Annotated in this window: 53 protein-coding genes (1 of these 53 only partly in view); 43 read left to right on the top strand and 10 right to left on the bottom strand. The window is 30.1% G+C overall.

Annotated elements, in window-relative coordinates:
- Positions 1-225: 225 nt before the first annotated feature.
- Positions 226-1,395 carry a tyrosine-type recombinase/integrase gene (locus KQI38_RS09780; protein ID WP_216558840.1) on the bottom strand — a complete coding sequence of 390 codons (1,170 nt, stop codon included), beginning with the start codon at positions 1,393-1,395 and terminating at the stop codon, positions 226-228.
- 3 nt (positions 1,396-1,398) lie between these two features.
- Positions 1,399-2,400, bottom strand: coding sequence for a hypothetical protein (locus tag KQI38_RS09775; RefSeq protein ID WP_216558837.1), 1,002 nt, complete (start codon positions 2,398-2,400; stop codon positions 1,399-1,401).
- Positions 2,401-2,521: 121 nt separating this feature from the next.
- On the opposite strand from KQI38_RS09775, the gene KQI38_RS09770 reads away from it, so the two are divergent.
- The 25 genes from KQI38_RS09770 to KQI38_RS09655 all read left to right on the top strand — a co-directional run bounded on the left by KQI38_RS09770 (position 2,522) and on the right by KQI38_RS09655 (position 17,001).
- Entirely contained in the window at positions 2,522-2,719 is a 198-nt protein-coding gene (locus KQI38_RS09770) for a helix-turn-helix domain-containing protein (RefSeq protein ID WP_216558834.1), read from the top strand.
- A gap of 66 nt (positions 2,720-2,785) precedes the next feature.
- A complete protein-coding gene (locus tag KQI38_RS09765; RefSeq protein ID WP_216558830.1) occupies positions 2,786-2,926 on the top strand; it encodes a hypothetical protein in 141 nt (46 codons plus the stop codon).
- Between the two features lie 13 nt (positions 2,927-2,939).
- Positions 2,940-3,131: a helix-turn-helix domain-containing protein gene (locus tag KQI38_RS09760; RefSeq protein ID WP_216558826.1), complete on the top strand. Its 192-nt coding sequence runs from the start codon at positions 2,940-2,942 to the stop codon at positions 3,129-3,131.
- A 19-nt stretch (positions 3,132-3,150) separates the two neighbouring features.
- Positions 3,151-3,348 (top strand): hypothetical protein, encoded by a 198-nt coding sequence (locus KQI38_RS09755; RefSeq protein WP_216558824.1) that lies wholly within the window; start codon positions 3,151-3,153, stop codon positions 3,346-3,348.
- 1 nt (position 3,349) lies between these two features.
- Entirely contained in the window at positions 3,350-4,027 is a 678-nt protein-coding gene (locus tag KQI38_RS09750; RefSeq protein ID WP_216558821.1) for a hypothetical protein, read from the top strand.
- Positions 4,024-5,331: a replicative DNA helicase gene (locus KQI38_RS09745; RefSeq protein WP_216558819.1), complete on the top strand. Its 1,308-nt coding sequence runs from the start codon at positions 4,024-4,026 to the stop codon at positions 5,329-5,331. Before KQI38_RS09750 ends, KQI38_RS09745 begins: the two co-directional genes overlap by 4 nt.
- 16 nt (positions 5,332-5,347) lie before the next feature.
- On the top strand, positions 5,348-5,968 hold the full coding sequence (locus tag KQI38_RS09740) for a hypothetical protein (protein WP_216558816.1): 621 nt from the start codon (positions 5,348-5,350) through the stop codon (positions 5,966-5,968).
- A 13-nt stretch (positions 5,969-5,981) separates the two neighbouring features.
- Positions 5,982-6,527 (top strand): HK97 family phage prohead protease, encoded by a 546-nt coding sequence (locus tag KQI38_RS09735; protein WP_216558813.1) that lies wholly within the window; start codon positions 5,982-5,984, stop codon positions 6,525-6,527.
- Between the two features lie 20 nt (positions 6,528-6,547).
- Positions 6,548-6,778 carry a hypothetical protein gene (locus KQI38_RS09730; RefSeq protein WP_216558810.1) on the top strand — a complete coding sequence of 77 codons (231 nt, stop codon included), beginning with the start codon at positions 6,548-6,550 and terminating at the stop codon, positions 6,776-6,778.
- Between the two features lie 37 nt (positions 6,779-6,815).
- Positions 6,816-7,340: a hypothetical protein gene (locus tag KQI38_RS09725; protein WP_216558807.1), complete on the top strand. Its 525-nt coding sequence runs from the start codon at positions 6,816-6,818 to the stop codon at positions 7,338-7,340.
- 216 nt (positions 7,341-7,556) lie between these two features.
- The gene (locus tag KQI38_RS09720) at positions 7,557-8,129 is read left to right on the top strand and encodes a terminase small subunit (protein ID WP_216558804.1); all 573 of its coding nucleotides are present in this window, start codon (positions 7,557-7,559) and stop codon (positions 8,127-8,129) included.
- 28 nt (positions 8,130-8,157) lie between these two features.
- Positions 8,158-8,352 carry a hypothetical protein gene (locus tag KQI38_RS09715; protein ID WP_216558801.1) on the top strand — a complete coding sequence of 65 codons (195 nt, stop codon included), beginning with the start codon at positions 8,158-8,160 and terminating at the stop codon, positions 8,350-8,352.
- Positions 8,353-10,086 (top strand): phage tail tape measure protein, encoded by a 1,734-nt coding sequence (locus KQI38_RS09710; protein WP_216558798.1) that lies wholly within the window; start codon positions 8,353-8,355, stop codon positions 10,084-10,086.
- A 254-nt stretch (positions 10,087-10,340) separates the two neighbouring features.
- A complete protein-coding gene (locus KQI38_RS09705; RefSeq protein ID WP_216558795.1) occupies positions 10,341-10,634 on the top strand; it encodes a helix-turn-helix domain-containing protein in 294 nt (97 codons plus the stop codon).
- 236 nt (positions 10,635-10,870) lie between these two features.
- Positions 10,871-11,044 carry a helix-turn-helix domain-containing protein gene (locus KQI38_RS09700; protein ID WP_216558791.1) on the top strand — a complete coding sequence of 58 codons (174 nt, stop codon included), beginning with the start codon at positions 10,871-10,873 and terminating at the stop codon, positions 11,042-11,044.
- Between the two features lie 170 nt (positions 11,045-11,214).
- Complete coding sequence (locus tag KQI38_RS09695; RefSeq protein WP_216558788.1) at positions 11,215-11,439, top strand: hypothetical protein; 225 nt, start codon at positions 11,215-11,217, stop codon at positions 11,437-11,439.
- A gap of 14 nt (positions 11,440-11,453) precedes the next feature.
- Positions 11,454-11,576: a hypothetical protein gene (locus KQI38_RS22320; RefSeq protein WP_276515569.1), complete on the top strand. Its 123-nt coding sequence runs from the start codon at positions 11,454-11,456 to the stop codon at positions 11,574-11,576.
- 15 nt (positions 11,577-11,591) lie between these two features.
- The gene (locus tag KQI38_RS09690; RefSeq protein ID WP_216558785.1) at positions 11,592-11,873 is read left to right on the top strand and encodes a hypothetical protein; all 282 of its coding nucleotides are present in this window, start codon (positions 11,592-11,594) and stop codon (positions 11,871-11,873) included.
- A 41-nt stretch (positions 11,874-11,914) separates the two neighbouring features.
- On the top strand, positions 11,915-12,220 hold the full coding sequence (locus KQI38_RS09685; RefSeq protein WP_216558783.1) for a hypothetical protein: 306 nt from the start codon (positions 11,915-11,917) through the stop codon (positions 12,218-12,220).
- Positions 12,221-12,232: 12 nt separating this feature from the next.
- Positions 12,233-12,418: a hypothetical protein gene (locus tag KQI38_RS09680; RefSeq protein WP_216558780.1), complete on the top strand. Its 186-nt coding sequence runs from the start codon at positions 12,233-12,235 to the stop codon at positions 12,416-12,418.
- 16 nt (positions 12,419-12,434) lie between these two features.
- The gene (locus KQI38_RS09675) at positions 12,435-12,611 is read left to right on the top strand and encodes a hypothetical protein (protein ID WP_216558777.1); all 177 of its coding nucleotides are present in this window, start codon (positions 12,435-12,437) and stop codon (positions 12,609-12,611) included.
- 651 nt (positions 12,612-13,262) lie between these two features.
- Positions 13,263-13,826, top strand: a complete 564-nt coding sequence (gene dcd, locus KQI38_RS09670; RefSeq protein ID WP_216558774.1) for a dCTP deaminase — start codon at positions 13,263-13,265, stop codon at positions 13,824-13,826.
- A 271-nt stretch (positions 13,827-14,097) separates the two neighbouring features.
- Positions 14,098-14,523 (top strand): hypothetical protein, encoded by a 426-nt coding sequence (locus KQI38_RS09665; RefSeq protein WP_216558771.1) that lies wholly within the window; start codon positions 14,098-14,100, stop codon positions 14,521-14,523.
- 98 nt (positions 14,524-14,621) lie between these two features.
- Positions 14,622-15,149, top strand: a complete 528-nt coding sequence (locus tag KQI38_RS09660) for a GrpB family protein (protein ID WP_216558768.1) — start codon at positions 14,622-14,624, stop codon at positions 15,147-15,149.
- Between the two features lie 199 nt (positions 15,150-15,348).
- A complete protein-coding gene (locus tag KQI38_RS09655; RefSeq protein WP_216558765.1) occupies positions 15,349-17,001 on the top strand; it encodes a Na/Pi cotransporter family protein in 1,653 nt (550 codons plus the stop codon).
- Positions 17,002-17,050: 49 nt separating this feature from the next.
- Here the strand turns inward: KQI38_RS09655 and KQI38_RS09650 are convergent, their stop codons facing one another.
- From KQI38_RS09650 to KQI38_RS09635, 4 genes are read right to left on the bottom strand one after another with little or no spacing between them, the layout of a single operon-like run.
- Positions 17,051-18,409 (bottom strand): YjiH family protein, encoded by a 1,359-nt coding sequence (locus tag KQI38_RS09650; RefSeq protein WP_216558762.1) that lies wholly within the window; start codon positions 18,407-18,409, stop codon positions 17,051-17,053.
- A gap of 28 nt (positions 18,410-18,437) precedes the next feature.
- Entirely contained in the window at positions 18,438-19,340 is a 903-nt protein-coding gene (rocF, locus tag KQI38_RS09645) for an arginase (protein WP_216558759.1), read from the bottom strand.
- A 49-nt stretch (positions 19,341-19,389) separates the two neighbouring features.
- Positions 19,390-20,406 (bottom strand): C-terminal binding protein, encoded by a 1,017-nt coding sequence (locus KQI38_RS09640; RefSeq protein ID WP_216558756.1) that lies wholly within the window; start codon positions 20,404-20,406, stop codon positions 19,390-19,392.
- Positions 20,407-20,417: 11 nt separating this feature from the next.
- Positions 20,418-21,578, bottom strand: coding sequence for a pyridoxal phosphate-dependent aminotransferase (locus KQI38_RS09635; RefSeq protein WP_216558753.1), 1,161 nt, complete (start codon positions 21,576-21,578; stop codon positions 20,418-20,420).
- A gap of 181 nt (positions 21,579-21,759) precedes the next feature.
- Here KQI38_RS09635 and KQI38_RS09630 point away from each other — a divergent pair, with 181 nt between their 5' ends.
- The 7 genes from KQI38_RS09630 to KQI38_RS09600 all read left to right on the top strand — a co-directional run bounded on the left by KQI38_RS09630 (position 21,760) and on the right by KQI38_RS09600 (position 27,980).
- Complete coding sequence (locus tag KQI38_RS09630; protein ID WP_216558751.1) at positions 21,760-22,527, top strand: IclR family transcriptional regulator; 768 nt, start codon at positions 21,760-21,762, stop codon at positions 22,525-22,527.
- 112 nt (positions 22,528-22,639) lie between these two features.
- Positions 22,640-23,599 carry a ribonuclease Z gene (locus KQI38_RS09625; protein ID WP_216558748.1) on the top strand — a complete coding sequence of 320 codons (960 nt, stop codon included), beginning with the start codon at positions 22,640-22,642 and terminating at the stop codon, positions 23,597-23,599.
- Between the two features lie 77 nt (positions 23,600-23,676).
- Complete coding sequence (dapF, locus tag KQI38_RS09620; protein ID WP_216558745.1) at positions 23,677-24,522, top strand: diaminopimelate epimerase; 846 nt, start codon at positions 23,677-23,679, stop codon at positions 24,520-24,522.
- 19 nt (positions 24,523-24,541) lie between these two features.
- On the top strand, positions 24,542-25,789 hold the full coding sequence (locus KQI38_RS09615; protein ID WP_216558742.1) for a dicarboxylate/amino acid:cation symporter: 1,248 nt from the start codon (positions 24,542-24,544) through the stop codon (positions 25,787-25,789).
- A 262-nt stretch (positions 25,790-26,051) separates the two neighbouring features.
- A complete protein-coding gene (locus KQI38_RS09610) occupies positions 26,052-27,257 on the top strand; it encodes a cation:proton antiporter (RefSeq protein ID WP_216558739.1) in 1,206 nt (401 codons plus the stop codon).
- A 22-nt stretch (positions 27,258-27,279) separates the two neighbouring features.
- Positions 27,280-27,621, top strand: a complete 342-nt coding sequence (locus tag KQI38_RS09605) for a P-II family nitrogen regulator (protein WP_216558736.1) — start codon at positions 27,280-27,282, stop codon at positions 27,619-27,621.
- A 65-nt stretch (positions 27,622-27,686) separates the two neighbouring features.
- Positions 27,687-27,980: a hypothetical protein gene (locus KQI38_RS09600; RefSeq protein WP_216558733.1), complete on the top strand. Its 294-nt coding sequence runs from the start codon at positions 27,687-27,689 to the stop codon at positions 27,978-27,980.
- Positions 27,981-28,019: 39 nt separating this feature from the next.
- On the opposite strand, the gene KQI38_RS09595 is transcribed toward KQI38_RS09600, so the two are convergent.
- Together KQI38_RS09595 and KQI38_RS09590 are read right to left on the bottom strand one after the other, a co-directional pair.
- Positions 28,020-28,871: a S41 family peptidase gene (locus KQI38_RS09595; RefSeq protein WP_216558730.1), complete on the bottom strand. Its 852-nt coding sequence runs from the start codon at positions 28,869-28,871 to the stop codon at positions 28,020-28,022.
- 36 nt (positions 28,872-28,907) lie between these two features.
- The gene (locus KQI38_RS09590) at positions 28,908-29,483 is read right to left on the bottom strand and encodes a hypothetical protein (RefSeq protein ID WP_216558726.1); all 576 of its coding nucleotides are present in this window, start codon (positions 29,481-29,483) and stop codon (positions 28,908-28,910) included.
- 224 nt (positions 29,484-29,707) lie between these two features.
- On the opposite strand from KQI38_RS09590, the gene proC reads away from it, so the two are divergent.
- The 6 genes from proC to KQI38_RS09560 all read left to right on the top strand — a co-directional run bounded on the left by proC (position 29,708) and on the right by KQI38_RS09560 (position 34,555).
- Positions 29,708-30,517: a pyrroline-5-carboxylate reductase gene (gene proC, locus KQI38_RS09585; RefSeq protein WP_216558723.1), complete on the top strand. Its 810-nt coding sequence runs from the start codon at positions 29,708-29,710 to the stop codon at positions 30,515-30,517.
- Between the two features lie 100 nt (positions 30,518-30,617).
- Positions 30,618-31,331 carry a LiaF transmembrane domain-containing protein gene (locus KQI38_RS09580; protein ID WP_216558720.1) on the top strand — a complete coding sequence of 238 codons (714 nt, stop codon included), beginning with the start codon at positions 30,618-30,620 and terminating at the stop codon, positions 31,329-31,331.
- A gap of 129 nt (positions 31,332-31,460) precedes the next feature.
- Positions 31,461-31,823: a GntR family transcriptional regulator gene (locus KQI38_RS09575; protein ID WP_094898938.1), complete on the top strand. Its 363-nt coding sequence runs from the start codon at positions 31,461-31,463 to the stop codon at positions 31,821-31,823.
- Complete coding sequence (locus tag KQI38_RS09570) at positions 31,823-32,521, top strand: ABC transporter ATP-binding protein (RefSeq protein ID WP_216558717.1); 699 nt, start codon at positions 31,823-31,825, stop codon at positions 32,519-32,521. The genes KQI38_RS09575 and KQI38_RS09570 overlap by 1 nt, the downstream gene beginning before the upstream one ends.
- 10 nt (positions 32,522-32,531) lie before the next feature.
- Positions 32,532-33,380, top strand: a complete 849-nt coding sequence (locus KQI38_RS09565; RefSeq protein ID WP_216558714.1) for a hypothetical protein — start codon at positions 32,532-32,534, stop codon at positions 33,378-33,380.
- Between the two features lie 176 nt (positions 33,381-33,556).
- Positions 33,557-34,555 (top strand): 3-oxoacyl-[acyl-carrier-protein] synthase III C-terminal domain-containing protein, encoded by a 999-nt coding sequence (locus KQI38_RS09560; RefSeq protein WP_216558711.1) that lies wholly within the window; start codon positions 33,557-33,559, stop codon positions 34,553-34,555.
- Positions 34,556-34,581: 26 nt separating this feature from the next.
- Here KQI38_RS09560 and KQI38_RS09555 read toward each other — a convergent pair whose 3' ends face one another.
- Both KQI38_RS09555 and KQI38_RS09550 read right to left on the bottom strand, forming a co-directional pair.
- A complete protein-coding gene (locus tag KQI38_RS09555; RefSeq protein ID WP_216558708.1) occupies positions 34,582-34,938 on the bottom strand; it encodes a hypothetical protein in 357 nt (118 codons plus the stop codon).
- Between the two features lie 97 nt (positions 34,939-35,035).
- A complete protein-coding gene (locus KQI38_RS09550) occupies positions 35,036-37,222 on the bottom strand; it encodes a hypothetical protein (protein WP_216558705.1) in 2,187 nt (728 codons plus the stop codon).
- 140 nt (positions 37,223-37,362) lie between these two features.
- Here KQI38_RS09550 and KQI38_RS09545 point away from each other — a divergent pair, with 140 nt between their 5' ends.
- The 5 genes from KQI38_RS09545 to KQI38_RS09525 form a co-directional block, all read left to right on the top strand.
- On the top strand, positions 37,363-38,526 hold the full coding sequence (locus KQI38_RS09545) for a HEAT repeat domain-containing protein (protein WP_216558702.1): 1,164 nt from the start codon (positions 37,363-37,365) through the stop codon (positions 38,524-38,526).
- On the top strand, positions 38,516-39,931 hold the full coding sequence (locus tag KQI38_RS09540; protein ID WP_216558698.1) for a glycosyltransferase family 2 protein: 1,416 nt from the start codon (positions 38,516-38,518) through the stop codon (positions 39,929-39,931). The genes KQI38_RS09545 and KQI38_RS09540 overlap by 11 nt, the downstream gene beginning before the upstream one ends.
- 69 nt (positions 39,932-40,000) lie before the next feature.
- On the top strand, positions 40,001-41,230 hold the full coding sequence (locus tag KQI38_RS09535; protein ID WP_216558693.1) for a M48 family metallopeptidase: 1,230 nt from the start codon (positions 40,001-40,003) through the stop codon (positions 41,228-41,230).
- Between the two features lie 75 nt (positions 41,231-41,305).
- On the top strand, positions 41,306-41,695 hold the full coding sequence (locus KQI38_RS09530) for a GntR family transcriptional regulator (RefSeq protein WP_216558691.1): 390 nt from the start codon (positions 41,306-41,308) through the stop codon (positions 41,693-41,695).
- 15 nt (positions 41,696-41,710) lie between these two features.
- Positions 41,711-42,347, top strand: the 5' portion of a protein-coding gene (locus tag KQI38_RS09525; RefSeq protein WP_216558689.1) for a DUF1648 domain-containing protein. It continues 479 nt past the right edge of the window; 637 of the gene's 1,116 nt are visible here — the first part of the coding sequence; its start codon is at positions 41,711-41,713; the stop codon falls past the right edge of the window.

Genomic DNA, 42,347 nt, shown 5'->3' with positions numbered 1-42,347 from the left:
CACATGCTTCTATTTTAACTTCTTTACTAAATTTTGGACGCCTTCCCATGAAAAAACCTCCTTAAGTAGAGTAAGTAATTTTAATTAATTACGTTGTCTACTTAGGAGGTATCATATCAGTAGGCTCTTTTTTCTTGCAAAATTAATATAAAAATTATATATAATTTTTAATAAAAAGTCCTCGTCTATTAAAGAGAAGGACTTTTTATTTTACAAGATTTTTAATTAACTAAACATTTTATTTAAGCATTCTACTTCTTTGGCTTTAGTATCCTTTAATACATGGGTATATATTTGAGTTGTTTCAAGGCTACTATGACCTAATAATCTAGATACAGTTAATATTGAAGCTCCATTCTCGAACAACCTAGTTGCATAAGTATGTCTAAGCGAATGGAACTTTTTATAAGGTACATTGGCAGCTTTTAAAGCTCTTTCCCATGACCTTCTTAAATTCTTTGCATCAATATAGACACCAGTCAAGGAAGGAAATATAAGATTATTTTCTGTATATGCTTCTCCGAGTTTTAATCTTTCTTCTTTAACCAATATATCTAACTTCTTTAATTCTTTCTGTAATACTTCTGGAATAGGGACCTCTCTATTAGAACTCTTAGATTTTGGAGTAGTTAGCTTCTTAGCCCAGGAAGAGTTACCTTCATTATCAAATATCTTCACATTTCTTACAGATTTATTTATTCTTACTACACCATCTACTATATCTGTCTTTTCTAATGCTAATATCTCACCCATTCTGCAGCCAGTTAAAACTGCAAACATAATTATATATCTTAATTTTACATTTCCAAGGGGGTTTAATACCTTGTTGATTTCTTCATCTGTAAATGTCTCTATAGAGTTAAAGTCTTCATCAATATCCTCTTCATTATCCTTAGGAAGTTTAAGCCCGGATATTGGATTCTTTAAGATATAACCTTCGGCAACAGCATATCTAAAGAATTTATTAAGGAGTTTATTTATATTTTCAATTATGGAGTAGGTTTTTCCTTTATCCAGCAATTCATTATAATACTTTTGTATTGGTATTTTTTTTATATCAGATACTATTAGTCGTCCTAGAGAACTATCTTGAATATAATTTCTACTAATAGATTCATATCTTTCAAAAGTAGAGGATTTATTACCCGAATACCTTTCAATGTTCCAGAGCCAGTCAAATAATGCCTTCTCTAATGTTTGAGAAGCTAAGTCAGGATTTATACCAGTTTCAATAGCTTTAATATATTCTTTTTTCTTATTTTCTGCTTCTCCCTTGGTCTTACCGTAGAATGTTTTTATTATTGGTTTACCTTTGGCATCATGACCTACAGTAAGCCTAGTGCGATAATAATCATATTCGCCAATGCTTGTATTAGTCTTAGGTTGCCTAGCCATTATTTAATCCTCCTTTTGTTTTTTATTATTTCTACTCCATATGGTCTTTCTATTACATAGGTCGCAGTATTTTTTATTTTTATGTCCTTCAAAAGTTCTCCCACACTCTGGATTAGCACATATTTTTATATTTGATTTAGTATAGTTTAAATCCATAGTTAGTATTTGAGATAAAAAAAGATTACATGCTTCAATAAGATTTTTAGCTGTAAATTTAAATTTAAAAGTTCCTAACTTTTTTTCATGATATAAAACTATAGAAAAAGAGTAGTCATCAAAAACGTTTATTAATGCATCTTTTGCAAATTCAATTATATTATTCTGAGTTATTTTATTGTTTGGGGTTATTGGAGGAAGCCATTTTTCAGCAAATATTATATCCTTTTCAAGGATATTCATTAGAAACTGTTTATCATCATTAACTATTCCATAGTAAATTGAAAATCTTCTTTTCAACTCATAAATTTGTTTTTTAAAATCTTTTATAATAAGACCTTCTACAAAACCAAATTCTCTTATTTCTGGTTTATTAAATAAATCAATTCTATCAGATTCACTTAACATTTCTTCGAATGATTTTCCACTATACATGTTTGTATCAAAACCATATTTGATAATTAAATTTAATATATCGTTATTAGATATAGAAGATTCATCAAAAGGCAGTTCGATGTTTACGTTTTTAGCTATATTCAATACTTCAAAAAATAAATTTTTATTAAATATAACTTTATGTTCAAACTGGGGCCTATTAAAATCACCTAAAAAAGAATCGGCATATGAAATTGCAGGAGGTACCCCTATTATTGCTTCAGCATTATGTTCAACAATAGATGTTTTATTCTTAGTAGTTAATTTTTCCAAGTTGCAGGGAAGTTGATTTATTTCTGCAAATTTAATTATTTCATAATTAGAATATTTATGTCGCGGAATTTCTGTCTCAATTAAGCTACTTAGATATGCTCTAGTATCAGAAATCGAATAATTAATTTTTTCATTTTTCATAAAATCACCTTCTATTTAAATAATCAGACGCATAATCAGACGCAAATGATATATATATGTCTGATTATTTAAATTATACTATAGTTGATAGTATAAATCAATAAAATGTGAGGTGAGAAAAATGACAGAAAATAATTTAAGGAAAATAAGGAAGGATAAAAGACTATCTCAATTACAGCTTTCTGTAAAGACAGAGATATCACCTGGAATAATTTCAAGCATAGAAAATAATAAGATTTATGCTTACCCAGGATGGAGAGAAAGATTAGCAAATGCATTAGAAGTAGAAGAAGAAGAAATATGGCCTGATAATAACTAAATATAGAAGTAAATACTTTGTTTGTTGAATCATAGCAATAGGGTTTCGAAGAAAGGAGGAATTGTTATGTCCAAAAATAGAAAGAGATATAGAGAGAAAAGAAAAAAGAAAAAACTAGAAGAGAGGTTAGAACGAATGAATGAATATGGTGTTACAGATTTGACTCCGCTTGAAGCAGTAAAAGAAATAATGGAAAAAGCAAAATAAAGGAGGGAGAATGATGAATAACAAATATTTAATGTCAATTGTAGAAGCATCAAAACATTTTAATATTGGCAGGGACAAGCTATATGCCTTAGTACGAAGTCAAGAAGATATACCAATAATTAGGATAGGTGAAACTACTAAAATAAACGTACCATTATTTGAAGAATGGTTAAACAGAGCTACTTTAGAAGGCAGAGAGTTATAAAAATGAGGTGAGATAGAAAATGGATACAGTGTTAAGTAAAAATCAAATAGAGTTAGCTTATCGTATGGCATATTATTACCGTCATCCAGAAAGAACCAATGAATACGAAAAGGTGATATTAAACAAAGCTAAAATGGATAATGAGCTAATACACTTTAAGGCCTTAGCTATTAATCGAGATATTTACAGGAGGCATAAGGTAGCTGGGGTGAGGTGATATGAGTGGTTGGATAAAACTTCATAGGGAGATAAAAGACAAAGCAATATTTGATAATGAAAAATTACTCAAAACGTTTATTTGGTGTTTATTAAAAGCTACTCATACAGAGCATGAACAATTAATCGGAAGACAAAAAGTTCCTCTTAAATCAGGACAATTTGTTACAGGAAGAAATAAAGCAAGTACAGAATTAAATATGTCTCCATCAACAACATGGGAATATTTAAAAATATTAGAAAGTAACAAAAGCATTAACATCAAGTCCAACAACAAATTTTCAATTATAAGTATTGAGAATTGGGGATTATATCAATCTGAAGATGAAAAAACTGACAGCAAACCCAACGGCAAATCAGACATCAAATCAACACCAAGTCAACAACAAATCGACACAAACAAGAATGATAAGAATGTAAAGAATGATAAGAAGAATAAGTATGCTGAATTTGTATCTATGACAGAAGATGAATACAACAAGCTAGTAGGAGAACATGGAGAGTTACTCACTAAAAGAATGATACAAACTCTAGATAACTATAAGGGCTCTAAAGGAAAGGCATACAAGAGCGACTACAGAGCAATACTTAGTTGGGTAAAAGAAAAAGTTTTAAAAGAGAGTGAAACAACGGAAAGTAATAAACCGTACAACAATAGAGGAAGTGACAAGAGATTATGATTTCAAATGATGATTTAATATTAGAAATGCAGATAATAGGAAGTCTGATAATAGATAAATCAGCTATAGACTTGCTACCTAGGATAAAAGAAGATGATTTCCTAGACGCTACTAATAGAAAAATGATAAAAGCTATGCATGATCTAACTAATACTAAGCAAGATATAGATTTATTTACACTTCAAAAAAGGACCAATATTTCAGTATCAACTATAGCGAATATGACAAATATCATAGCCAGTACAGCGAATATTGAAAGTAATATAAAACTCCTAAAAGATAAATCTAACCGAAGAAAATTAATGACTAAAGCTAATAAAATAATGAAAATGGCTCAAGACACTACAGTAGATATGGATACCATTAAAAACAACGCTATGAGAGAAATAGAAGAGCTAGAGGACACAATAGATGATGAAGTAGTTACACTAGGACAAGCTATGTTTGAAACGTTAGAGTTGCTTCAAAAGAGATATGAAAACAGAGGGGATACATCATTTTATATAGGAATACCTAAGTTCGATGAAGCAACCGCAGGATTACACGAAGAAGAACTTACAACTATAGGAGCAAGACCAGGAGTAGGGAAAACAATTCTAGGTATGCAGATTGCTCAAAATATCGCTAAGAAAAAAAGGAAAGTAATGTATACATCTTTAGAAATGTCAGTAACTCAATTATGCGAAAGAATTATTTCATCTAGTGCAAAGGTAAATCTATCAAAACTTAGGACAGGAGATATTGAAAGCGGAGAAGAATGGTCAAACGTTTATAATACTGCAAATGAAAATTCAATAGATAATTTCTTACTAGATAAAACTAGCAGGACCATACAGCATATAAGAACTAAGTTAAGAAAACATAAACCCGACATAGTTATAATTGATTATCTTCAACTCCTAAGATCATCAGAAAAACATTATAGTAGAGAACAAGAAGTTGCGACGATAACAAGAGAATTAAAACTTATGACGTTAGAGTTTAAGATACCTATAGTCATCCTATCTCAATTAAATAGAAATGCAGAAGGTAATAGGCCTACTATGGCAGATTTGAGAGAATCAGGAGCCATAGAGCAGGATTCAGACAATATTATATTCTTGCATGAGCCTAACGAAAAGGATATAGAAAATTTAATTAAAAACAACATATATCATCATACTTTCTTTGATTTACTAGAAGAACATAACCAAAAGTTAAGTCAACTCATAATAGAAAAACAAAGGAATGGTCCAGTAGGCACTATAGATGTAATAAAAGCACCCTCAATGATGAGGTTTATTGAAATAGATAAAAAATTATAAAGAAAGGTGATTTAGTATGAAAAGTCAAAATAATGATGTGAAAAATTATCTCTATTTGAAAACATGGGATAGAATTTTAAAAGAGTATACAGAAAATCCAGACATAGTAAATAGAATACTATACATTCAAAAACTCATATTTTATGGAGTAAAATTCGTAATTACAAATCCTAATAGAGAACATACAACAAGAGAACAGGCAGAGCGTGATTTCCAATTTATCAGTATTATAAAATCATTAGTTGGATTATTAACACCAGGGCAATTTATGAATGTATTCCCTATAGGAAAAGATTTTAAAGGCCATAAACATGAAATGAAAGATTATTTTTATACAAGAGACTATATTAATACATTAGATCCTAATAAGCCTATAGGAGATGAAGCGTTGATGTTTTTATGGGAATATACAAATATAGATATTGAAATATTTAATATAAAATCAGTACGAACTTTAAGTAAATTAAGGCAACTTGATGGATACCCTTCATTGGGGCAAGAGTTTGCCGATATGACTGGAATAAAGACACAAACATTGCATACGGGAGCCAAGGGTAAAGAATTTTTTATTGATGATAAAGGTAAGACGGTAAGAGTAACCAAGAAAAGACCAAGATACTTAAGGTTAGTTCAATAGGAGGATGCTTAAAATGGAGAAAAACAAAGAAATGATAGTTGAGGGATATGCTTTAGTCTTTAATGAACCTACACTTCTTTGGGAATATGAAGGAGAAAAGATATATGAGGCAATAGATCCTAGAGCATTGGATGGTTGTGATTTATCAGATGTATGCTTTAGATATAACCATAGTGATCAAGTTTTTAATGTGGCTCGTGTTATAAATGGAACTTTAAAGCTTACAGTTGATAACATAGGGTTAAAGATTAGAGCTACTTTAGCAAATACAACAGTAGGCAGAGATTTATACGAAATGATAAGAACTAAGCTATTAAACAAGATGAGTTTTGCTTTTGTGGTTGGTGAGGATTCCTATAACAGAAATACAAAGACTAGAACCATTAAAAAGCTTAAAAAAATTATAGAAGTATCAGCAGTAGATTTCCCTGCTTATCCTCAAACTAGCCTTTATGTTTTAGATACAGAAGTAGAAAGGTTAAGGGCTGAAATAATGGAGGGAAGGGAAGCCCTCGAAATTGAAAAGCTTAGGTTACAAATAAAAAATAAGTGTTATTAAAGAAAGGAGTTTAAAACATTATGAAGTATGGGGATTATATAACCTATGATTCACTAGTATATGGTAGAGGTTCAGGACAAGTAATAGATGTTATATTAAGGGATGGTGAGAACGTTGTCTTATGTGAGCCTCTATACACTAAGAAAGATAGAAGTAATGAAAGACAATTAGAGACTATTATTGACTTAGATATAAGTGAATGTAAGATTAATACAAGCATGAATTCACAACAGAGAATGAGATTTAGATAATTTGAAAAAATAAAAAGATAAAGGAGAATAAATAAAGATGGGCGACATATTTGAAAAGAAAGATTTAGAAAATCAAAAGGAAATTGATAAGATAAAAAATAATATTGCTAAGGCAGAAGCTAAGATTGAAAAAATAAAGCCTTCGCTAAGATTTGACTCAGACATAGAAGAATATTCAGATGTAAGTTTAAAAATAAGATCATACCAGGAGTTTATAGAAAAAAATAAAGAACAGATTGAGTATATAATTAATAACCCTTATACAAAAGAAGATTGCATTAAGAGAAGAGATGAAATACAAAGAGAATACAATGTAGAATTTAAAAAAGCATATTCAGATATTGTTAATCAAATTTTAAAACTGTGTAATAGTATTGATAAATACGAGCAGATAACAAATATGTTTTTAAGAGATAGAAATAATCTAAATGCCAATGCTGCTAAAATTGATTTTTCAGCCAATGTATATGAGGGGGAAGGAATTAAAAACGATTACTATTCGGAATATAGAAACATAATAATCGATCTAAAAAAACTTATAAATTTAAACAAAATACAATAGTGTAAGTATGTTAGATAAATAAAGCAATACGGGGGTGTGGTGTAACGCTCACAATCCCCCCATGCTTTAGTATATAAAAGCATTTGCCATACTGTGCTGACTTCTAATTTCAACACAAACTGAAATTTTGACTTTTGAATTTGAAATTTTCAAAGGAATATAACTTTCGCAATATCTTGCGAAACATTACGTAATAAGAATAGAAAAGGTGATGAAATGGCTAATAAGTTAACTTTAAAACAAGAAAAATTTGTTCAGGAACTAATTAAAGGGAAAAGTCAAAGAGATGCATATAAAGCTGCATATAAGACCGACAGAATGACAGATAAATCAATTGATGAATTAGCAAGCAGATTATTCAAACAGGTCAAGGTAATGTCAAGGTATAACGAATTAAAGGACAGGCTCGTCAAGGATTCTGAGGATGAATGTATAATATCTGCTAAAGAAATAGTAAGAGAACTTACAAGTATTGCTTTTGATGATATAAAAAACTATTTAGATTTTAAGACAGTTAAGACTGTAGTTGGATATGATGAGGGAGAACCCATATTTGATTACAAACAGGTTATAGAATTCAAAGATACTGCAGATATAGATACTAAAAACATATCAGAAATATCATTATCATCGAATGGGACATTTAAATTCAAAATGCATGATAGGTTTGCAGCATTATATAAATTAGCTGAGCTATTTGGATTGAATGAAATGCAGAGAGCTAAACAAAAGTTGGCGGAAGAAAAGTTTGAAGAAGAAAAGAATATTAACTCAAAAAAATATTGGTGATAATATCTTAAAAAAAGGTGGTGTAAATATGGAAAACATAAATATTTTTTTAGCTGATGAAGAATATAGAGATATGTTGACAACCTATATAAGCATTTATTCAGAAATACTAAAAGTTCTACCTAGAAAAAAGAGAAAATTATTAGTAGATTTTAATGAAATTACAGAAAAGATAATACAAAGAAGATATCAACTGTATTTAAATAATGAGGCGGGTGAGTAAATGGCAAATAAGATTAAAGGGTTAGTAATTGAAATAGGCGGAGAAACTACCGCCTTAACAAAAGCTTTGGGTGAAGTAAATAAACATTCAAAAGACTTACAATCAGAATTAAGGAATGTAGAAAGGCTATTGAAGTTAGATCCTAAGAGTACGGAACTTTTAAAACAAAAACAAGAGATATTAGCTGAATCGATTGATAATACTAAGAAAAAGTTAGAAACTCTAAAAGATGCAGAAAAGCAAGCACAAGAACAATTTAAACAAGGGAAAATAGCAGAGGATCAATATAGAGCGATTCAAAGAGAAGTCATAAAAACAGAGCAAGACTTAAAAAAGTTAGATGATAGCTTAAAAGAAACTAATAGCAAGTGGAAAGAACTCGAAAAAAGCTTAGATAAAGCAGGCACTAAAATGGAAGATATGGGCAAGGGTATGACTAAAAAAATAACAGTACCGATCTTAGCAGCAGGAGCAGCTAGTTTTAAACTTGGAGCAGATTTCGAGGATGCTTTCGGTAAGGCAGAAACAGTATTTGGGCATAATGCAAGAGCAATAGAAGCCTGGTCTAAAACTGCTCTTAGAGATTTTGGATTAGCTAGGGGAACAGCTTTATCAATGGTCACTGATTTTGCAGCAGGATTTAATCAACTTGGTATGGATATACAGAAATCTACGGAATGGAGTAAAAATTTAGCGGCAAGAGTAAACGACCTTTCGACTTACTACAATGCAAGCCTTGAGGAAACTCAAAATGCTCTAACAGCTATCCAATCAGGAGCAACTGAACCACTTAAAAAATTTAATATTTTCATGACACAAGCCAATTTACAGCAATTCGCATATGAAAAAGGAATAAAAAAATCTATAATAGCTATGAACGAGAGAGAAAAAGTAGAATTAAGATATCAATATGTAATGTCTAAAACAGCTCAAGCGCATGGAAATTTCAAAAAAGAGCAAGATAGTGCTACAGCGCAAATGACACTTTTCAAAGAAAGTATAAAAGAATTGTTCACTGTATTTTCAGAGCAAGTATTGCCTATTTTCACTCCGATTATAGAAGGTGTTAATAAAATGATACAGATACTTGCAGGAATGGATGAAGGTATTAGAAATATCATAGTAAAAGTAGGGTTACTAGTAGCAGTAATAGGACCAGTATTAATTATGTTGGGAAATGTATTCAAGGCTATTTCCAACATAAGTGATGGTTTAAAGGTAGCTAAGGGTGCAATAGATTTAGTCGGTAAAGCGGGATCTGCAATCAGTAATCTACTATCTGCAATCAGTAATCTACTATCTGCGACAGGCAGTTGGGGTTTTAAGGAATGGGCTTTAGCTATTGGTGGTATAATTGCACTACTTACCATACTTTTACTAACAATAGATGCTTTTTTTAATAAAGGGCGTGGAATAACGAGGATGGTTGACGGCTTAAGCGACGCTATCAATAGTATAGGTGGAACAGCCAATAGTGGAAATAACATAGCAAATAAATATATCAGCGGAAGCCACAGAAACGGTCTTGATTATGTACCTAGAGATAACTATATCGCTCAATTGCACGAAGGTGAAAGAGTATTAACCAAATCAGAAAATCAAAGATATTCACAAGGCAGCGGAGACACATTCATACTTCAAGTAAATATGGATGAAGTAGACGAAGTATATAAACTAACAAGAGTATTTGAGAACTTCAAGCAAACAAAAAGGGCAGGACTAGTTAGAGGGTAACTAATATGTCGAATCCCTCTAAAGAAAAATCAAGAAAGTATTTTTATACTAATAAAATTTAAAAGAGCCTATAGGCTCTTTTTTTTATGCCAAGCATTAATTAAAGTTATAAATATAACAATAATATGACAACAATAAATAATATAATTAAACATTTAAATAGTTTTCAAAACGACTATTGACCATACATGACTAGGTATGATAGAATATGACTATAGTAATAATATAATATATAGAATTAAGGAGGTGTGCTTGTGACCAAGCTATTAACTCAACAAGACTTAGCAGAGCGTTGGCAAGTTGATGTATCAACTATAACAAATTGGAGGAAAGAGGGAATACTGCAACCTATAAAAGGGATTCCAGCAATAAGGTTTACAGAGGAACATATCGCAGAACTTGAAGGAGTGAAGTTAGAGAGATTTTCTCCATTAGAAAGGCGAAAAATTGAAAGTGAGTTAGAGGAACTAAGGCTACAGAATGAGAAGCTAAAAGAAGTTTTAGGTAACATACTAACAGAGAGTAGTAAAGTAATTAACTTAATATAAGAAGAAATCTCAAAAAGTCAGAGTATTTAAAGTTTACTAATTAGTCAGATTAAACTTTGAACTTATAAGGGAGTGTGAAGTTATAGAAGTTATATCAGTTGATGGAATGTAGATAAGTACTTTTTATTGAGATAGAGAATTTGTATGGAACTAAGATGAAAAAGATTAATACTAGGACATTTAAGAAATGATTTAATAAATTAGCAGAGGAAAATCAATATAGGAGGAGATATAGTATGGGGTTAGAAAATTTACCAGATATAGTAACGATTAAAGAATTAGTTGAATTTCTGAAGATTAGTGAATCAACAATAAGAAGGGCTATTGATTCAGGAGAGTTAAACTCATTTAAAGTAGGGAAAAACATTAGAATCGAAAGGGAAGCAGTGATGGAGTGGATAAAAAAATAAAGATAGTCTTGTATGTAGTTTGCCGACCACTGAGACTATCTTACTTGGAAGAGTTACCTTTCTATGAAGTATTTTATCATAGTTAGGGTCCTCATTCAAGTAACTAAAAAACTGAAGGAGGCTTTATGTGATGCTAGAAGCTAATAAACACATTAGAAGGTTGGAATGAAATGATAAGGAAGTATAATATTAAAGAATTAATAGAACAAGACATAGAGTCGACAGAGGAAAATCTAAATAGATATCAAGAGGAAAAGACTAGATTAGCGAATAAGATGATCAAAAACACAGAAAAGAAAAAGAAATTGGAATCAGTACCGATCTATTATTATGTAGGTCATAAAAGAGCTGAAAGAGTTAAGAAGAGAACACCTAAAAATGTGAGAGACATATAAGGAGGCTTGTTAAGATGGAAAAGTGCATAGAGTTATTAAATAGCTTATCCGAAGAAGAATTGGAGAATTTATTTCTAATTATAAAAGAAATTAAAAATAATTATTCATTAGAAGAAATAAATAAAATGGCTAATTAAGGAGGATATATTAAAATGAGTGAGAAATCAAGAAGAGAAAAAACTAAGTTAAATATAGCTTTATCAGATATACTAGAAGGTGAATTCGACACTTATTTAAATTTTCATCAAATAGATACAGTGATAGATTTAATAGAGTATTACAAGATTAGAAATATACAAGATCCTGAATGGATGGAAGCAGTTAAAGAAATAAGAGCAAGACGAGAAAAGAAGAAAAATAAGAAAAAAGATATTGAGTTGAAACAAGAGAATGAAGAGTTAAAGAAATTAATGAGAGATGTTAGATTTTGCTAGAGTACTTAAAAGGAAAATGCTATGAGGAAGAGGGTTATAATATGGATAAGCTTCTAACTAAAAAAGACCTTGCGGAAAGATGGCAAGTTACCACTGCAACGATAGATAGATGGATGAGTGATAAGATTATAACCCCAGTAAAGGGTATTCCATCTGTTAGGTTCTCAATGCAGCACATACTAGAGTTAGAGGGAGTCAAGCTAGATAGATTTTCTCCTTTGGAGAGAAAGAGATTAGAGAAAGAAAAGATGAAGCTAGAAGAAAAAATAATTGCCTTAGAAGGAGAAAATATAGAAATGAAAGAATATATAAAGAGTGTATTTACTGGTGCAGTGAGGTTTATGTAGGAGGTGCAAAATATGAATAAAAAAATAAATAGCAATTTAGACAAATTGACTAGTCAAATAATGGAAGTAATAAAAGATGAAGATAAAATTCAATGGAATAACTATATTAATGCTCTAAAGAAGTTGACTACGGAAGAAGTGAAAAAGGAACTCAAGAATTTAGCGAATTATATGGTTAATCTATTAGAAACTAACTAGGTGGAGGCCGTAAAAAATGAAAATAACAGTTAATGAAGCTGCTAAAATACTAGGAATCTCTCCTATGGGGTTGAGGATAGCATTAAGGCAAGGAAAGTTTAGCGAGTTTGGAGAAGCGTGGAAGAATGAAACGAAATGGACCTATTATATAAATAAAAATAGATTGGAAAATTATACAGGTAGAATTGATTGAGATAGAAAATGTAAAATATATAAATCTTAAATCATCAAAAAAGAAATTCAACATAAATCAAGCCTTTAAAATGCGATTTAAGAGTTTTTATAGTTTCAGCTATGTAATTCATTGCTAATCATATTTTGACCTAAGAACATGGCGGATAACAAGCTACACATACATTAAAGCAGGGTTGAAATATGCCTTGCTTTTTTATTGCCATGATGTATAATAATAACTATATTTGTACTGTAGTAAATAAGCCATTTAAAGAATGAAAATTTAACCCTTTTTTAGCCAATAAGGGATAAATTGCTCTAGTAAAGGTTAGTAATAATAAGTAATGTAGGTGTGTAAATATCTATATTATAGAAACTATTAGAAAACATCAGAAATGTTAAATTCAATTCAGAGTGTTGGGGGTTCGAGTCCTCTCTGGTGTGCCAAATACAATGGCTAGAATATAAACATTCTAGCCTTCTTTTATAACTAATAAGAAATTTCTAAATTAATAGTCCATATAATTAGCTCTCCCTAAAATTTGCAAAAAAAATTGGAAAAATTTTTTTCATATAATTATCTCATAAAAATTTACAAATAGATATGATACCTGCTTGTAGAGCTTTTATTGCTTATGATATGATAGATACGTGTAACTAGAAATACAAATTGAAGGTTAAGGGAGGCAGAAATATGATATTATCAGATAAAACAATCAAAAAACTGTTAAATAATAAAGAGTTGGAAATCTATCCATTAGATGATATACAGATCCAACCTGCAAGTGTTGATATTCGTTTAGGAAATACATATACTATCGTGGAAGATACTTCTTCCAATATAATTCAGCTATCAGGTGAAATTAGATATAAGACAATACAGTCAGACAAATATCTTCTTATGCCTGGACAGTTTGTTTTGGCTACGACCATGGAATATTTTAAGTTGCCCAATAATATGACTGCCTTTGTAGAAGGAAGAAGCTCAATTGGTAGATTGGGGCTATTTATACAGAATGCGGGATGGGTAGATCCTGGATTTGAAGGAGAGATTACTTTGGAGGTATTTAATGCCAGTCGATGTGCCATTGAACTGCAAGCTGGCCGTCGTGTGGGGCAATTGGTGTTCGCACAGCTCGATCAGGATGCCGATAATCCATATAGAGGGAAATATCAGGGACAAAAGGGTGCGACGGGTTCCCGTATTTATTTGGATAATGAATTGCAGATTTAACTCAATTATAAAATAAATATATAAGATTTATCGCCAAATTTTTTCACTATTATTCTAGAAATACTGCCATCTACTGATGAAAGCAATTTTATCTGTAGGTGGTTTTTCATTTATATGAATGTGTTTGAAATGAGTAATTTTATAGCGTTCAGTACCTTGTCTTATATTATCTTTTGGCATTTTAGAATGGTGTTTCTGACTCTTTTGATTTTACTCATACAATGATATAATTAACTTATATTATTTATGTAGTCTAGGGGGAGATAAAAGCATGAAACGGAAAAAGCTGCTTATAAGGGCAAATATACTTTTATTAATTTGGTTTTTCTTAGATATGATAGGAGTAACTTTTGGCAACAAGGTTCTAGTCTCAAGGGCATGGAGAGATGATGGAATATTTTTTGTGATATATATTGTAGCTATTGTTTGGTTTTTGGTGAAAGAAAAGTCTGGAAAATTTGTGCTAACTACATGGTTATCTATATGGTTTGCAACACAACTTTATTTCCATTGGTATTTTACTATATTTGGACCTTGGGAAGGTAAAATTAGATATTTTGCTGATGCAATTAAACTGATCCCATCGACAACTGTTTATATTCCTGATTTGTATCATATAGTTTTACATATACTTATTTTGATTGCACTTTATAGCACTATGATTTATAGTGTGAAATCATGTAAAGAATCAGTATGATAAATAAAAATTAGAAAAATTTAACAATCATATATTGCTATATGCTACAGATTGAGTACATCTGATAGATTGATTATTATCTAAAGGGAGAGAGTATATTGGTAAGAACAATGGATGTTGTTCCATATAATATGAAATGGGCTTTCTTATATGAGCAAGAAAAGTCAATATTAATAGAATTATTAAGTAAAATTATTTTAGATATTCAGCATTTTGGTTCCACAAGTGTTGTAGGTCTTTCAGCGAAGCCAATTATTGATATCATGATTTTGGTCAAGGACATTAATGATGTTGATAGATATAATTTATCTATGGAAAAAGTAGGATATATTGCAAAAGGTGAAAATGGCATTCCGAATCGTAGATATTTTGTGAAATTGAAAAGTGATTATTCAGAAAAGCATACACATCATATTCATATATACGAAAAGGGAAATCAAAAGGCAGAAGAAGAGTTAATGTTTAGAGACTATCTTCAAATTGATAAAGATGCTTTTAATGAATATCAAGCTTTAAAGCTTGAATTGTCTAAAAGATTCTATACAAATCCAACTGCATATACTGATGGGAAATCAGATTGCGTAAATCGGATTATGAACAAAGCGAAACTATATTATGGAAAATGATATTAGCTTATGGAAATTATATTCATCTAATGTATCAAAAATAACCTGACACACATGTGTGTAAGACCATTATTTTGGAAATCTAAGGATAAAAATAATTAGCATTGTATTTATAAAATTTTACTGCTAAAATTGATATTATGAACCTATTTTCAAATGATAAAAAATTAATTGCTAATTATTAATTGGAGGTAAACAAATGAAAGAGCTAATATTTGGGCTTATTGGTGGAACGGCTTTATTGATGTACGGTGTTGACATGATGGGTGATGGTCTTGAAAAGGCTTCTGGAGAGACTATGAAAAAGATTCTTACAGTATTAACTGGTAAGGTATGGAGCGCCTTCTTAGTAGGTACTTTTGTAACAGCAATAGTTCAGAGTAGTACAGCAGTTACAGTATTAACTGTTGGTTTTGTTAATTCAGGGCTTATGAAACTGCCCCAGGCTGTAGGTATTATCTATGGTGCCAATATTGGAACCACAATAACTGCTCAACTTATGGCATTTAGCTTTAAATTTAAATTAACAGATATAGCTTTACCCGTATTGGGAATAGGTTTTGCAATTAATTATATTGCGAAAAATAAAAAACTAAAAAATATTGGTCAGGCAATGATGGGTTTTGGAATGATGTTTTTAGGTCTTAAGATATTAAATGATGGAATTCCTTATATGCAACAAAGCGAATCTTTAAAACATTTTTTCGCTGAATATGCATCTATTCCAGTAGTTGGAGTAATTTTAGGAATAGTTGTAACTGCTATGGTACATAGTAGTGCTGCCACTGTTGGACTTGTAATGGTTCTTAGTCAAGCAGGACTTTTAGACCTACAATCAGCAATTTGTATAATGCTGGGAGATAATATAGGTACATGTTTTACAGCACAGCTTGCAAGTATGACAGGGAACATAAATGCTAGAAGGACTGCATGGGCCCATACTCTTTATAATGTATTTGGAGTTGTATTAACTTGGATAACTTTACCATTATTTATGAAAATAGTAGTATTTGCAACTGATTATTTACATGCCAATGCAGATATATCTGTATACATTGCAAACTCTCATACATTGTTTAATCTGTTAAGTGCTTTAATATTCTTACCTATTACAAAATACTATGTTGATTTTCTTTATAAAATTGTAAAGAGAAAAGGAGATCATAGTAATGGAAAAATATATTTAGATAAACTACTTCTAGACACACCAGTAGCAGCCTTAGAGGCATCAAGGTCTGAAATTATTAGAGGTACTGAGGTTTTGAAAGAAATGGTTTTAGATGTTATGGATATAGCGTATACAGATGATAGAAAGAAGATGACTGAGGTAGTAGATAATGAGGCAGATATAAATCAAATGCAAAAGGATTTAACAAGGTATATAGTAGAAATCTCAAGAAGGGAATTGACTGAAAGTCAGTCTCTTATGGTTCCAGCTATGATAAGCAGTATTAACAATATCGAGAGATCAGGGGATAGAGTTATTGAAATATCTTCTTTATGTAATAAGAAGATAGATGGTAATCTTTCATTTACAGATAACGCTATAAACGAATTAAAGGAACTAGAGAAAGTTGTTATTGAACTATTTAATAATACTATTATTGTCCTTAGAAAAAGAGACAATGAAATTATAAAAAGAATCGTTGAGTTAGAAGATAAAGTAGACGAAATGAGCGAAACTTTCCAAGAAAACCATATAAAAAGACTTAATGAAGGAACTTGCAATGTAGATTCAGGGGTACTCTTTATAGATATGATAGGTCATCTTGAAAGAATTGCAGATCATATATATAAAATAGCTATGTATACTAAAGATGAATTATTTGGAGATAAGAGAAAATATAATTAAAATAAACAACCAGGAGAATTTATAATTCAACTGGTTGTTTTACTATATCTTAAAATCTTACAAATATTTTAGTCAGTACTACAATAAATGGGATAGCGATAATTGTTCTTTCTAGGAATATAATGAATAATTCTTTAAATTTCAGTGGTACTTTAGACTGAATTATTATTGTACCTACTTCTGTTAAATATATTATTTGAACTAAAGACAAAGCTCCTAGAATAAACTTAGTTTGAACTGATTCCATGGGAGCTAGTATCAAAGCAGGTATAAACATATCAGCAAATCCTACTAAAGCTGCAGGTGCAGCCTGAAAGGCCTGCTCTACTCCTAATAGATTTAAATAATAACCTATGGGATAGGATAATATTTTAAATACTGGGGTATATTCTACTAGAATTAAGGAGATTGTACCCCAAGATATTATTATAGGTGCTAGACCAAATATTACACTAAATAACATATCATTTCCCTGATTTACTACATTACTAAAATTTGAATTTTTAGCTCTTAAAGCTGCTGATTCTACTGCAAATTGGAACTTGGATTTTCCTTCTGGCACATCTTCATTTACCATTTTCCCAGTTTCATCATTATAAGTGTCTGGAACTTTATTTAGAGGTGGAATCCTAGGAGTTATAACTGCTAAGGCAAACCCTACTACTGTAATAATAATGTAAAAAGGTGTAAACAGATGCTGAACATCTAAAATAGAAGCAATAATATAACAAAATGGTACAGAAACTAATGAGAAGTTTGTCATTATTATTGCGGCTTCCTTAGCTGAATAATAGCCTGTATTATATTGTTTTTCTGTTAATAATACTGCTGCATTCGATGCTCCTAACCAAGAGGTTATAAGGTCTACAGCAGAACGACCAGGTACTCTAAATAAAGGTCTAACAAAATCTTTAATGAGTATTCCTACAAACTCCATTATTCCAAAATCCGTTAATAAGGGCATAGTGTAAGATATTACTATAAGTATTGATACTAATGATCTAGTTAAATCTACCATAGTACCACCTGTATTAGGTGAGATAATCTGTTCAGGTCCTATTTGGAAAAAAACAGCCAACATAATTATAGCTCCTAAAATTCTACTAATTAAGTATAGGGGAGTTGTAACTAATGTTCGTTTAAGCCATTTATGTTCCATTATAAATTTGGGCTTAAAAATAAAAGCCACCAAAGAAAAAAAGGCATTTACCGTTACTAAAAACAACATTATATGCATTGTATATTGATGGATATATGATTTAACCAAGTCTATGATTATTCCTACTGGAATATTAAATCCATCTTGATACTTAATGGGAACTAAAAATAAAAATCCTCCTATCAACGATAAAATTGCGAACTTACTTATATTAGAATTACTTATTTGTTTTTCCTTATAGTTATTCACAATATCACTCCCAATATATATATTTTAATTATGAAATTAATCTAAATATGTGTTCTAGCATCTCTATAGAAGCTGTAACTGTTCTTTCATCATCCTCATCAAGTAAAGGATTTAACTCTACAAAATCCATTGATGTTATAAATCCTTCTCCTAAGAATTTAGTGAATACTTTCTTTCCCTCTTCTAAATTAAAGCCATCTTTTACAGCTGTACCAGTACCGGGAACAATTGACTTATCAAGAACATCAATATCAAAGCTTAGATGTACTCCATCTACATTAGAAAATTTAATTTTTTCTACTATTTCTTTTAATATATTATCAAGTCCTCTTTGTCTTACTGTATTCATAGTATATATGTTGAGATTAAGTTCCTCAGCTAGATCAAATTCACCTGCATCAATATCTCTACCACCGAGAATATAGACATTTTCTGGTTTTACCTTTTGCCCACTATAGTAGATATTTGTCAAGGTATGATGTCCTATATTCATTGATGCTGCCAATGGCATACCATGGATATTGCCTGAAGGAGAAGTTTCATAGGTATTTATATCACCATGAGCATCTATCCAAATTACAGCCAGTTCTTTAAAATATTTACTTGCTCCAGCAATACTACCGATACCCAATGAATGGTCTCCACCCATGACGAATGGAAGATAACCTGCATTTAAGGAACAATAAACCTGTTGTGATAGATTATTGCATATTTCAGCTATAGGATTTAGATATTTCATTTTTTCATGATCATTATATTTTTCCTTTGGAGAAATCTTGGGAATATGTATATCTCCCAAATCATATACAGTATGTCCAAATTTTTTAATTAATTCCACAATATTGTTTTCTCTAAGTTTAGATGGCCCATATTGTGCACCTTCTCTATCACATCCATAATTAATTGGTACACCTATCAAATTAATATTCATTAGCAAAAACCTCCTGTATAAATAGTGTGTCGGACTAGCATTGATTAACTTATTTATTTATCCAATCGATGTCATCTAATATTTGAGGATTTCTAACATTATTTGGAAGACTTGAATTTAATATTTTTCCTGCTATTTCAGCTGTAATCCTTATTTGTGAATCTGAAGCTTCTTCTGATAAATAAGCAGAATGTGCAGTAACAATTGTATTAGGTAAGGCTATAATCATTTTGTCAATTTCTTTAGGAGGTTCATTTTCTAATACATCTAAACCCGCACCTTGAATATAATTGTTTGTGAGCGCTTCATAAAGATCTTCATGATTTACTAATCCTCCTCTTGCAGTATTGATTAAAAAAGATGTTGGCTTCATTTTTTTAAATACTTCTTTATTGATAATATTCTTTGTACTATCTAATAATGGAGTGTGTAATGATAAATAATCTGACTCTTTAAATAAAGTGTCTAAGTCAACTTTAATTACATTTAATGATTTCATATCTTCTTCACCTACAAAAGGATCATATGAGAGGATATTGACACCAAAACCACTTAGCTTTCTAGCTACAGCTTTGGGGATGCTACCGAAGCCTAACAAACCTATTGTACTATTTTCAAATTTGTTGATTTTTCCTAATACAGATAGATCCCAATTTCCATCCTTAACATAAGGAATCATAGAATAGAGTTTTTTATTACATCCTAGCATCAGCATGATTGTATGAGTAGCAACTTCATCTACACAATAATCTGCGACATTAGTAACTAATACCTTATTTCTAGTGGCAGCTTCTATATTTGCAGCATTAAATCCCGTACTAGCAGCACAATATGCTCGTAGATTTAATTTTTCATAAATTTCATTATCCATTTCTTGATCCCAAGAGATTAAGACTTCCACATCTTTACATCTCTTAATTAATTCTTCCTTTTTTAAAACATCTTCAGATAAGAATAAAAATTCTACATTTTCATATTCTTCCTTGATGTATTTTTCCATTTTTTCTATATCTTTTTTATTCATACCTGGTACACCACATAAAGCTACTTTTTTCTTGATATTCATTAAATTACCTCCTATTTAAATATTTTCATTCTAGCTATTCTGTCAAAAGCTTCATTTATTTTATCTTCATCAACAGTCACTGCTATTCTTATATATCCTTCCCCATTATTACCAAAGGAAGTACCAGGAAGAACTAGGACATGGGCTTCTTCTAAGATTCTATTAGCTATTTCCTGAGAGGTTAATCCTGTAGATTTTATATTTGGAAATAAATAGAATGTACCTTTAGGTGGTAGTATTGAAACATTCTTAAGTTGTTTTAGTCTTTCATATGCTGCAAAAGTTCTGGCTTTAAATTCTTTAATCATAGGTGGTTGAATTTCTTTTCTAAGTCCTATGGCATGTATTGCTGCTTGTTGAGAAATTGAAGGAGCAGTAAAAACATTATTCTCATTTATATCCTTGATTATATTTATGATATAAGGCTCAGCAAGGACATATCCAATTCTCCAGCCTGTCATTGCATAGTCCTTAGAAAAAGATCCAATTGTAATAGTTCTCTCTCTCATACCTTCGAGGCTAGTAATAGGTGTAAAAGGTTCCTCATAGCTAAATATGGTGTATATATCATCTGATATTATTAATAAATCATATTTCTTAGCGATAGCTGCTATATCTTCCAATGTTTTTTTAGTTAGACAAGTGCCGGTTGGATTATTCGGTGTATTAATTATGATGGCTTTTGTTCTATTTGTTATTAAACCTTCTAATCTGTCTATATTAAGTTGAAAATCTTCTTCTTCAAAGGTTTCTAAAAATACTGGTATACCCCTTGCTAATTTCACCTGTTGCGGATATGGTGTAAAATATGGTGATGGTATTATGACCTCGTCACCATCATCTAAAATAGCCTCCAATGCTAACCACATTGCATGGCAACCAGATGTAGTTATCATACACTCTTCTTTTACTAATTTGTAATTATATTCCTCATTATAAAAATTACAAATAGCTTCTCTAAGTTCTCGTACACCATAGAAATCTGTATAATGGGTGTGACCATTTAATGCATCTTCAAAAGCTTTTTTTATAATCCTTTCATCTGTAGTAAGGTCTGGATCTCCAAGACTAAAGTTAATTAGGTCATGATATTTTCCTAATGCACTTGCACTTTCTCCCATGGGTGTAGATATGGAATTCCAATATCTTTTGGAAATATAAGGACTTTTCAAGTCAATCACTCCTCTAAAGTTTTATTTTATGAAACGGCGTTTCAAGATTGACTTGATTATATATTAAGTCATAAGAAAATTCAATATATTTTTTAAATTTAAATTATTATTTTAAATTAATGTAAAATTTTTCCTCATATGATATAATTTATTGACAACATTTTTAGTAAAGGAGAATTTTATGGAAAATGACAATAGCTATATAATTCCAATGATAGATAGAGCTTTTGAAATAATAAATTTTATGTATAATTCTACTGATAAAGTAGGTATTTCTCAAATATCTCAGGAATTAGAGCTTCCAAAGGCGACTGTCTATAGAATATTATTTACATTAAGTAAATGGGGATTTGTAGAAAAAAGTGATGCTGATAAATATTTTTTAGGTAAGTCCTTTATCAAATATGGTTCAAAAGTAAAATCAGATATTGATATTTCAACAATAGCTACTCCTTATATTGATTCCTTGGCAAAGGAAGTGGGAGAAAGTGTAAATCTAGGCATTCCATATGAAGATTTTGTCATGACTATATATAATGCAAAAGGTGAAGATTTTTATCTAGTATCAAAGCTTATACCTGTGAGTCCACTAAATTGTTCTGCCATGGGAAAACTATATCTTTCTCGATATTCAGATGAAGAACTTAGACAATATTTTAATAGTGATAAACCACAATCAAGAACTATAAATTCGATAGTTGAGTTAGAGAAATTTTTAAAGTTAAAAGAGAATATAGAAAATGAAGGAATTTCATATGATAAAGAAGAGTACGAATATGGCCTTACATGTATTGCAGCTCCTATAAAGGATTCTGAGGAGAGTATAGTAGCTACAATTAGTATCTCAGGGCCAACTTCAAGATTAGATTATAAAGGATTTGATTATCTAAAAGAGAATTTACTTAAAACTGCCACAGAGATTGAAAAATCTTGGAATTATCTATATTAAAGTTAAGATAGCTAAAGAAATTAGTCACCTATGGTATTATTATAGGTGACTTTATTATAGGGTATACTAATGAATAATTAAAATTATTTTGTCTATCAAAGGAGAGATTCTATTGCTTGATATAGTTTTATTAGGAAGTGGAGGTGGAATGCCTATGCCCAATAGGTTTTTATCCTCTATGATTATAAGTTATAAGGGGAGAAAAATCCTCATTGATTGTGGAGAAGGAACTCAAGTATCCATGAGAAATTTTAAAACAGGATTTAAATCTATTGATATAATATGTATAACCCATTTTCATGGAGATCATATATTTGGATTACCGGGGCTTCTTTCAACTATTGGAAATAGTAATAGGACTGAACCTATTACTATAATAGGGCCTAAGGGGACTGAATACGTACTAAGAGGGCTTATGTCATCCATACCTTATCTTCCCTATAGTATAGATATAATAGAAAATCCTAGGAATTCTTTAGGTATTAATATATTGGCTGAGATCATGGAAATAAGACAAGATAGTAAAGGATATTCTAATGATGATATTATTATTTCTACCTTAGAGCTAGATCATTCATCTCCATGTATAGGTTATAGCTTTTACGTAACAAGGAAACCTAAGTTTTATCCAGAGAAGGCGAGGCAGAATCAAGTACCTAAGGAGATATGGGGAAGACTTCAAAAAGGTGAGAGTGTAATATACAACGAAAAAAAATATATTCCCAACATGGTACTGGGAGAGGAAAGAAAAGGAATAAAATTAAGTTATATAACTGATACAAGATCAATAGATACAATTCCAAATTTTATAAATGAAAGTAATTTATTTATATGTGAGGGAACCTATGGTGATGATGAAGATTTGGAAAAGGCTATAAAGAATAAACATATGACTTTTAGTGAAGCAGCAGAACTAGCTCGTGAAGGGAAGGTAGAAGAACTTTTGCTTACTCACTTTAGTGCCTCTATTGATGAACCAGAGCTATATAAGTCAAATGCTCTTCGAGTATTTGAAAATACAACTATAGGATATGATGGATTTACTAAGATGTTGATGTTTCCTAAGGAGTAATAGAATCAAGTATAGATACAATATGAAAATTGTGATATTATTATATATATTTATTACATACAAATGGAGTGATATATATGAAATTTGATAAATATGTAGCGGCAGGGAATGATTTTATCTTATTCAATGGAATAAAAGATACTGAAAAAGATTATAATGAATTAGCTTTAAGAGTCTGTAATAGGCATTTTGGTATTGGTGCAGATGGTATTATGGTATGTAAGAAAAGTAATATAGCAGATATAAAGATGCTTTATTATAATTCAGACGGTTCTCAAGGAGAAATGTGTGGTAATGGGATCAGATCCTTTACTAAGTATATTTATGATTATGATATAGTTAGAAAGAAAATTATTTCTATAGAAACTTTAGCAGGCATAAAATATATTACAATAGAGACGGATGAATCAGGAAAGGCAAATATGATTAAAGTAGATATGGGAGAACCTATATTTGAAGGAAGTAGAGTTCCAGTAACGATAGATAAAGAAAAGGTTATAGAAGAGATAATATCCATAGACGGAGAAGACTATAAATTTTCTGCATTAACAGTAGGCGTACCTCACGTAGTTATTCTTGTGGAAGATATAAAGTCAATTGATATAAATGATTTAGGAAAAAAGATAGAAAATTATCCATTGTTTCCTAAAAAAACCAATGTAAACTTTGTGAAAATCATTGATTATGGCAATATAAATATTTATACTTGGGAGAGAGGGGCTGGTAGAACCTTAGGATGTGGTACGGGTTCTTGTGCTTCTGTAGTTGTAGGAAATCTTCTACATAAACTAGGTAACAAAGTTAATGTAAATACTGAAGGTGGTAGTTTAATTGTAGAATTAGAGGATAATTATAAAATTTTCATGACTGGTAGTGCAACTCATATAGCTAGTGGAGAATTTGTAAATGGATTAAGCAAATAAAATATTAAGGGGGTCCGACATGGAAAAGAAAAAAAGCAATATTTGGAAAAATTATAAGTTTCCATTAATATTACTATCTTCAATTATTTTAGGTAGTATTATTGGTCTGGTTTTAGGAGAAAAGGCTACAGTTCTAAAACCTTTAGGAGATATTTTCCTAAATTTAATGTTTACAATTGTAGTGCCGTTAGTATTTTTAACTATTTCATCTGCTGTATCCAGTATGGTGGATATGAAAAGACTTGGAAAAATTATTGGAAATATGCTTTTAGTTTTTATAATCACAGGAATTATTGCATCAATTATAATGATTACTACGGTTAAGATTTTTCCACCAGCTCAAGGAGTCAATATTGAATTATCCGAGGCTGAAGATATAGAGCCTCTAAGCACAGGAGACCAAATAGTTGCAGCCTTAACAGTGACGGATTTCCCATTGCTGATTTCTAGAAAAAATATGCTTCCACTAATTATATTCTCTATTTTCTTTGGAATATGTGTAAGTCTTTTAGGAGAGAAGACAAAGAAACTTGGGGAAACTCTTAATATCTTATCAGAAGTATTTTTAAAGATGGTTTCAATTATAATGTATTATGCGCCAATAGGGCTTGGAGCCTACTTTGCTGCACTAATAGGTGATTTTGGGCCTGAACTACTTGGTTCTTATGCAAGAGCAATGATAGTATATTATCCAATTTGTATAGCATACTTCTTTGTAGCATTTTTCGTTTATTCATATTATGCAGGAGGCAAAGACGGAGTAAGAATTTACTTCAAAAATATATTTCCTGTAGTTATTACATCATTGGCAACTCAATCTAGTATAGCAACTCTTCCTGTAAATTTAGAAACAACAGAAAAAATGGGTGTACCAAAGGATATAAGAGATATAGTATTACCTATAGGAGCTACAGCTCATATGGATGGTTCTTGTTTATCAGCAATACTAAAGATATCCTTCCTATTCGGAATATACGGCAAACCTTTCATGGGTATGAGTACTTATGTAACTGCTATAATTATATCTGTATTATCTGGGGTAGTAATGTCAGGAGTTCCAGGTGGAGGATTAATAGGTGAAATGCTTATAGTAAATCTATATGGTTTTCCAATGGAAGCGTTTCCTATAGTAGCAACTATAGGGTATCTTGTAGACCCTCCAGCAACAATGATAAATGTAACTGGAGATACAGTTGCAGCAATGATGGTGACTAGAATATTAGAAGGAAAAGATTGGCTAAAGAAAAAATTAACTATAAGAGCATAATCAATATAGAGATATTTGATTGAAAAGATAAGTAATTAAGTTTACTTATCTTTTTTTTATAACAAATAGGAAAGTTCTATTTTTTATTAATATAAACCTGACTTTAAGTGATTTTCAATAAAGGCTTTTTATACTTTGACGAGGCCTTTGTTATATTGTATAATGTGTATGGGTTTGATTTGGAAATTGTATGGATTTAATTTTAACTATCTCGAAAGAGTTTATATAATAAGCAAAAAAATAAATGAGGAGGAATGGCTAATTGGATTTGCTTTTTAAGCTTGGTATAATAATTTTAGTAGGTATTGTGGGAGGAAGAGTAGCTAATTACTTTAAACTTCCTAATGTATCAGGGTACATAGTGGCTGGTTTAATAATCGGGCCATCATTTGTCAATTTAGTAAATTTAGCTGATATTGAATCTTTTAACATTATTAATGAAATGGCTTTAGCAGCTATTGCATTTTCCATTGGAAATGAATTTTTAATAAAGGATATGAAAAAGGTAGGAAAAGATGTATTATTAATAACAATAGCTGAAGTAATAGGAGCCTTTACTGTGGTTTTTTTAATGATGTATTTTCTACTTAATCAAACTATAGAGTTTAGCCTGATGATAGCCAGTATGTCTGCTGCAACTGCACCAGCAGGTATTGTAATGGTTATCAGAGAGTTAAAGGCAAATGGACCTTTAACTAAAACTATTCTGCCTATAGTAGCTCTTGACGATGCTGTAGGTATTATGGTATTTGGCGTTTGTTTATCATTGGCAAAGATGTTATCAGGGGTGGCGGAGTACTCAATAATACGAATTATTATGAATCCCTTATTGGAAATAATGGGTTCTATTCTATTGGGATTTGTAATAGGTGTAGTAATGGCTTATGTAGTAAAGAAAGCAAAACATAATGAAGAACTACTAATTATGACCATAGGATTTATTTTATTGAGCACCGGAGCTGCTAACTATTTTAATGTCTCTCCTTTGCTTACATGTATGATGGTAGGAGCTACTTTAGTTAATTTAAAACAAAATGCACACAGAGTTTTTAATGCAATTAATGAATTTACTCCGCCTGTTAATCTTTTATTCTTCACTGTTGCTGGAGCCAGTTTAAATATTAGGGTATTATTTACAGTGGGAATATTAGGAATTGGATATATTATAGCCAGAGCAACTGGTAAATATATAGGGGCAACTCTGGGAGCGAAAGCAGTAGGCTCTGATGAAAAAATAGTTAAGTATTTAGGTATGAGTTTACTTACTCAAGGCGGAATTTCCATAGGATTATCTATGGTGGTTAGAAAGGAGTTGCCCCATCTTAGTGATGGTATAATTACAGTAATATTATTTAGTGTATTAGTATATGAAATAATAGGACCAATATTAGCCAAAATTGCAATTACAAAGGCTGGAGAAGTAGATGGTATGTCAAGGAAAAAGAGTAAGAGGCAGATAACAGCTTAAACTGGAAAGGATAGGTGAGAATATGAATATTTTATTTTTAGTCCTTAATGAAGTTGAATATTTAGATGAAATTCTAGATGCATTTGTAGATGTGGGTGTAAAGGGAGCTACTATATTAGATAGTCAAGGTATGGGAAGTGCATTAACTAATGGCGGTAAGGATCTACCATTTTTTGGAGCATTAAGAAACTTGCTTGATGATGCGAGACCATACAATAAAACCATATTTACTGTTATTGAAGATGAAAATGTATTAGATGATGCTGTTAAGGCTGTTAAGGAAATATTAGGAGACATGGAAAAGCCTGGAGTGGGATTGATGTTTACCTTACCAGTTGGAAAAATCTATGGAATGAGAGATTAATAGGAATATCCTTTTTATTATAATCATAAAATCATATAAAGATGCAATTCGGGGAGGGGGCTCAATTGTTCAATGATTTTATGAGTGTGGATATTTTAAGGACATTTGTAGGTCTGACAACTGCGGTGACAGTCATAGTCCAATTTACTAAATCCATAGTAAAAAAGAGATTCGGAGATTCAATAGTGAGATTATATGCATTTGTTGTAGCTTTGATACTTACTTTTATATTTGCAAGAAGTTCTAATGGTATTCAAGGGATAATTGTTTCAATTATCAATGCACTTATGATAACGGCGGCAAGTATGGGAGGATATGAGGTTTTATCAGACCCTATGGCACAAAAAATTAGAAGGTAAGAAAAAGATACCTCAGACTATAAAAGAGTCGAGGTATCTTTACATATTATTATCTATATATTTAACTATTCTATCTAAAGATTGCTCTGGTTTTATCCATAAATCTGGAGAAAGCCCTAAACCATCAATATTAGTAAAATCTTTATTTAAATATATCTTATGAGATATATTTATGGGTATATTAGAATTTGGAAGATAGGTAGAGTTACAGTTTCCTGTCAGCATACAACCATTTGTATTAGTTCCGACTATAGTTACGTTATCTAATTTTTTTAAATAATAGGTAAAAAATTCTGCAGCAGAAGATGTATTTTTATCTACTAGTATAAATATATTTGCTTTATTTTCCACAGGTCTAAAATCTTCATATTCTATAGGACTCCAACCTGGATAATATTTTTCATCTTCATAACTAGATATTTTTTCCAAACATTTATCCTTCACATCATCAGGTTCATTTTCCTTTGACTCAAATTTATCCTTAGATAGACTAATGCTTGTATTTGTATATAGGCCTGACTCAATTATATCCTTTCTAAGTTTTGTTCCAGTAAAGCCTTCATACCATTTTTCCATATTAATTATGCTGCCACCATTGTTATTTCGTAAATCTATAATTATATTATTCTTTTCTTTTAACTTCTTACTATCTTCTATAAAATCCTCAATAGTATTATCTTCAGGAGTAACCCTACATAAACAATTTATTTCCAATATAGGAATATTATCTATTTCATAATATCTATAGCTATTAGTCTTATTTTTATGTACTGGCAGATATTCAAATAGACTTACATTTTCTTTTCTTGTATGTCCATTAGATTCCAATAGAAGTTGTAGGGGTATTGAGACATCATTTGTATCAGATAGAATTCCAAGTTTATATACCATATTACCATCCTCGTCCAAGGATTTTTTAATATAATCTCAAGGTTCTTTGTCATTGATATTTTTAAGATAAAATAATTCATCACCTATAATAGTATAAAAACCAATACCATCCTTATGAAATGTAAATTTTCTGCTACTATAATATTTAGTATAATTACATAGATTATAATTTCCTATGTCAAAATGAGCATCTTGTATGAAATTAAGTTCTGAATAGATAATATCTAGAAACTTGTCTACGCATACATCATCACCATCTAGAGCTATTACAGACCAAAGAATATTTTCTTTAGCAGGAATGAAGGTACTATCTCCTCCAAAAAATTCATAGCCTGAATAACCAAATTTTAACAAGCTAAATAAGTATTCTATATCTTCAACTGCTTTATTTTTATCTATAGAAGATAGATATTCACAGGGATTATTATCATTTTTATGAATTATTACAGGTAGTTCATCGGTGAAATCATTATATTTATAAAGAAAATTGTTAAATTGGGATTTTATTTCAGACAAGTATTTATTGTTGAACGTGATATATTTAATGTTGAAACTGAGTACAACAATAGCTAATATAATTAGAAATATAGATAAAGGTTTTATCTTATTCATAAAATCACCTCATTGAAAAGGAAAAACTTTCTATTAGCCTTGTTAAAATAGAATATCCTATAAGTTATTATATTCACAAACAGACAACCTTGTCAATGGCTTTACAAACTAATAGGACTTAATAAAAAATGAGCCATAGGTTTATTTTTTTACTAAATTTACTAAAAATATGATATATTAGTAGAAAAAGATAGTAAATAGTGAATTTACGGAGGTATTATAGAATGAATAAAATTATTGGATTTGTAGGATGCGGTAATATGGCAAAGTCAATGATAGGAGGGCTGATAAGATCAAATTTAATTGCACCAGAAAAAATAATAGCGTCAGCGAAAACCAAAGAAACTTTAGAAAAAGTAGAAAAGGATTACGGAATTAATATTACTTTAGATAATAAAAAAGTTGCTAGAGAATCGGATTATTTAATATTAGCAGTAAAGCCTTATATGCATGAATTAGTATTGGAAGAAATAAAGAATGAGATAAAGGAAAGAGCTATAGTTATTACTATAGCGGCAGGTATTAGCATAGATTATATGAAGAAGTATTTGGGTAAAAACATATTAGTAGTTAAAGCTATGCCTAATACCCCAGCCATGGTAGGAGAAGGAGTAACAGCTTTATCCTTTGATGATAGAATAATAGATGAGGGAATGAGGGAAGAAATTATAAGTATATTTAATAGTTTTGGAAGAGCTGAGATTCTGGATGAAAACTTAATGGATGGATTCACTGCTCTTTGTGGTTCTTCTCCTGCATATGTATATATGATGGTAGAAGCCATGGCTGATGGAGGAGTACTGCAAGGTATACCAAGGAAACGAGCATATAAGATGGCAGCTCAAGCGATATTTGGTGCAGCTAAGATGGTCTTAGATACAGAAATTCACCCTGGTGAATTAAAAGATAATGTATGCTCTCCTAAGGGAACAACAATAGAAGCAGTAGCCAAATTAGAGGAGATGGGGTTTAGGTCTGCAATTATTGAAGCAATGAGGGTATGTGCAGAGAAATCAAAAAAAATCAGTGAATAGTGAAAAGTGAATAGTCTTAGGTAATGATTTGAGGTCTTTTAGCTTTTCTAACTATTCACTTTTAGTTATTAATTATTCACTAAAAAAAGGGGGTTATAAAATGAATGGTAAGTATTTTTGGGGTATTATTCTAATATTAATTGGTGCAGGGTTTTTGTTAGATCAGTTTGCTATTATCTCTTTTGGTGAGATATTTAGTCTTTATTGGCCTAGTATATTAATTTTAGTAGGCTTATTAGGATTTTTAGATAGAAAATCATCTAAATTTGGTAATACAATAATGATAATTATAGGTGCAATGATTCAAATTGATAGATTAGATTTGGTAGATGTAAATCTTTATAGATTAATAGGTCCTATTGTATTAATTTTAGTAGGACTAAAAATTATTTTTTCCAGAAGTGGATTTGTAGAAATCACAACTGGTGATGATTCAAGCGAATCTAGTCATAATTCATGGAGTTCAAACAGAAATATAACATTAGAAGATACCATTGATGCCTTTGTAATGATGTCTGGGATAGAAACCAATAATCAATCACAAGAGTTTAAGGGAGGCAGAGCTACTGCTGTAATGGGTGGTATTGATATAGATCTAAGAGGGGCAAATCTTTATAACAATGAGGCTTATATAGAAGTAAATGCTATTATGGCAGGAGTAGAAATTTTTGTACCAGATGGCTGGAGAGTTGAAGTAACAGGCTTTCCTTTACTAGGAGGATGGAGTAATAAAACAAGATATAATGGAGACCCAGATGCACCCTTATTGAAAATTAAATGTTTTGTTATGTTTGGTGGAATGGATATAAAATAAGCCTAAAGAGGCTTGTTTTTTTGTTGCTAGGGGAATCATAAAATTATAATAAATAACTCTTGACATATAAAGAAACTTAGTGTACTATGTAATTAATACACTAAGACAATAATGAGTGGGGTGAAATAAATGATATTTAATGATAATTTACCAATTTATACTCAGATTATGAATTTGATTAAAAAGAGAATAGTAGTAGGGGAATTAAAGGGGGGAGACAAATTGCCATCAGTTAGAGAATTATCTACAGAACTTAAAGTAAATCCGAATACTATACAGAGATCTTATCAAGAACTTGAAAGAGAAAATCTAGTATTTACGCAAAGAGGTATGGGGACATTTGTTATAGAGGACAAAGGAGTAATAAAAGATTTAAAAAGAAATATGGCGTCAAATGTGATAAAATCTTTTATTACAGATATGAAATCCTTAGGATTTACTCCAGAGGAAATTATAGAGTTAATTAATGAAAGTGCAAGGGAGGCGAAATAATGGAAAATATTATAGAAATCAAAGGACTTACTAAATCCTATTTTAATAAAAAAGCATTAAATAATGTATCTTTAGATATTAAAAAAGGAAAGGTTGTTGGGATACTAGGACCTAACGGTAGCGGAAAAACCACTATGATAAAAATTATTACAGGTATACTTCGAGAATCTAAAGGTGAGATACTAATAGATGGAAAGAGACCAGGAGTCTATACGAAATCCATAGTATCCTATTTACCAGATAGAAATTTTCTATACAACTGGATGAATATACAAGAAGCTATTAATTTTTATAAAGACTTTTATAAAGATTTTGATGAAAATAAAGCTTATGAATTATTAAAATTTATGAAATTAGATAGAAATATGAAGATAAATTCCCTTTCTAAAGGGATGACAGAAAAACTAAATCTTACTTTAGTCTTATCAAGAAATGCTAAAGTATATGTGTTAGATGAACCTATTGCAGGAGTAGACCCAGTGGCTAGAGATCAGATACTCGATGCAATAATAAAGAATTATAATGAAGAAAGTACAATGCTTATTACCACTCATTTAGTTAGAGATATGGAAAATATTTTTGATGATGTGGTGTTTCTGAGAGAAGGAGAAGTTTATTTAGAAGGTAATGCTGAAACTTTAAGAGAAGAAAAAGGTATGCAAATAGATGACCTTTATAAAGAAATATTTGGAGAATAGGAGGGATAAAATGAGAAAATATATGAAATATGAAATAAAAGGAAGTTATAAATTTATATTAGGTATAATAGCAATAGTATTAATTGCTTCAACTATTATACAACTCAATATATCTAGGCAAATAAAGTTTGAGATGATGGGTTCTGGAAATGATATTACAGGTTTTGGAGCATTTATGTTAGTTATATCTATGTTAGTCATATTTGGAGCTTTTCTAACTGCATTTTTTCAGATTATAGGTTCTTTTAGAAAAGAATTATACGAAGATAGAGGATATTTAACATTTACATTGCCCCTTACAGGTAATAAAATATTAGGAGCAAAGCTAGTAGTAGCAATCATTTGGTTTACAACCTTAGGTGTTTCAATAGTTTTATATAATTTATTATTTGCTATGATTCTTTATGGTCCTCAGTGGTCAGACTTTGTAAACTTTATAAAAGAAGCAATTAGAATGATAAATTCAAGTTTTTTATCTGTAGGAATAGTGTCTGGGTTATCAGCTATAATGACTTTAATTTTAATTTATTTTTCAATGGCTCTAAGTCGTGTAAGTGTAAGAAACAAGAAAATTGGTGGACTATGGTTTATAATATTTATAATATTAAGTTCTCTATCTAGTTATTTAATGTACAGTGTTAGTGAAGCAATTCCATATTTCTTGAGTTTAGATAGTTTTAAGATATTCCATTCTTATGAATTAAACTTTTTATCAAATGTTACTATGGGTCAAGTGATAGTATTTGGAAATAATTTTGATGCATATATAAATATATTTGGTGTTTTATCATTGATAGTAATTAGTATAGGTGCTTTTTTAACTACAGGATATTTAATAGAAAAGAAAATAGATTTATAGGAGTAGTTTGATATCAGAAATAGCCAATAGACTGACTAAAATAATAGTTAGTTTATTGGTTATCTTTTTATACTAGGTATTAGATTTTTCTATAGGACTAAAGACACTAGTACGTTCCAGGAAAAATGTGGTAAAATTAAAAATAGCAGATAAATAGATTCTAAGGAGGACATTTAATGAAAGGCATAAAAATTTTATCAAGTTCAATCTATCATCCAGAAAATAAGATTACAAAAGAAGAGATATTAGAGAATTTTGATTCCAAAGGAATTGATGTCAGAGGATTGATGGAGACTCTAGGAAGAAATCAGCTTTATAAAACAAAGAATGAGAATATTATAGAAATGTGTGTTATAGCAGGACAGCAAGCTATTAAAAAAGCAGGTATACAACCAGAAGATATTGATATGTTAATTTTTGCTTCTGATAATCCTGAATATTTAGCTCCTTCAAATTCACTAATTTTACATAGTAAATTAGGAACAGTAAATGCAAATAATATTTTTGATTTTAATAATAACTGCTTATCTATGGTTAGTGCAATGGATTATGCAGGAAAATATATGATGGCCTCAAAAGATATAGAAACAACTATTATCTTAGGAGGACAAATGATGAATTTCTTCTCAAGAGAAGATGATGCAGTAATAAGAGCTACATCTGGGGATGGGGCAGCATGCTTAATCCTTAGAAAAGAAGAGGTGAAAGATAATAGTGGAATAATAGATTCTATATATTTAACAGAATCTTTTCTTAATGATAAAATGCGTCTTCCGGTATGTGGAATGAGTAATATATTAAATGAAGATATTGATGTAGAGGATAAGAAAGCTTTGTTTATTTCTCATGATGTTAGCTTCTTTACAGAAAAATGGAGTTATTTAATAAAAGAGCTAGTAAAAAGAAATGGCCTAGAAGTTGGTGATATTAGTCATTTTATATTTTCTCAATTTTCTTTAAAAGATATAGAGAATACACTGGGACTATTAGAAGTAAAGAATCCTAAAGATAAATATACATTTATTGCAGATAAATATGGATATACTGGATCAGCAAGTCCCATTTTTGCATTAAATGAGGCTTATAATCTAAACAGGATTAATGACTCAGATTATATTATATTTTGTACAGTTGGTATAGGGTATTCAATGACAGCTTTACTATATAGAGCATAAAAATTCCTCCGTATGGAGGAATTTTTTTAAAGGATTTCAAGTATTTCGCTTACAGAATCTTTGAATGTTACATCAAAGTTTTTTTCCTTTACAATTTTAGAAAGTTGAACTTTTGCTATAGCTGACTTAGGATAAGTTCCAAAGTATTTTTTAAATCCAGTATCCATGTACATGGAAATAGCTTGCCCTAAAACTGGAAGCATTTCTTGCTTTGAAACAACTAAATTTTCTCCGCCTATAATCATAGAATACTCCTTAGGATTTACTTTAGAAACATTACTTTTATAGTCTGTTAGGAATTGCATTCCTTCTTCCTCTTGTATAAATCCATCTACTATTACAATAAATGCTTTTTTACTTTCATTAACTTCGATTTTATACAATGAAAACACCCCCTTTGTATATGATATTTTCATTATATATAAAAATACAAAAACTTTCAATATTTTACAAAAATGGGGGAATTTGGTAGGAGGAAAGTTATTTTTCAAATTTACTAAATTTATCTTTCAATATATAATATGACTTTTTAAGTCTTTCTTCCACAATAGGCTCATTCCATTCATCCCAAGTATATAGATATATTTCATTACTAGGTATCTTTCCATTCTTTAATCTAGGAAAAGAATCGAAGAACTCAGGTTTTTTTGTATCAAATGTAGCCACAGCGACTTTGATTCCATCAATATTCTTTCTTGATTCCAATCCGTCTACATATATATCACCTATAATCTCTTTAGTACTAGGATCTGTGAAGCCTATAAGAAGCCAAGGGATTCTTATTTCAATTAAATTTTCTTTTTTATTTACATAATAATCTGCAAGAGAATCGTAATCCTGTGAATCGGGATTCCCATTACCATGTCTTAATAGTCCTGTTTCATAATCATTGAATGGTATTTTTTGTTTTGTCTTTGGTATAACTATTTCCTTATTTAAAGCTAGTTTTATAGGATTATATAACCCATTATCTTTATTTTCAAATAAAGGGTTACTTGGTAACATATTTAATAATTTCCCATATTGATAATAATAGGAATCATAATAGCTATCTACTACAACTCTTGAATCATCTATGTCCTTAATTTGGATTATAAACTCCGAGCCACTTTCCATTAAGATGTTTTTATTGTAAGGATTTGTTGTATTACCTTGTTCAGGATTTGTATCTAAGAAAATCAACGTATCTAGGGAAGTAGAGGTTAAATCCTTATATTCTATGGCAAAATAAACATATCTCTCGTCGTGATCCATATAGACGTTTTTGATTTTATCAGTATTTTTTTTATCAGAAGTATAGATTGGCTTGGCTTTATTCTTTTTCCAATCCTTCATATCTCCATCAACTCTGACCTTATACCTGTCGAAGCTTAAGAGGCCAAACTGTTGTTCACAGGTTTGAGCATTGGACCAGTAAGGTCTTCTATCAGGATTATCAAAATCCATTGTATTCCAAGTTCTTTTAAACCATTCATCTTGCCAAGTAAATATAATTCCACCTAGATAGCCCTCATGGACAATGTCTTCAAATAGATTTGCTACTATATTTCCTTGTTCTTCTTCTGAGATAAAGCCTTGATTCCATCCGTGGACATTTACATGGGTCATACCCCTAGAGCTGGGGATACCAAATTCAGCTATTAAAACAGGTATTTCATGAGCTTTGATAAGATCTTGCAAATAACCAGCATAGTTATTTGCTTTACCTCTATGATCTATGTGTTTAGTATACTTTGGATCAAAGTTTAAAAAGTCTGGATAATAAGGGTATACGTGATAAGAAGCAAAATATCCAGTTTCTATATTTTTAAGCTTTATTACATTGGGATCAATACTAGCTATATCTTCTTGTTCTAAAGGTTCATAAGACTGTTTTAACATATCCGTGCTTACCCAATTTGTAAAGCTAACAGGTCTTTGCCATTTATATTTTTCCATTTCATATGTTAGAGTATGATCCATTATATCAGCTAACCAATTTTCGAAAGGTTTTGCACCTTCTGTATATACAAAATTTCCATCATAATCTCCTTTGTCCATTCTAGTAGAATTCATATTATCTACCATATATGGATACCATTCTATTCCTAAAATCCATCCGATTACGTAAGGAGATACATCGGCAGTATATTTCCCACTGGCATGTCCAGGTCTTTCTGGCAAAGTTATATTTCCATGAACTACATCTACAATTCTATTTATCTCTTCTTTAAAGGGTAGCATATTGTCTAATTTAAATGCATCTAATGTCTCTTCTAATGGTTCCTCATCTATCCAAACTCCTTGAAATAAGTAAACTTTATTTTCATGTTTCTCATTATACTTTTTCAATTCTTTATAAAATTCCGGGGGATGGATGGTATATGTACGAATAGCATTGGCATTCATCTCTCCAATAGCTTGAAACCATCTAGAATATTCTTCTTTAGATATTCCAGCTTCTCCAGGCCATTTTCCAGGTCGTGTCATTCCAATATTTACACCTTTGATAAGTATATCTTGCCATTCTCCATCTTTTAACACTTGGAATCTATTTCCACTTACTTTACTAGAGAAATTAACTCCATTATTTAAATATACTTCAGATGGCTGTTTTTCAAGATATTTAAAAGAAAAGATAAGTAGTAAAATAAAGATACTAATTAAAATAATAGATTTTTTCTTCATAAAGCATCCCCTCTTAGCTAATTTTTTTAATATATACCCTTTTACAAACTTGATAATTATTCTGTTTTGAAATATTATTAAAGGGAATATATAGTGAGTTATATTTTAATCACATTATATCACATAAGGGGATGAATATTATGAATTTTAAAATTCAATTTGTGATCTATGGAGTATATACATTATTGTTATTAAATATAATAATGTTTATATTTTTACTTATACATAAGATTATAGATAGGAAGATAGGAAAAAAGGATGAAAAGAGTAGAAGATATTATGAAAACATTATTGAGGACTTCATATCAAATAATATAGAAGATATTCCAGAAATAAATACAAGAAGAGAACTTTTAATTTTTAAATCAGCTTTATTAGAATCTCTCAATAGAAGTAATAAAAATCAGCAAGATAAGTTATTAGAAATTGCTAGAGAAGTTGGACTAGTAAAAATTGAGATGGAGTATTTGAATAATGCTTCAGAGGCAAGAAAGGCAATTGCAGCATATTTTCTGGGAGAAATAGGAGCTAAAGAGGCTACAGAGGAACTCATAAATAATATAGACAGGTCAAACAAAGAATTATCCTATGTTATATGTAGAGCATTAATACTAGTAGGTGGAATTGAGTATATAGATATAATAATTGATATATTAAGAGTTGATGATTTTATCATGAAGTCTAGAATTCTAGATTTGATATCTCTCATACATGAAGAAGATATTTATCCAAAAATGAGAGAATACTTAGAAGGTACAGATATTTTTAAGAGGGTATTGGCTCTAGAAGCTTTAGGTAATAGAAAGGATAAAAGAGTATTTCCTTATATTGGACAAGCAATTAGTTCTAGCCAAAAGGAATTAAAGATATCAGGACTTAAAGCTGTTATTGAAATTGGTTATTTAGATTGTGAAGATATTATATCTGATATAAAAATGTTAAAAGATGATGAGGAATGGGAAGTAAGAGCATTTCTTGCAAAGGCACTTGGTGAATATAATGATTGTGGGCGTGAAGAAATTATGATTTTAAAAGAGATGGTAGAAGATTTGAATTGGTTTGTTAGGTTTAATTCGTCTGAGAGTCTATTAAGGTTAGGAGAAAATGGTGTAGTTGCACTTTCAGAAATTTTATGTAGCTCTGATGAATTTGCAAAAGATAGGGCTTGGGCTATACTTCAAAGAGAAATTGAACTATATAGCTTATTTGATAGAATCAAAGCATATGTAAAGTATGATTATATTTTTAATAATATAGTTAGTTATGAGAAATCAATAAATGGGGGAGCTTTAGTTGAATCTTAGGATAATCATTACAAATCTAATTTTAGGTTATAATAATTTTGCGTTATATTATTTTATATTCATAAATATCTTTAACACCATATTAATATTACTAGCTGTAAGAGGAATAAAAAAATATAGATATAAGCTACAGAACTGGCCATACTATCAGATGATAGCGTCTGTTTATGTGCCACCAGTATCTATACTTGTTCCGTGTTATAATGAAGAAAAAACTATAGTAGATAATATAGAGTCCCTATTAAGTATAGAATATAATAAGTTTGAAATAGTTGTTATAAACGATGGTTCAAAAGATAATACATTGGATACACTTAGAAAAGCTTTTGATTTAAAAAAACTAGATAGTCCTTATAGAAAAAATATAAACACAAAAGAAGTTAGAGGGATTTATTTATCTTCTAGAGTTCCCAATTTAACAGTGGTTGATAAAGAAAATGGTGGAAAGGCAGATGCATTAAATGTAGGTATTAATATATGTAAATATCCTTTATTTACAGCAATAGATGCAGATTCCATATTAGAAAAAAACTCTTTAATAAAGGTGGTTAGACCTTTTATAGATGAACCCGATAGAGTAGTTGCTACTGGTGGAATTGTTAGAGTAGTAAATGGATCAAAGATAAATAGTGGATTTATACAGGAGGTTTCCTTGTCTAAAAAACCTATAGCAATATTACAGACCGTAGAATATTTAAGAGCATTTCTATTTGGAAGAATGGGTTGGTCTGAGCTAAATAGTTTGCTGATAGTTTCTGGAGCATTTGGGGTATTTAAAAAAGATATAGTTTTGAAGGTTGGCGGTTATGCTGAAAATACCATAGGTGAAGACATGGAGCTTGTTATAAAAGTCCATAAGTATTTGAAAGAAGAAAAAATAGATTATGATATAGTATTTGTACCTGATCCTGTATGTTGGACACAAGCGCCTGAAAGCTTTAATTCTCTAAAAATTCAAAGGATTAGATGGCATAGAGGTTTAATTGATTCTTTGATTAATCATAAAGATATGTTTTTAAATCCAAGGTTTGGATTTATAGGTATTTTAGCTATACCATATTATTGGCTAGTTGAAATGATAGGTCCTATTATTGAAGTATTGGGATATGTAACGGTTATTGCATCATATTTCTTAGGATTATTAAGCTATGAGTTTGCAATTATATTTTTCATAATTTCAGTACTATATGGAGTATTTTTGTCTTTAGCTTCAGTTATGTTAGAAGAGTATAATTTTATGAAATATAATAGGGTAGGGGATTATTTAAAGATGGTATTTTATGCAATTGTTGAAAATTTTGGATATAGACAGTTGACTACATGGTGGAGAGCAAAAGCATTTGTAGGTTATAAAAGAAAACAAAATGAATGGGGTCAAATTCAAAGAAAAGAGTTTGACAATTAAGGAATCATAAACTAGAGTAATTTAGAATAACTATTATTAAAGGATAAAGATTCTGATAGGGGTGATATTATGAATAGTAAACTAAAGTTGATAATTATTTTATTTTTTATATTTTTATTAGCTTTTATTGGGGGTGTTTTAGTTAGTGAATATATAAATATGAGTAAAATAAGAACAGAATATCCAGATTTACCTGAGAATGCTTATAATCTCAGAAAGGATAGCTTAAAAGTATGGGCCATTAGGTTAGTTCTTCAATTCCTTATACCTTTATTATTTTTGACATCTAGATTATCCTATAGAATAAGGTATTATGTAGATAATAATAGATCCTTATTTTTCACAGGATTACTATATGGAATTATTTTTTTTACCATAATGTTTTTAGTAAATCTTCCTTTAGATTATTATAGCTCTTTCTACTTAAAGCATAAATATGGGTTATCTAATCAGACTTTTGGAAGGTGGATTGAGGTTGCCCTAAAAAGTTTTTTGATAAACGATTTGGCTACTTCATTTTTCATATTTATTCCATTCTATCTTATGTATAGGAGTCCTAAGATTTGGTGGTTACAACTATCATTTTTAGCTATACCTGTTATTATATTTATGGTATTTATTTCTCCTTTTGTTATAGATCCTATATTCAATAAATATACCTCCATGGAAAATGAAAAATTAGGAAGACAAATAACAGAACTACTTCAAGAGGCAAATATACAAGATGCGAAAATATATAAGGTAGATAAGAGTAGAGATACTAAAACTATGAATGCCTATATGACCGGGATATTTCATTCAAAAAGAATAGTTCTCTGGGATACGACTATCAATAATCTAGAGGAAAAAGAGGTTCTTAGTATAACGGCTCATGAAATAGGTCATTATGTGAAAGGGCATATTTGGAAGAATATTATTTTTAGCAGCTTAGGTACTGTATTATTACTATTTTTAGTTTATATTACTGCTACTTGGATACTCAACTTATCAAATGGAACCTTTGGCATTAGAAAACTTCATGATATAGCAGCAATACCACTTTTAATTTTGGTTCTTAATTTTTATTCTTTTATTGGGTCGCCAATTACAAATTATCTCTCAAGGGAGATGGAAATTGAAGCAGATACCTATGAAATAATGCTTACAAGAGATAGAGAATCAGCTATATCTGCCATGGAAAAATTATATAAGGAGAGTTTAGGATTACCTAGACCAAGTAATATATTTAAAATATGGTATTATACTCATCCTACTTTAGAGGAGAGAGTAGATTTTTATAGAAATTATCCTCTTGATTAACTCAAGAGGTTTTTTCTTGTATTGGTAAAAGAATCGTTATATAATATATATAACAATTTGAGAGGATGAAAAACTATGTTACTTAAAATAGACTTTGAGTCAGAAATGCCAATATATGAACAGCTAAGACGGCAGATTATAATAGGCATAGCGACTGGTGAATTAGAATTGGGAGAAGAGCTCCCTTCAGTCAGACAATTAGGTGGAGATATTGGAATCAATCTTCACACTGTAAATAAGACATATAATATATTAAAAAATGAAGGATATTTGATTATTGATAGAAGAAAAGGGGCTATGATAAAGGATAGATTACCAGAGGTCAATGATGATTATATGAATATACTTGAAAATGAATTAGACTATTTAATAGCAGATAGTAAAAATAGAGGAATAAAAAAAGATGAATTTTTAAAACTTTGTAGTGGATTTTATGACAAACTGAAAGATAAAGAAGATAGATAGTATGGGGGTGACAGCATGTCTGAGAGGATAGTTATGGTATTATTTAATTCAGTTGTATTATTGATATTGCTTATAATGCAAATATTAATGCCTAGAATAACAAGAAAAAATATACTTCTTGGAGTGAAAATACCAGAAGAAAAGATGGAAACAGATGAGGTTAAGAACATTATTAAGGGATTTAAAAGGGAAAATCTTATTGTTGGAATACCTGTTTTGGTTATCATTTCTCTTTTAATATATTATATAGATAATATTCATATATTTACATTATCTGTGTTTCTTTATATAGGAATACTTTTTTTAATATATATAAGATGGAATAAAAAGTCAAAAGAACTAAAGAAAGAAAAAGAATGGGATAAGCTGAAAGGTAAAGTAGTTGTTATCGATACTAAATTTAGTAGAGATAGGGCGAAAGACAGTACTGTACCTCAAAGATGGTTTTTAGTTTCAGTAATTATAATATTAATAAGTACAGCATTATCTTTAACTATGTATCCATCTTTACCAGAGAAGATTCCAACTCATTGGGACATTAATGGAAATGTAGATGGATATATGAATAAATCTATGTTTACTGCATTATTAATGCCTCTTACACAAGTGTTGATGGCCATAATAGTATATATGTCCTATTATTTTATGATAA

This window comes from Tissierella carlieri, assembly GCF_018917285.1.
In the GTDB taxonomy this organism is placed as follows: domain Bacteria; phylum Bacillota; class Clostridia; order Tissierellales; family Tissierellaceae; genus Tissierella; species Tissierella carlieri.
Note: the sequence above shows the minus strand (reverse complement) of the source record. Positions and strands in the feature narration are given on the sequence as shown.

What these genes read in the sequence shown, in the direction of transcription:
- KQI38_RS09530 (WP_216558691.1), top strand. Translation starts at nt 41,306, where the DNA reads ATGTTACTTAAAATAGACTTTGAGTCAGAAATGCCAATATATGAACAG.
- KQI38_RS09780 (WP_216558840.1), bottom strand. Translation starts at nt 1,395, where the DNA reads ATGGCTAGGCAACCTAAGACTAATACAAGCATTGGCGAATATGATTAT.
- KQI38_RS09745 (WP_216558819.1), top strand. Translation starts at nt 4,024, where the DNA reads ATGATTTCAAATGATGATTTAATATTAGAAATGCAGATAATAGGAAGT.
- KQI38_RS09590 (WP_216558726.1), bottom strand. Translation starts at nt 29,483, where the DNA reads ATGAATAAGATAAAACCTTTATCTATATTTCTAATTATATTAGCTATT.
- KQI38_RS09640 (WP_216558756.1), bottom strand. Translation starts at nt 20,406, where the DNA reads ATGAATATCAAGAAAAAAGTAGCTTTATGTGGTGTACCAGGTATGAAT.
- KQI38_RS09545 (WP_216558702.1), top strand. Translation starts at nt 37,363, where the DNA reads ATGAATTTTAAAATTCAATTTGTGATCTATGGAGTATATACATTATTG.
- KQI38_RS09580 (WP_216558720.1), top strand. Translation starts at nt 30,618, where the DNA reads ATGAATGGTAAGTATTTTTGGGGTATTATTCTAATATTAATTGGTGCA.
- KQI38_RS09740 (WP_216558816.1), top strand. Translation starts at nt 5,348, where the DNA reads ATGAAAAGTCAAAATAATGATGTGAAAAATTATCTCTATTTGAAAACA.
- KQI38_RS09680 (WP_216558780.1), top strand. Translation starts at nt 12,233, where the DNA reads ATGAATAAAAAAATAAATAGCAATTTAGACAAATTGACTAGTCAAATA.
- rocF (WP_216558759.1), bottom strand. Translation starts at nt 19,340, where the DNA reads ATGAATATTAATTTGATAGGTGTACCAATTAATTATGGATGTGATAGA.
- KQI38_RS09615 (WP_216558742.1), top strand. Translation starts at nt 24,542, where the DNA reads ATGGAAAAGAAAAAAAGCAATATTTGGAAAAATTATAAGTTTCCATTA.
- proC (WP_216558723.1), top strand. Translation starts at nt 29,708, where the DNA reads ATGAATAAAATTATTGGATTTGTAGGATGCGGTAATATGGCAAAGTCA.
- KQI38_RS09775 (WP_216558837.1), bottom strand. Translation starts at nt 2,400, where the DNA reads ATGAAAAATGAAAAAATTAATTATTCGATTTCTGATACTAGAGCATAT.
- KQI38_RS09735 (WP_216558813.1), top strand. Translation starts at nt 5,982, where the DNA reads ATGGAGAAAAACAAAGAAATGATAGTTGAGGGATATGCTTTAGTCTTT.
- KQI38_RS09750 (WP_216558821.1), top strand. Translation starts at nt 3,350, where the DNA reads ATGAGTGGTTGGATAAAACTTCATAGGGAGATAAAAGACAAAGCAATA.
- KQI38_RS09695 (WP_216558788.1), top strand. Translation starts at nt 11,215, where the DNA reads ATGATAAGGAAGTATAATATTAAAGAATTAATAGAACAAGACATAGAG.
- KQI38_RS09570 (WP_216558717.1), top strand. Translation starts at nt 31,823, where the DNA reads ATGGAAAATATTATAGAAATCAAAGGACTTACTAAATCCTATTTTAAT.
- KQI38_RS09655 (WP_216558765.1), top strand. Translation starts at nt 15,349, where the DNA reads ATGAAAGAGCTAATATTTGGGCTTATTGGTGGAACGGCTTTATTGATG.
- KQI38_RS09770 (WP_216558834.1), top strand. Translation starts at nt 2,522, where the DNA reads ATGACAGAAAATAATTTAAGGAAAATAAGGAAGGATAAAAGACTATCT.
- KQI38_RS09550 (WP_216558705.1), bottom strand. Translation starts at nt 37,222, where the DNA reads ATGAAGAAAAAATCTATTATTTTAATTAGTATCTTTATTTTACTACTT.
- KQI38_RS09755 (WP_216558824.1), top strand. Translation starts at nt 3,151, where the DNA reads ATGGATACAGTGTTAAGTAAAAATCAAATAGAGTTAGCTTATCGTATG.
- KQI38_RS09560 (WP_216558711.1), top strand. Translation starts at nt 33,557, where the DNA reads ATGAAAGGCATAAAAATTTTATCAAGTTCAATCTATCATCCAGAAAAT.
- KQI38_RS22320 (WP_276515569.1), top strand. Translation starts at nt 11,454, where the DNA reads ATGGAAAAGTGCATAGAGTTATTAAATAGCTTATCCGAAGAAGAATTG.
- KQI38_RS09685 (WP_216558783.1), top strand. Translation starts at nt 11,915, where the DNA reads ATGGATAAGCTTCTAACTAAAAAAGACCTTGCGGAAAGATGGCAAGTT.
- KQI38_RS09595 (WP_216558730.1), bottom strand. Translation starts at nt 28,871, where the DNA reads ATGGTATATAAACTTGGAATTCTATCTGATACAAATGATGTCTCAATA.
- KQI38_RS09605 (WP_216558736.1), top strand. Translation starts at nt 27,280, where the DNA reads ATGAATATTTTATTTTTAGTCCTTAATGAAGTTGAATATTTAGATGAA.
- KQI38_RS09675 (WP_216558777.1), top strand. Translation starts at nt 12,435, where the DNA reads ATGAAAATAACAGTTAATGAAGCTGCTAAAATACTAGGAATCTCTCCT.
- KQI38_RS09535 (WP_216558693.1), top strand. Translation starts at nt 40,001, where the DNA reads ATGAATAGTAAACTAAAGTTGATAATTATTTTATTTTTTATATTTTTA.
- KQI38_RS09575 (WP_094898938.1), top strand. Translation starts at nt 31,461, where the DNA reads ATGATATTTAATGATAATTTACCAATTTATACTCAGATTATGAATTTG.
- KQI38_RS09720 (WP_216558804.1), top strand. Translation starts at nt 7,557, where the DNA reads ATGGCTAATAAGTTAACTTTAAAACAAGAAAAATTTGTTCAGGAACTA.
- KQI38_RS09760 (WP_216558826.1), top strand. Translation starts at nt 2,940, where the DNA reads ATGAATAACAAATATTTAATGTCAATTGTAGAAGCATCAAAACATTTT.
- KQI38_RS09715 (WP_216558801.1), top strand. Translation starts at nt 8,158, where the DNA reads ATGGAAAACATAAATATTTTTTTAGCTGATGAAGAATATAGAGATATG.
- KQI38_RS09565 (WP_216558714.1), top strand. Translation starts at nt 32,532, where the DNA reads ATGAGAAAATATATGAAATATGAAATAAAAGGAAGTTATAAATTTATA.
- KQI38_RS09630 (WP_216558751.1), top strand. Translation starts at nt 21,760, where the DNA reads ATGGAAAATGACAATAGCTATATAATTCCAATGATAGATAGAGCTTTT.
- KQI38_RS09730 (WP_216558810.1), top strand. Translation starts at nt 6,548, where the DNA reads ATGAAGTATGGGGATTATATAACCTATGATTCACTAGTATATGGTAGA.
- KQI38_RS09700 (WP_216558791.1), top strand. Translation starts at nt 10,871, where the DNA reads ATGGGGTTAGAAAATTTACCAGATATAGTAACGATTAAAGAATTAGTT.
- KQI38_RS09725 (WP_216558807.1), top strand. Translation starts at nt 6,816, where the DNA reads ATGGGCGACATATTTGAAAAGAAAGATTTAGAAAATCAAAAGGAAATT.
- KQI38_RS09690 (WP_216558785.1), top strand. Translation starts at nt 11,592, where the DNA reads ATGAGTGAGAAATCAAGAAGAGAAAAAACTAAGTTAAATATAGCTTTA.
- KQI38_RS09665 (WP_216558771.1), top strand. Translation starts at nt 14,098, where the DNA reads ATGAAACGGAAAAAGCTGCTTATAAGGGCAAATATACTTTTATTAATT.
- KQI38_RS09765 (WP_216558830.1), top strand. Translation starts at nt 2,786, where the DNA reads ATGTCCAAAAATAGAAAGAGATATAGAGAGAAAAGAAAAAAGAAAAAA.
- KQI38_RS09710 (WP_216558798.1), top strand. Translation starts at nt 8,353, where the DNA reads ATGGCAAATAAGATTAAAGGGTTAGTAATTGAAATAGGCGGAGAAACT.
- dapF (WP_216558745.1), top strand. Translation starts at nt 23,677, where the DNA reads ATGAAATTTGATAAATATGTAGCGGCAGGGAATGATTTTATCTTATTC.